At 28.5% G+C, this 57,671-nt stretch carries 47 protein-coding genes and 1 riboswitch (2 of these 48 running past the window's edge); of the genes, 6 read left to right on the forward strand and 41 right to left on the reverse strand.

Annotated features, from left to right (window positions below):
• The 7 genes from ACYUCG_RS04070 to ACYUCG_RS04100 all read right to left on the reverse strand — a co-directional run.
• Positions 1–1,955 carry the 5' portion of an acyl-CoA dehydratase activase-related protein gene (locus ACYUCG_RS04070; protein WP_283681436.1) on the reverse strand. 973 nt of this gene lie to the left of the window's left edge, so the window shows 1,955 of its 2,928 coding nt (coding positions 1–1,955); the start codon lies at positions 1,953–1,955; its stop codon lies beyond the left edge, outside the window.
• A gap of 290 nt (positions 1,956–2,245) precedes the next feature.
• Positions 2,246–4,234: a YgiQ family radical SAM protein gene (locus ACYUCG_RS04075; RefSeq protein ID WP_460268169.1), complete on the reverse strand. Its 1,989-nt coding sequence runs from the start codon at positions 4,232–4,234 to the stop codon at positions 2,246–2,248.
• A 198-nt stretch (positions 4,235–4,432) separates the two neighbouring features.
• Positions 4,433–6,778 (reverse strand): helicase C-terminal domain-containing protein, encoded by a 2,346-nt coding sequence (locus tag ACYUCG_RS04080; protein ID WP_460268170.1) that lies wholly within the window; start codon positions 6,776–6,778, stop codon positions 4,433–4,435.
• Between the two features lie 101 nt (positions 6,779–6,879).
• A complete protein-coding gene (locus tag ACYUCG_RS04085) occupies positions 6,880–8,274 on the reverse strand; it encodes an MATE family efflux transporter (protein WP_057231432.1) in 1,395 nt (464 codons plus the stop codon).
• Positions 8,275–8,287: 13 nt separating this feature from the next.
• On the reverse strand, positions 8,288–9,079 hold the full coding sequence (locus ACYUCG_RS04090) for a rhomboid family intramembrane serine protease (protein ID WP_333961090.1): 792 nt from the start codon (positions 9,077–9,079) through the stop codon (positions 8,288–8,290).
• A gap of 113 nt (positions 9,080–9,192) precedes the next feature.
• Complete coding sequence (locus ACYUCG_RS04095) at positions 9,193–10,299, reverse strand: phosphotransferase enzyme family protein (protein ID WP_139933341.1); 1,107 nt, start codon at positions 10,297–10,299, stop codon at positions 9,193–9,195.
• 1 nt (position 10,300) lies between these two features.
• Positions 10,301–11,212 (reverse strand): nucleotidyltransferase family protein, encoded by a 912-nt coding sequence (locus tag ACYUCG_RS04100; RefSeq protein ID WP_283681442.1) that lies wholly within the window; start codon positions 11,210–11,212, stop codon positions 10,301–10,303.
• A 262-nt stretch (positions 11,213–11,474) separates the two neighbouring features.
• On the opposite strand from ACYUCG_RS04100, the gene ACYUCG_RS04105 reads away from it, so the two are divergent.
• A complete protein-coding gene (locus ACYUCG_RS04105; protein WP_460268171.1) occupies positions 11,475–14,081 on the forward strand; it encodes a calcium-transporting P-type ATPase, PMR1-type in 2,607 nt (868 codons plus the stop codon).
• Positions 14,082–14,126: 45 nt separating this feature from the next.
• Here the strand turns inward: ACYUCG_RS04105 and ACYUCG_RS04110 are convergent, their stop codons facing one another.
• The 4 genes from ACYUCG_RS04110 to ACYUCG_RS04125 form a co-directional block, all read right to left on the reverse strand.
• The gene (locus ACYUCG_RS04110; protein ID WP_240298221.1) at positions 14,127–15,743 is read right to left on the reverse strand and encodes a putative polysaccharide biosynthesis protein; all 1,617 of its coding nucleotides are present in this window, start codon (positions 15,741–15,743) and stop codon (positions 14,127–14,129) included.
• Positions 15,744–15,764: 21 nt separating this feature from the next.
• Positions 15,765–16,739: an RluA family pseudouridine synthase gene (locus tag ACYUCG_RS04115; RefSeq protein ID WP_087327308.1), complete on the reverse strand. Its 975-nt coding sequence runs from the start codon at positions 16,737–16,739 to the stop codon at positions 15,765–15,767.
• Between the two features lie 59 nt (positions 16,740–16,798).
• Complete coding sequence (locus ACYUCG_RS04120) at positions 16,799–17,995, reverse strand: M20 metallopeptidase family protein (RefSeq protein ID WP_460268172.1); 1,197 nt, start codon at positions 17,993–17,995, stop codon at positions 16,799–16,801.
• Between the two features lie 208 nt (positions 17,996–18,203).
• Entirely contained in the window at positions 18,204–20,198 is a 1,995-nt protein-coding gene (locus tag ACYUCG_RS04125) for an ATP-dependent helicase (RefSeq protein WP_139933346.1), read from the reverse strand.
• Between the two features lie 152 nt (positions 20,199–20,350).
• On the opposite strand from ACYUCG_RS04125, the gene ACYUCG_RS04130 reads away from it, so the two are divergent.
• Positions 20,351–21,823 (forward strand): nicotinate phosphoribosyltransferase, encoded by a 1,473-nt coding sequence (locus ACYUCG_RS04130; RefSeq protein ID WP_283704441.1) that lies wholly within the window; start codon positions 20,351–20,353, stop codon positions 21,821–21,823.
• A 61-nt stretch (positions 21,824–21,884) separates the two neighbouring features.
• Here ACYUCG_RS04130 and ACYUCG_RS04135 read toward each other — a convergent pair whose 3' ends face one another.
• Positions 21,885–22,061: a hypothetical protein gene (locus tag ACYUCG_RS04135; protein WP_181159642.1), complete on the reverse strand. Its 177-nt coding sequence runs from the start codon at positions 22,059–22,061 to the stop codon at positions 21,885–21,887.
• 28 nt (positions 22,062–22,089) lie between these two features.
• Positions 22,090–22,425, reverse strand: a complete 336-nt coding sequence (locus ACYUCG_RS04140; RefSeq protein WP_139933348.1) for a hypothetical protein — start codon at positions 22,423–22,425, stop codon at positions 22,090–22,092.
• 580 nt (positions 22,426–23,005) lie between these two features.
• On the opposite strand from ACYUCG_RS04140, the gene perR reads away from it, so the two are divergent.
• The gene (perR, locus tag ACYUCG_RS04145; RefSeq protein ID WP_060796241.1) at positions 23,006–23,425 is read left to right on the forward strand and encodes a transcriptional regulator PerR; all 420 of its coding nucleotides are present in this window, start codon (positions 23,006–23,008) and stop codon (positions 23,423–23,425) included.
• Positions 23,426–23,506: 81 nt separating this feature from the next.
• On the opposite strand, the gene pepV is transcribed toward perR, so the two are convergent.
• The 16 genes from pepV to ACYUCG_RS04225 all read right to left on the reverse strand — a co-directional run bounded on the left by pepV (position 23,507) and on the right by ACYUCG_RS04225 (position 38,159).
• Positions 23,507–24,904 (reverse strand): dipeptidase PepV, encoded by a 1,398-nt coding sequence (pepV, locus tag ACYUCG_RS04150; RefSeq protein WP_460268173.1) that lies wholly within the window; start codon positions 24,902–24,904, stop codon positions 23,507–23,509.
• A 187-nt stretch (positions 24,905–25,091) separates the two neighbouring features.
• Positions 25,092–26,402, reverse strand: a complete 1,311-nt coding sequence (locus ACYUCG_RS04155; RefSeq protein WP_283682054.1) for a uracil-xanthine permease family protein — start codon at positions 26,400–26,402, stop codon at positions 25,092–25,094.
• A 281-nt stretch (positions 26,403–26,683) separates the two neighbouring features.
• Complete coding sequence (locus tag ACYUCG_RS04160) at positions 26,684–27,094, reverse strand: acyl-CoA thioesterase (protein ID WP_460268174.1); 411 nt, start codon at positions 27,092–27,094, stop codon at positions 26,684–26,686.
• Between the two features lie 180 nt (positions 27,095–27,274).
• Positions 27,275–28,030, reverse strand: coding sequence for an ABC transporter ATP-binding protein (locus ACYUCG_RS04165; protein WP_283682056.1), 756 nt, complete (start codon positions 28,028–28,030; stop codon positions 27,275–27,277).
• Positions 28,031–28,035: 5 nt separating this feature from the next.
• A complete protein-coding gene (locus ACYUCG_RS04170) occupies positions 28,036–29,094 on the reverse strand; it encodes a FecCD family ABC transporter permease (RefSeq protein WP_283682057.1) in 1,059 nt (352 codons plus the stop codon).
• Between the two features lie 87 nt (positions 29,095–29,181).
• On the reverse strand, positions 29,182–30,180 hold the full coding sequence (locus tag ACYUCG_RS04175) for an ABC transporter substrate-binding protein (RefSeq protein ID WP_283682058.1): 999 nt from the start codon (positions 30,178–30,180) through the stop codon (positions 29,182–29,184).
• A gap of 12 nt (positions 30,181–30,192) precedes the next feature.
• Complete coding sequence (locus ACYUCG_RS04180) at positions 30,193–30,957, reverse strand: cobalt-precorrin-6A reductase (protein WP_240298230.1); 765 nt, start codon at positions 30,955–30,957, stop codon at positions 30,193–30,195.
• A gap of 18 nt (positions 30,958–30,975) precedes the next feature.
• A complete protein-coding gene (gene cobJ, locus ACYUCG_RS04185) occupies positions 30,976–31,698 on the reverse strand; it encodes a precorrin-3B C(17)-methyltransferase (protein WP_003452107.1) in 723 nt (240 codons plus the stop codon).
• A gap of 154 nt (positions 31,699–31,852) precedes the next feature.
• A complete protein-coding gene (gene cbiG, locus ACYUCG_RS04190; RefSeq protein WP_060796232.1) occupies positions 31,853–32,851 on the reverse strand; it encodes a cobalt-precorrin 5A hydrolase in 999 nt (332 codons plus the stop codon).
• Positions 32,852–32,853: 2 nt separating this feature from the next.
• Entirely contained in the window at positions 32,854–33,609 is a 756-nt protein-coding gene (gene cobM / locus ACYUCG_RS04195; protein WP_240298232.1) for a precorrin-4 C(11)-methyltransferase, read from the reverse strand.
• A gap of 49 nt (positions 33,610–33,658) precedes the next feature.
• On the reverse strand, positions 33,659–34,321 hold the full coding sequence (locus ACYUCG_RS04200) for a cobalt-factor II C(20)-methyltransferase (protein WP_003452129.1): 663 nt from the start codon (positions 34,319–34,321) through the stop codon (positions 33,659–33,661).
• Positions 34,321–34,914, reverse strand: coding sequence for a precorrin-6Y C5,15-methyltransferase (decarboxylating) subunit CbiT (gene cbiT, locus ACYUCG_RS04205; RefSeq protein ID WP_087327380.1), 594 nt, complete (start codon positions 34,912–34,914; stop codon positions 34,321–34,323). The genes ACYUCG_RS04200 and cbiT overlap by 1 nt, the downstream gene beginning before the upstream one ends.
• 19 nt (positions 34,915–34,933) lie before the next feature.
• Positions 34,934–35,545, reverse strand: a complete 612-nt coding sequence (gene cbiE / locus ACYUCG_RS04210) for a precorrin-6y C5,15-methyltransferase (decarboxylating) subunit CbiE (protein ID WP_003467307.1) — start codon at positions 35,543–35,545, stop codon at positions 34,934–34,936.
• A 27-nt stretch (positions 35,546–35,572) separates the two neighbouring features.
• On the reverse strand, positions 35,573–36,670 hold the full coding sequence (cbiD, locus tag ACYUCG_RS04215) for a cobalt-precorrin-5B (C(1))-methyltransferase CbiD (RefSeq protein ID WP_283682060.1): 1,098 nt from the start codon (positions 36,668–36,670) through the stop codon (positions 35,573–35,575).
• Positions 36,671–36,687: 17 nt separating this feature from the next.
• The gene (locus tag ACYUCG_RS04220) at positions 36,688–37,317 is read right to left on the reverse strand and encodes a precorrin-8X methylmutase (RefSeq protein WP_003452122.1); all 630 of its coding nucleotides are present in this window, start codon (positions 37,315–37,317) and stop codon (positions 36,688–36,690) included.
• Positions 37,317–38,159 carry a sirohydrochlorin cobaltochelatase gene (locus ACYUCG_RS04225; RefSeq protein ID WP_060796229.1) on the reverse strand — a complete coding sequence of 281 codons (843 nt, stop codon included), beginning with the start codon at positions 38,157–38,159 and terminating at the stop codon, positions 37,317–37,319. The genes ACYUCG_RS04220 and ACYUCG_RS04225 overlap by 1 nt, the downstream gene beginning before the upstream one ends.
• 122 nt (positions 38,160–38,281) lie before the next feature.
• Positions 38,282–38,459: riboswitch (cobalamin riboswitch) on the reverse strand.
• A 218-nt stretch (positions 38,460–38,677) separates the two neighbouring features.
• Between ACYUCG_RS04225 and ACYUCG_RS04230 the strand changes: the two genes are divergently transcribed.
• The gene (locus tag ACYUCG_RS04230; protein ID WP_283682062.1) at positions 38,678–39,910 is read left to right on the forward strand and encodes a 3D domain-containing protein; all 1,233 of its coding nucleotides are present in this window, start codon (positions 38,678–38,680) and stop codon (positions 39,908–39,910) included.
• A gap of 20 nt (positions 39,911–39,930) precedes the next feature.
• Here ACYUCG_RS04230 and ACYUCG_RS04235 read toward each other — a convergent pair whose 3' ends face one another.
• The 8 genes from ACYUCG_RS04235 to ACYUCG_RS04270 form a co-directional block, all read right to left on the reverse strand.
• Positions 39,931–40,239 (reverse strand): hypothetical protein, encoded by a 309-nt coding sequence (locus ACYUCG_RS04235; protein WP_283682064.1) that lies wholly within the window; start codon positions 40,237–40,239, stop codon positions 39,931–39,933.
• 335 nt (positions 40,240–40,574) lie between these two features.
• Positions 40,575–43,490, reverse strand: a complete 2,916-nt coding sequence (locus ACYUCG_RS04240) for an SH3 domain-containing protein (RefSeq protein WP_460268175.1) — start codon at positions 43,488–43,490, stop codon at positions 40,575–40,577.
• Between the two features lie 382 nt (positions 43,491–43,872).
• Positions 43,873–44,874, reverse strand: a complete 1,002-nt coding sequence (locus ACYUCG_RS04245; protein WP_003452142.1) for a GGGtGRT protein — start codon at positions 44,872–44,874, stop codon at positions 43,873–43,875.
• Between the two features lie 33 nt (positions 44,875–44,907).
• Positions 44,908–45,600 carry an iron-sulfur cluster assembly scaffold protein gene (locus ACYUCG_RS04250; protein ID WP_011592237.1) on the reverse strand — a complete coding sequence of 231 codons (693 nt, stop codon included), beginning with the start codon at positions 45,598–45,600 and terminating at the stop codon, positions 44,908–44,910.
• Positions 45,601–46,115: 515 nt separating this feature from the next.
• A complete protein-coding gene (gene nagJ, locus ACYUCG_RS04255) occupies positions 46,116–49,121 on the reverse strand; it encodes an O-GlcNAc hydrolase NagJ (RefSeq protein WP_460268176.1) in 3,006 nt (1,001 codons plus the stop codon).
• A 159-nt stretch (positions 49,122–49,280) separates the two neighbouring features.
• Positions 49,281–50,138, reverse strand: coding sequence for a hypothetical protein (locus ACYUCG_RS04260; RefSeq protein ID WP_283677659.1), 858 nt, complete (start codon positions 50,136–50,138; stop codon positions 49,281–49,283).
• Positions 50,139–50,369: 231 nt separating this feature from the next.
• Positions 50,370–51,053, reverse strand: coding sequence for a superoxide dismutase (locus ACYUCG_RS04265; protein ID WP_060796164.1), 684 nt, complete (start codon positions 51,051–51,053; stop codon positions 50,370–50,372).
• Positions 51,054–51,115: 62 nt separating this feature from the next.
• Positions 51,116–51,727, reverse strand: a complete 612-nt coding sequence (locus tag ACYUCG_RS04270) for a hypothetical protein (protein WP_139933377.1) — start codon at positions 51,725–51,727, stop codon at positions 51,116–51,118.
• 298 nt (positions 51,728–52,025) lie between these two features.
• Between ACYUCG_RS04270 and ACYUCG_RS04275 the strand changes: the two genes are divergently transcribed.
• Positions 52,026–53,474 (forward strand): MFS transporter, encoded by a 1,449-nt coding sequence (locus ACYUCG_RS04275; protein WP_283677661.1) that lies wholly within the window; start codon positions 52,026–52,028, stop codon positions 53,472–53,474.
• A 45-nt stretch (positions 53,475–53,519) separates the two neighbouring features.
• Here the strand turns inward: ACYUCG_RS04275 and ACYUCG_RS04280 are convergent, their stop codons facing one another.
• The 4 genes from ACYUCG_RS04280 to ACYUCG_RS04295 all read right to left on the reverse strand — a co-directional run bounded on the left by ACYUCG_RS04280 (position 53,520) and on the right by ACYUCG_RS04295 (position 57,268).
• Complete coding sequence (locus ACYUCG_RS04280) at positions 53,520–53,684, reverse strand: hypothetical protein (RefSeq protein ID WP_164818191.1); 165 nt, start codon at positions 53,682–53,684, stop codon at positions 53,520–53,522.
• Between the two features lie 30 nt (positions 53,685–53,714).
• Positions 53,715–55,052 carry a magnesium transporter gene (gene mgtE, locus ACYUCG_RS04285; protein ID WP_139933379.1) on the reverse strand — a complete coding sequence of 446 codons (1,338 nt, stop codon included), beginning with the start codon at positions 55,050–55,052 and terminating at the stop codon, positions 53,715–53,717.
• A gap of 560 nt (positions 55,053–55,612) precedes the next feature.
• Complete coding sequence (locus ACYUCG_RS04290) at positions 55,613–56,386, reverse strand: YdcF family protein (protein WP_283704456.1); 774 nt, start codon at positions 56,384–56,386, stop codon at positions 55,613–55,615.
• 222 nt (positions 56,387–56,608) lie between these two features.
• Entirely contained in the window at positions 56,609–57,268 is a 660-nt protein-coding gene (locus ACYUCG_RS04295; RefSeq protein WP_460268178.1) for an HAD family hydrolase, read from the reverse strand.
• 266 nt (positions 57,269–57,534) lie between these two features.
• Between ACYUCG_RS04295 and ACYUCG_RS04300 the strand changes: the two genes are divergently transcribed.
• A protein-coding gene (locus ACYUCG_RS04300) for a cold-shock protein (RefSeq protein WP_060796588.1) crosses the window boundary here: on the forward strand, positions 57,535–57,671 show its 5' portion. Its footprint extends 73 nt past the window's final position; the window shows 137 of its 210 coding nt (coding positions 1–137); it begins with the start codon at positions 57,535–57,537; the stop codon falls past the right edge of the window.

Below are 57,671 nucleotides of genomic sequence, written 5' to 3' on the forward strand. Positions count from 1 at the left end.
CTTAATTTTTTATATTTATATTGATACATATTAGGAATACTTTCAGATTTTTTATTACCAGTTGGTTTTTCACATCTATTTCCTGAAATATATCTTTCTCCATCATTAAAGATGTTTATTGTTAAATTACATCTATTAGTACACAATCCACATTTAGCTATTTTTGATTTATGTGTAAAATTCTCTAAATCATCTTTAGAAATTATTTTACTTTCCTTTAGATTTCTTCTTTTTGCATAAAGAGCACATCCATAAGCTCCCATAAGCCCTGATATACTAGGTCTTATAACATTCATGCCAAGCTCTTTTTCAAAAGCTCTAAGGATAGCATCATTATACATGGTTCCTCCTTGAACGATTATATTTTTTCCTAATTCATCAAGGCTTTTTGCTCTTATTACTTTATAAAGAGCATTTTTAACAACACTTACTGAAAGTCCAGCTGAAAGATCTTTTACTGTAGCCCCTTCTTTTTGAGCTTGTTTTACTGATGAGTTCATAAAAACTGTACATCTTGATCCTAAATCTGCACCATGCTTAGCAAATAAACCAAGCTTTGAAAAAGTTTCTACATCATATCCCATTTGATTAGCAAAACTTTCTATAAATGATCCACATCCAGATGAACATGCCTCATTTAGCATTATATTAGCTACAATTCCATCCTTTATTTTAAAACATTTGATATCTTGTCCACCTATATCTAAAATAAAATCTACCTTAGGATTAAAATGACTTGCCGCAATATAGTGTGCTACAGTTTCTACTATTCCAAAATCAATTGAAAAGGCTTTTTTTATTAGGTCTTCTCCATAACCAGTAACTGCACTACCCATTATCTTAATTTTTTCTCCACATATATTATAAATATGCTTTAATTCTTTTTTTACAACTTCAATAGGATTTCCTTTGTTAGATCCATAATATTCATATAAAATATTATCCTCTTTATCTATTAAAACAACCTTTGTTGTAGTACTTCCAGCATCGATTCCTATGTATGCATCTCCAGTATAATTATTTATATCACTAACTTTAACCTTAGCTTTTTGGTGTCTTTCCTTAAACTCATTATATTCTTCTTCAGAATTAAATAATGGATCTATTATATTCATAGTTGATATTTCATTATGATTTTCTTTTATTATATTTAATAATTCCTCATATTCATATTTTTTATTATCTTCTTTAGAATATATAGCACTTCCAATAGCCACAAAAACCTGTGCATTTTCAGGAGAAACAACATCATTATCCATTAATCTTAATGTTTTTATGAATCTCTCTCTTAATCCCTTACAAAAATATAAAGGTCCTCCTAAAAACATTATTTTTCCTTCAATACTTCTTCCCTGTGCTAGTCCACCTATTGTTTGATTTACAACAGATTGGAATACACTAGCTGAAATATCCTCTTTTCTTGCTCCTTGATTTAATAGGGGTTGTATATCAGTTTTAGCAAAAACCCCACATCTTGAAGCAATCTCATATATATTCTCATGTTTAAGACTTAAGTTGTCCATTTCATCTACAGTAAGCCCCATAAGGTGAGCCATTTGATCTATGAAAGCTCCTGTTCCTCCTGCACAACTTGAGTTCATTCTCTCCTCAAAACCACCAGTTAAAAAAATTATCTTGGCATCTTCTCCTCCAAGCTCTATTGCCACATCCACATCATCATAATATCTTTTTATAGCTAAAGTTGTAGCAAATACTTCTTGAACAAAAGGTAAATTATACTCTTTTGAAATTCCATAACCAGCAGATCCAGTTATAGCTATCTTAAATTTTTTATTCTCAATTATCCCCCTTATATTTTCTAGTTCTTCGATTAGCTTTTCTCTTACCTTAGAGTAATGTCTTTCATAATTTGAATAAACTATCTTGTCCTCTTCATTTAAGACTATACACTTTAAGGTTGTAGACCCTGCATCAATACCTATTTTGTAATACAAAGTTAATGTCACCTCTTTATTAATATTGATATATTTCTATTAATTATCATGCAAAAATATGAATAAATTTTGAAGAAATAATTCATTTTTCGTTAACTCTTTATTAACTATATCATAATTATTTAATTATATCATCTAATTAAAAGTTTTAATAACAAGCAAAATTTAAATTTACTTTTAAAAATTACTCCATATTCTCATTAAAATAAAGATTACTTATTAACTGTAAATATATGCATAAAAAGTGGTTATTAAGCAAAAAACTCAATAACCACCTTTCTTATATTTAATTATCTTCTTTTCTTTCCTTTTGACCCTCTTTGGCTCTTTTGATCAAATCCTCTTGATTTGTTTCCTCTTTGTTTTTTACTATGAGAACTTCTTTTCTTATCTTCTGACTCTCTTCTTCCATTATTCTCATTTCTACTCTTTCTTCCACCACTTTTGTGATTACTATGATTATTTCCTTTTCCCCAGCTCTTTTTATCTCTAATTAAGCATTTTGGACCATTACCAATTAAATCTTCCCTTCCTGCTTTAACTAAAGCATCATAAACTATGTTATAATTCTTTGGATTTTTAAATTGTAATAAAGCTCTTTGCATTGCTTTTTCTTCTTTACTTCTAGGAATATATACTTCTTCCATTGTTAAAGGATCTAATCCAGTATAGAACATTGTAGTTGATAATGTTCCTGGTGTTGGATAGAAATCTTGTACTTGCTCTGGTTGGTAATTTATATCTCTTAAATATTCAGCAAGCATAATTGCATCTTCTAACTTGCATCCTGGATGACTTGACATTAAATAAGGAATGATAAATTGTTTCTTTCCTAATCTTTCTGTAATTCTAAAGAATTTTCTTCTAAACTCATCATAAGTTTTTCCTGCTGGTTTACCCATGTATTTTAAAACATTTGGAGATACATGCTCTGGTGCAACTTTTAATTGACCACTTACATGATGCTCAACTAACTCCTTAAAGAAAGTATCATCTTTATCTGCCATTATATAATCATATCTTAATCCTGAACGTATAAATACCTTTTTAATTCCTGGTAATTTTCTTACTCTTCTTAATAAATGAAGGTATTCTCTATGATCTACCTCCATGTTCTTACATATACCTGGTGACATACATCTTTTATGTTTACAAGCTCCTAAAGTTAGTTGCTTCTTACATGCTGGCTTTCTAAAGTTAGCTGTAGGTCCCCCTATGTCGTGTATGTATCCTTTAAAATCATCATATTTAGTTATTTCTTCAGCTTCTTCTACTATAGAATCTTCACTTCTACTAGTTACAATTCTTCCTTGATGGAAGGTTATTGCACAGAATGAACAGTTTCCTGAGCATCCCCTTGAACTTACTAAACTAAACTTAACCTCTTCAATAGCAGCTATACCACCATCCTTCTCATAAATAGGATGGTAAGTCTTTTGATATGGAAGAGCATACACTCTGTCTAATTCTTCCCTTGAAAGAGGCATTTCTGGTTTATTTATAACAACATATTTTCCATTATGTTCTTGAACTAAAGTTTTTCCCCTTACAGGATCTTGCTCATCATATTGAATTTTAAAACATTCTGCATAAGTTCTCTTATCACTTGAAACTTCTTTAAATGATGGTAAAACTATATGCTCTTCATAAATTTCATCTAAACTATCAGCTATGTAACATGTTCCTGGTATATGTCTTATGTACTTTCCATCAAATCCTTGATTTAAGAAATCAGCCACTTCAACAATTTGCTTTTCACTCATTCCATATACTAAAAGGTCCGCTCCACTATCAACTAAGATTGATTTTCTCACCTTGTTTTCCCAGTAATCGTAATGAGCAAATCTTCTTAAACTAGCTTCAATTCCCCCAATTACTATGTTAACATCCTTATAAGCTTCTCTTATTTTATTACAATAAACTATTGTAGCTCTATCAGGTCTCTTACCCATTTCCCCTTTAGGAGTATATAGATCTTTTTTTCTTAACTTTTTGCTTACTGTATAGTGATTAACCATAGGATCCATGTTACCACCATTAACTAAGAATCCTAATCTTGGTCTACCTAATTTTTTAAAATCATCAATACTCTTCCAATCTGGTTGAGCTATTATTCCAACTTTATATCCAGCATTCTCTAAAACCCTAGATATAATTGCTGTACCAAAACTGTGATGGTCTATGTATGCATCTGCTGTAACTAGTACAAAGTCACATTGTTCCCATCCTCTTTCTATCATATCATCTTTGCAAATTGGCAAAAACTTATTTTCACTCATTTCTTCACCTACTTGTCTCTTCTTAAGCTTATTTAAAACTCCTCTAAATAAATCTTCATATGATTATAACATTAAAAAGAGTCTGTATCAAAATAATTTTTAGTAAACCTTATAAATAGTGTAAATAAAATTTCTAGAGAAATATATTGTTTTCTTAATATATATATAAGGTTTATTCTTATATTTTTTGCAGCCTCTTTAAACTTCCTTCCAAAAATTTTCGCAAGTATTTTTAATTCCTTCTTCACTTTCTACTAAAATATTTAAAAACCATTCTCTTGGAAGTAGATTCTTATATTTATTTGTAAAGTATCTATCATCTAATAAAAGTACTATCCCCTTATCTTTTTCTGTTCTGATACATCTTCCCGCTGCTTGAAGCACCTTGATTATTCCAGGATAAACATAGGCGTAGTCAAAACCATTTTTCCCTATAGAGTTATAATATTCTTTTATACTTTCTCTCTCTAAGCAGATTTTAGGCATACCAACTCCAATAATTATAACTCCAATAAGTTTATCTAAGGTTAAATCTATTCCCTCTGAAAAATGCCCACCTAAAACAGCTAAGCCAAGATGCGTTTTTTCTCCTCCTTCTTTAAATAAAGATAAAAACTCTTCTTTTTCCTCTTCCTTCATATGATCCCCTTGAGCTACTAAACTAAAATCAACTTCTCTTTTTTTAATTTCCTCATGAACCATCCACATATATTCATAAGAAGGGAAAAATACAAGATAGTTACCTCTCTTGCTTTTAACACATTCTATTATGTAATTAACTATTTTAGGAAGAGTTCTCTTTCTATTAGAATAGGTTGTTGATACATCCTTTCCAACTATAGTAAGTTTATTTTTATAATCAAAGGGAGAAGTTAAATTAACAGAATAATCCTCTTCCTGGGCTCCATAAAGTTCTTTAAAATATTCCATAGGAAGAAGAGTAGCTGAAAATATTATAACTGATTTAAACCTATTCATTATACTTTTAAGTATCCTAGATGGATCTAAACAGTTAATTAATAATTCCAAGTTATTTCCATCTGATTTATACAAAGTAGTAAAATCTTCTCCATAATACCCACATATATTTAAGAATTCATAAACATTAAAATATAACTCTAAAAGATTTGAATTCTCTTCACTAGATTTACTCTCATAAATATCTACCTTTTCTAAAAAGCCTCTTAAAATTCCATATAAATCACTTGGTTCTTCCTTTTCCACAAGACTTTTCGTCTCTAAATTTTCTAAAACCTTTCTTTTTTCTATTAAATATTTATTAGCTTTATCTAAAGAGTTATATATTCCCTTATCCTTACTTTTAAATTCTCTTTTTAGTTTTAAAAAATCATCTTTAAATATTTTGGAAGAATACATACTTCTTCCCCTATCTAAAAGATTATGAGCTTCATCTATTAAAATTGTATAATCCTTGGCTTTTCCTTCTAATATTCCCTTTAAAGAAGCCTGAGGATCAAATATGTAATTATAATCACATATTACTACATCACAAAAATTACTTAGCTCAAGAGAAAATTCAAAGGGACAAATATTATATTCCTCAGATAATTTGTTTATATATTCTAAATCATATTCTTCCTTATGCCTTAGTGCTTCCTTTAAAGCAATATTAACCCTATCAAAGTATCCATTAGCATAAGGGCAATATTCTGGAATACACTTTTTTTCTTCCATCTTGCAACATTTTTCCTTTGCAGTTATATTAACACTTCTTAGATTTAATCCTTTTTCTCTCATAATACGCAAAGTATTATTTGCAATTTCTCTTGTGGTAGTTTTAGCCGTTATATAAAAAATTTTTTGAGTTTCCTTAGCGCCTAAAGCTTTTACTGCAGGAAATAATGTAGACATTGTTTTCCCTATGCCAGTAGGTGCTTCTGCAAAACATTTTTTCCCATCTGTAATAGCCTTATAAACTCTAATAGCTAGTTCTCTCTGCCCCTTCCTATAAGACGTAAAAGGGAAATTAAAACTTTCTATAGAATCATTTCTAAAGTCTATCCATTTCTTCTCTAAAAGTATCCACTCTTTATATTTTTCTATTAAATCATAGAAAAACTCTCTAAGTTCATCAAAACTATATTCTTTCCTTAAAAACTTTGTTCCAAAATCTTCAACATTGTAATAAGTTAACTGGACTATTATTGAGTCTAAATTTTTCTCTTTACTGTATATATAAGCATATACTTTAGCCTGAGCCCAATGTAATTCATTAAAATCATAATCTATATCCATTACGTTTTTTGTAGTAGTTTTTATTTCATCAATAATTGTTTTTTCATTTTCCTCTAATATTCCATCTGCTCTACCTTCTACCCTTAAAGTAAAATCTTCAAAGTCAATATCCTCTTTTAAGGTAACTTCAGCCCTATCCTTTTCAGAATAATAACTCTGTATCTTCTTGTGCCCCTTTATTCCCTCTAAGGCTCTTACAGATGCTTTTATACGACTATCTATACTTCCTCTTCTTAAAACAAATTCAACTAAGTTTCTTATAGAAATCTTTATTAATTCATTTTTCACTTAAATCACCCATTTTCACTGTTTCTATATAAACTCTATCACATAATTAATAAAAATAAAAAGCCTAGAAAGATTAAATTTCTCTAGACTTTTTGTTTTTATTAAGAATTTACTTTTATCTCTTCTTCTAAACCTTGTGATAAATGTTTTTTATAAAATACAATAAAGCATGTTACTGTTGATAGGGCTGCTATTATATCTGCAAAAGGTTCTGCCATAAGAACCCCCATAAGCTTATTTTCAAAAACTATTGGAAGTATATATATAAATGGTATTAAAAGCACAATCTTTCTAAGTAAAGCTAAAATTAATGATATCTTTGCTTGTCCTAAAGCTAAGAAAGTTTGTTGACAAGCAACTTGTGCACCAAAAAGTAAAATACCTGCAAAGTATATTCTAATACTCCATGAAGTTATCTCCATTAATTGAGGATTATTACTATTAAAAATCTTTACAAACAACTCTGGTAACATCATTAATGCACCCCACATAATTGTGGTAAATATCATTGATGATATTAAAAGTAATTTAAAGGCTTTTTTTACTCTATGTGATTGATTAGCTCCATAGTTATAACTTATTATAGGTTGTGCCCCTTGAGAAAGTCCCATTAATGGAAGTAATATTATTTGCATTACACTACTCATAATAGTCATTGCTCCCACAGCTAAATCCCCACCATATTTTAACAAATTATTATTCATACTTATTATTACTAAACTTTCAGTAGCTTGCATTATAAATGGAGATACCCCTAAAGCCATTATTGAAAATAATATTTTTAATTTTGGCATTAAAAATTTTTTTCTTATTCTAAGAATACTTTGTTTTCCAAATAAAAAGTATAATACCCATATGGCAGATGCGCATTGACCAATTATGGTTGCTAAAGCGGCTCCCTTAACTCCCATATTAAATCCAAAAATTAAAATTGGATCTAATACAATATTTATTACAGCTCCTACCATAACTGTTATCATTCCAACCTTAGCAAATCCTTGCGTATTTATAAATGGATTCATTCCTAAAGCAATTTGAACAAATATAGTACCTATTAAATAAATTCCTAAATAATCTAAAGCATATCCTATAGTTGCATCACTGGCCCCAAAGGCCCATAAAATTGGCTCCTTAAATATAAAGAAAAATACTGTTAAAATTAAAGCTAATCCTATAAGTGCAGAAAAGCTATTTGTCATTATTTCTTCAGCATCCTCTTTTTTCTTTTCTCCCATTTTAATTGCCGCTAAAGGAGCTCCTCCCATCCCAACCAAGGCACTAAAGGCAGAAACTATCATTATAATAGGAAATGCTACCCCCACTCCAGCCATAGCCATATCACCTGATTGTAATCTTCCTATAAACATTCTATCAACTATATTGTATAAGACATTGACAAGTTGAGCTATTATAGCTGGCATAGCTAGTTTAAAAAGGAGCTTTCCAATACTATCCCTTCCTAAATCTGTTGTTTTTTTGCTCATACTATTCACCATTCTTTCCCTAATTTTATTTATGCTCATGATTTTTTATATGATTCATACAATAACATTTATTACCACTGCATTTCGAACAATATCTAAATTCCATATTAGGATCATCTAAGTCTGTAATTCCACAAACTGCACATCTATGTCTATAATCACTTTTTTTAACTTTATTTTCAAAGCTCTTCTTTCTATAGTAATTTTTAGATGTTGAAACTGTTCCTTTTAATATATCTTTTCCAAAGAAAATTAAATAATTTATCACTGGTGCTAGTACTAATAATTTTCCTCCAATAGAATTTACAGTGATTAAATTCCAAATTATTAATCCCCAGTTTAACATAGCTAAATATTTAACCTTAACAGGAATTATAAATAAAAATAATAATTCAAAATCAGGGGCTATCTTTGCAAAAGCTAAAAATAATGATAAATTTATATATGCTGCAGTTGCTGGTGTATCTGTTAAAAATGAAATTATTATAGTACTTAAAACTCCTATAAGATAATATATATTAAATTTAAACCCTCCAAGTTCTCTTTCTAAACTAATTCCAGCAATATAATAAAAGTATAAAGCAAAAACTATAAATAAAGGACTTGTCATTGGTGGAATAAATATAAATGTTAATAACCTCCAAATTTCTCCCTTTAATACTAACTCAGGTACTAAGACTAAATTCAATATAGATCCTTTTCCAATTGATGTATACATCATAATATAAATAATTGCGTTAAAGGATATTATATATGTAATTAAATTTCTTATATAAAATTCCCCAAATTTTCTTTCTAACTTATTCCAAATATTCATTTTCAAAACCTCCTTTCTTAATTATAAATAGATGGATATTTAATCCATCTATTTACTATATTATTTATTATATTTTAAAGAATGATAAATTTATTTTTATAACGATAGGTGTTCTAAATATAAGAATATACTATCTTCTTCATATTGTCCATTTCTCTTTCCATATCAGAAACAAGTTTGAATTGATTTCTAGCTCTATCTAAATTGTGATTTTCCCTGTGTATTTTGAAGTAAACATCTCCATTTAAATAATCCATAAGAAATCTCATTCCACATTCAAAGGTCATAAGTTTAGCTGCAAAAGGTAAATATTCAATTTCCTCTTTTGTAAATGCATCCCCTGCTGACTCTAAAAATCCTTTTGCAAAATGTTCATAAAGATTTAGGTCAAAGTTTACCTTAGATAAATCCACTTCATCTTCTAAGGCTGTTGTAGCTCCTGAGCGAATAGAATCTCCAAAATCATATAGTGATAGTCCTGGCATAACAGTATCTAAATCAATAACTGCAATCCCTTCTCCTGTTTTATCATCTATCATTATATTATTAAACTTTGTATCATTATGAGTAACTCTTAAAGGTAGTCTATTTTCTTTTATCATATTTACTAGAACTTTTGTGTCTTCAGCACGTTTAATTACAAAATCTATTTCTTCTTTTATACATTCTGCTCTTCCTTTTCTATCTTCCCTTACTGCTTCCATAAATGCCTCAAATCTCTTTTCTGTATTATGAAAATCAGGGATTGTATCATAAAGCATATCAACATTAAAATCTGATAACTGCTTTTGAAATTTTCCTAAAGCTTTACCAGCTGTATATAAATGCTCAGGCTTTTCAACTATTTGATATGTGCTAGCACCATATATGAAATTAAAAATTCTCCAATAATTTCCCTCTTTGCATTTATAGAAACTTTTACCTTCTTTTGTCTTCACTATATTTAAAGTTTCCCTTAAAGGATCGCCATTTTCTTCTATAATTTTATTTTTTATATGTGAAGTAACATTTTCAATATTCTCCATTAGTTGCTCTGGATTTTTGAATATATCAGAATTTACTCTTTGAAGAACGTATTTTATTTCTTCTCCATTTTTCCCCTCACATTTTATTATAAATGTATCATTTATATGGCCACAAACATGGCTATCTGATGTTTTTAACTCTCCCTCTAAATTAAACTTTTCTGCTATACTTTCAAAATCATAAGTCTTGTTCATTTTATTTAAACTCCTCCCATAAATTAAATGGATAAATATCTCCTGATAATTTTTTTAAAGAATTACTTACTTTTTCTTTATCCTCTTTATAAGTAACTCCATACCATTGTTCATTTGTTTTTAAAACCTTAACATTAACCTTATCTTCTTTTATAAGCTCATCTATTGCTTTAGGAAGATAAAACTCTCCTTTACATTGATCTATACTTTTATCTTTTAAAAAAGCAAAAAATTTATCTTCTAATTCTGTAAATATGCTAGGTTTCAATCCCCAAATATTCATAGAAACTAAGGTGTTTTTAGGAATATTATGATACTCTCCATCTTCTTCATAGCATATACTATTTTCTTTTTTCATAATTTTTGTTTTTTCTTTAATAGAAATTAATTCACCCTTAGAATTTAAATCGCATATTCCTCTAGATACACTTCCAAAGTCAGTTAATGTTTTACTTACGCTAAAACCAACCATAAAGTATTCAGAATCACACGTACTTTTTTTAATTTCTTCACAAAGTATTCTATATGTTTCTCTTCCATAAAAATCATCAGAATTTATAACTATGAAAGGTTCTTCTATAAAACCTTTGCAACATAAAATTGCATGTCCAGTTCCCCAAGGTTTAACTCTTTTAAATCTCCCTTTAAATTCTTTATCTAAATTATCAACTTCTTGAAAAACATATTCAGTATCTATTATGTTTTCTATTTTAAAACCTATAGTTTCTCTAAACTTCTGAAAAATATCTTTTTTTATTATAAATACAACCTTTGTGACACCAGCTTTAATAGCATCATAAATGGAATATTCTATTATGGTCTCACCATTTGGCCCTATTTTATCAATTTGCTTTAACCCTCCATATCTACTTCCCATTCCTGCTGCCATTATTACTAAAGTAATCTTGTCCACTTTCATCCCCTCACTTTTTAATACTTTTGTCCCCTTAAACCATAAGTAAATTTTATAAGTTATTTAACATAGTTAAATTTATTTTACTAAATTTTCTGTTATTTTTCTCTTAAGTTTATAAAAAATTAAAATATTGTTAAATATTATACAATCCCATCTTAATAAGCATATTATTTTATATAAAATAAAAAAATCTATTTATTTTAGTATTTTTTTTATAAAAATCTATAAGCTAATATAATAGGAAAGGATGTGATTATTTTTGTGGTACAAAAAATCAAAAAATGAAATATTAAAGGATTTAGATGTAGATGAAAAGAATGGTCTTTCCTCTACTGAGGCATTAAGAAGACTTGAAAAGTATGGTAAGAATAAACTTGAAACTAAAAAGAAGAAAACCCTATTTAAACAGTTCTTATCTCAGCTTAAAGATGTAATGATTTATATACTAATCATAGCTGCAATAATCTCTGCATTTTTAGGAGAAATAAGTGATGCTTTAATAATACTCTTAGTAATAATAATAAATGCAGTTATAGGAGTTGTTCAAGAATCTAAAGCAGAAAAAGCCTTAGATGCTTTAAAGGAACTTTCCACTCCTAAAGCTCTTGTTAAAAGGGATGGTTCTTTAAAGGAAATTCTTTCAGAAGATATTGTACCAGGGGATATTGTAATAATAGATGCTGGTAGATATATTCCTGGAGATTTAAGATTAATTGATACAGCTAACTTAAAAATAGAGGAATCTGCTTTTACAGGTGAATCTGTTCCTTCTGAAAAAGATGCTTCTTTTTTACCAGATAAAGAAATTCCAATTGGAGACCAAAATAATATGGCCTTTATGTCTACTCTAGCTACATATGGCCGTGGAGTTGGAGTGGTTGTTGACACTGGAATGAATACTGAAATTGGTAAAATAGCTAAAATGATAGAACAGGAAGAAAATGATGAGACTCCATTGCAAAAAAAATTAAGCGAACTTGGAAAAATTCTAGGATTTTTAGCTGTTGGTATATGTATTCTAATTTTTATTATTTCATTTTTCCAAGGAAGAGATTTACTTGAAATGTTCTTAACTTCTATTTCTTTAGCTGTTGCTGCTATTCCAGAGGGATTACCTGCCATAGTTGCTATAGTATTAGCACTAGGAGTTCAAAGAATGGTAAAAAAGAATGCAATAATAAGAAAGCTTCCTGCTGTAGAAACTCTTGGTTCTGTAAGTATAATATGTTCTGATAAAACAGGTACATTAACTCAAAATAAAATGACTGTAACTACTGTTTACACAAATGATTTTTATATAAAAGAGAGTGAATTTAATTTAAATGATAATGAATCTAAACTTTTAGTAGATTGTATGGTTCTTTGTAATGATGCCACATACTCAGAAAAAAGCCAAACTGGCGATCCTACTGAAATAGCACTTTTAGAATCTCCTTTTAAGCTTAATATACTAAAAGAAAAACTTGAAAAAGAATTTAAAAGAATAGATGAAATTCCTTTTGATTCTGATAGAAAGTTAATGACTACAGTAAACTTAGTAGATGACAAAAAAGCTCGTGTATTTACCAAGGGTGCCTTAGATTCTATACTTTCAATTTGTAATAAAATATCCATCAATGGAAAGTTATTAGACTTCACCAAGGAATATAAAGCTAAAGTTTTAGAAAACTCTAATATAATGTCAGACAAAGCTTTAAGAGTTCTTGCCTTTGCATATAAAGATATATCAAAGGAAAATATAGTTTTAGATTCTTTAGAAAAAGATTTAGTTTTCATTGGCATGGTTGGAATGATTGATCCACCTAGACTAGAAGTTAAAGATTCTATTAAACTATGTAAAAGTGCTGGAATAACTCCAGTTATGATAACTGGAGACCATAAAAATACAGCTTTTGCTATTGCAAATGAACTAGGAATAGCAAAAGATATTTCTCAAGCTATTACTGGTCATGAAATAGATAAATTTAAAGAAGAAGAATTCAATGAAAAAATTATAAATTACAGAGTTTTTGCAAGAGTGTCTCCTGAACACAAGGTAAAAATAGTTAAAGCCTTTAAATCTCATGGAAATATAGTTTCTATGACTGGAGATGGAGTTAATGATGCACCTTCATTAAAGGCAGCTGATATAGGTGTAGCTATGGGTATAACAGGTACAGATGTATCTAAAGGTGCCTCAGATATGATTCTTACTGATGATAATTTTTCAACAATAGTTTCTGCTGTAGAAGAAGGAAGAAAAATCTATCTAAATATAAAAAAATCTATAGTATTTTTATTATCCTGTAATTTAGGGGAAATACTAACACTATTTACAGCTATACTACTCAATTGGAATTCTCCCCTTCAACCAATACACATTCTTTGGGTTAATTTAATTACAGATAGTTTTCCGGCCCTATCTCTAGGAGTTGATAAAACAAAGGAAGATGTCATGAATAATCCTCCTAGAAATCCTAAGGAAAGTATATTTGTTAAATCTGATAAAGTTCAACTTATAATAAATGGAGTTTTAATAGGAGGAATAACCCTATTTGCATTTAAATTAGGTGAAAGACTTTATCCTGATTCCTTAATTCATGCTCAAACAATGGCCTTTGTTGTACTAAGTGTATCTCAATTATTTTTATCACTATCTCTAAGAAGTAATACTAAATCAGCATTCTCCTTAGGACTGTTTTCTAATAAATACTTAGTATATTCAATTTTACTTGGAATATTCCTTCAAGTAATAATAATTTCAATAAGCTTTATTGCTAATATATTTAAAGTTACTCCTTTGCTTTTATATGATTGGATTGTGGTTATACTTGTATCTTTAATACCATTTGCAATAAATGAAATTTTAAAATTATTTAGAAAGTAAAAATAAAAAAAGTAAGGTATCTATCTTCAGATACCTTACTTTTTATTATTTTATATTTTTTCTTAAAAACTTTGGCATAATTCTTAAAAGTTTAGGTGAAATTTCTTCTATATCTGCCTTTTTAATTCCGCCTAAAATTATAATTGCATGAAGATACATAAATGCACCTATAGCTATAATTACTAGTAATATAGCTATGCCTAATATTAAACTTAACTTATTAAAATCTATAAATAAAGATATTACATATTTGCTAAGCATTATTCCTATACCCATGTATATTGATGCTAATAAAGGTTTTAATGCATATTTTAACATTGATATTTTCATCTTTAATGTTTTTCTCATTCTAAAATGATTAAGTACTAAAGAAATCACAAAAGCTACCATTCCAGAAATTACAGCTCCATAAATATTTATATCTGGATTTGCAACTAAAGTCATATTTAATGTAAACTTCACTATAATACTAAGAGCTAAAGTAAATAATACATAATAAAATTGACTTACACTCTGAAGTATTACATTTTGCATAAGTACTATTGCCGTTAATGGTATCATAGCTGCACCTATAACCATCATCATATATCCATTTGAATCTGCAAAAATATATCTATATATATTTTCACTTAATAAAGCTAATCCAAAGGCTGATGGTATTGATAAAAGATATGTAACTCTCATAGAGAAATTAATCTTATTTTTTATCTCTTTTTTATCCTTTAAAGCATATGCTCTTGATATTGCAGGTAATGCCATATATCCTAAAGAAGTTATAAATACCATTGGAACATTTATTAAAATCTTATATCTTGTTGAAAAATATCCATAAAGTGCATTAGCATCACTTTGTGAAAAGTTAGCTGCATCAACAAGTCTATTACTTACTGTTAACATATCTATTATATTTCCTAAGTTTTGAAGACCAGTACTAAGAGTTATTGGCAATCCATATTTAAATAAGGTTCTTGCTATTTTTTTACCTGTAATTCTTCTAACTCCAGGCTCTTGTTTTCTCTTAGCTTCCTTTTCAACTCCATATATATTATATATGTATATTAAATATAATACTGCCATTAATGCCCCAGCAGAAGATCCTATAGTTCCTCCTGCAACCCCTAAAGATACACTTTTCTTTATAAGGAAATATGCACATAATAAACTTAAAAATACATTAACAACCTGTTCAATAACAGTCGCTATAGCTATTGGTGTAGCTTGAGATCTCCCTTGGAAATATCCTTTATAAGTAACCAACACAGTTGTTATCATAATTGTTGGAGCTAAAAAGATTATTGGATAAACCATTTGTGGCGTCTGACTCATACTCGCTATAAAATTAGCACTTAACATTAAAACTATAGTAAATATTGTACCAACTACAAGTAAAAATGCTCTTGAAATCTTAAATGCTCTTAAGGCATCTTTATAATTTCCAACTGCATCTAACTCTGAAACATATTTTGATATGGCTGTTTGTAAACCTACATTTGTTAAAGCATATACAAAAACAAATATGTCATAGGTTTTGCCATATATACCCATACCAACACTTCCTACAATTCTAGTAAGAAAAGGTACATAAATTAAAGATAATAATTTAGCAACTATGCTTGCAATGGAAAGTATTGCAAAGCCTTTAGTTATAGACTGCTCTTTCATAAAAATCTCCTATCTTAAAAACTAAATCCTAAATTTAAATACATCCTTCTTTATCTTTTTAAACATTGGAGGTAATCCCTGAGCTATAGTTTTATTTTTTAAGTAATCAAACTTTTCAGGAACCTCTTTAAATGTAACCTTATAAGCATAAAGGAATTGGTATGTTAATCCAAACTTATTTTCAAAGAAGGAATTCATTTTATTATCACCATATTTAAAGTCTCCAACAATAGGATTTCCTAAATGAGCTAAATGAGCTCTTAACTGATGACTTCTTCCAGTTATAAGTTCTATTTCTAATAATGAAAAGGCACCATTGGTTTGTAGAACCTTAACATCCATTTTTATTTTCTTTGTATCTGGTCTTTCAGTATCATAAACTGTTGACTTATTTGCCTCATCATCTTTTGATATATATGCTTCATATTTCCCTGGCTGTATTTTTCCCTTTACTAAAGCACAGTAATACTTCTTAACTTTTCTTTCTCTTATCATCTCGTTAAGTAATTTTAATCCTTCAAAATTCTTACCGAAAAATACTATTCCTGAAGTATTTCTATCTAATCTGTTACAAGATGCAGGAGTAAAAGTTAATTCATTTTCTGGAACATAATCTCCTTTTCTGAATAAGTATGATAATACATAATCAGTTAAGGTTGGAGCTCCATTCTTTTTATCTGAATGAACTAATACTCCTGGCCATTTCTCAACTAAAAGCATATTTTCATCTTCATATACCACTTGAAGTGATCCTGAATCAACCATTTGGAAATTAGGCTTTTTCTTCTCCTTAGTTACTACACTTTGAAGATATCTTATCTCTATAACATCTCCTTCTAAAAGAGAATACTTTTCTTTTTGCTTCTTTCCATTTACTCTTATATCACCCTTTCTTAGGGCTTTAAATATTGCACTTAGAGGTACATCCTTTAAATATTTTCTTAAGAACTTATCTAATCTCTGTCCCGCTTCATTTGTACCTATCTCTATTTTCAAATTGCTTCACTCCTAATTTAAATCATTTTATAATTACTATTCTATAGATTAATATTAATTTACTCCCTTGTCAAATAATTTAATGCAGCTTCACATTGAATTGAAACTCCAATTGGTAATAAATTCTCGTCTATATCAAATCTGCTATTATGAGCTGAATAAATAATATTTCTTTCTTCATTTCTAGCTCCTAAGAAATAAAATGCTGAATCTCTTTCTAGGGCAAAATATGCAAAGCTTTCAACTCCAAGCTTTGGTGCTTCTTGCTCCTTAACATTTTCAGAACCAATAATTTCTTTTGCAGCTTCAGTTACTAAATCTACAACCTCATTATTATTATAAAGACATGGATAGCTTTCTTCTATATCTATTTCACATTCACCTCTCATAGCAGTACAAATAGATGTAGCTATTTCTCTTAGTCTTTCCTTAGCATAATCTCTATCTTCTAAAGTCATTGTTCTTATAACACCTTTTAATACCACCTCATCTGGTATGATATTTTGAGCAGTTCCTCCATTTATACTTCCTACTGTAACAACTGCTGGATTTACAGGTTTTATTTCTCTACTTACTATTGTTTGTAATCCTAAAACAACTTGAGAAGCCATAACTATAGGGTCTACGGCCATGTGAGGATAAGCTCCATGTCCTCCTCTTCCTTTTATTTTTATTGTAAAAGGATTAGAAGCTGCATTAACTACTCCTTTTTTTATCATTATTTGTCCAGCATCTAAAGTTTCTTCAACATGAAGGCCTATTATTTTTTCTACTCTAGGATTTTCTAAAACCCCTTCTTCTATCATTATAGGAGCTCCGCCTGTTGTCTCCTCTGCTGGTTCAAATAATAACTTAACAGTACCACTAAACTTATCTCTATGTCTACTTAATAATTTAGCTGCACCTAATAATATTGTTGTATGGGCATCATGTCCACAAGCATGCATTCTTCCTTTAATTTTTGATGAATATGAACAAGTTTTTTTATCATCCATAGGAAGACCATCAATATCAGCTCTTAAAGCTATACATCTATCTTTTTTAGATTCATCCTTTAGTGTTCCCTTTATTATGCCACATACTCCTGTTTTAGCAGTTTCTATATATTTAATACCTTCATTAGTTAAAAATTCCTTTATTTTTCCTGAAGTTCTCCACTCTTCAAAACCTAATTCAGGATTTTCATGAAAATCTCTTCTTAAAGCTACAAGTAAGTCTTTTAATTCTTGAGCTTCATCCATTAAATTTATATTCATTTTTAACACCTACTTTTTATTTATAAATAATATATATTATATATCTTATTTATTTTATATATTTTTGATTATATATTACTATGTTTTTTTCTTCAATTATATTTTATACTCATTTACGAGTATATTATTTAAGTGTATTATATCAAAAATTATAGTAACAAAGAAAATTTTTCTTTAAACACCCTAATTCCCTTTGCTACTCCTATAATTAAACCTCACAAATTATCTTTTCTATTAAATTATTTTCAATCAAAGTTCTTAAAGAAAATTTTTTATTTTCTCCTTGAATAAATTTAATTGAAACAGTATCCTTCTCTATTTTAAAAATTTCTCCTATGCCAAAATAATTATGTCTTATGACATCTCCTTCTTTTAATCCATAATCATTTATATTGCATTGGCTATCTAAATTTGTATTATTTAAAAATATAGATGGATCCTTAAATTTACCTCTTACACTCTTAGGTGCATAGAGATATAAATTATTTATAGCTCTAGTTATACCTACATAAAAAAGTCTTCTCTCCTCCTCTAAATTTTCCATACTATTTTTATGAGGTATTGTTTCATCAACTATATTGACAATGTGTACATCTTTAAATTGCATTCCCTTTACCCCATGCATTGTACTTAATATAACTGAATCTATATTTCCTCCAGAATTTATATTTTCTAAATTTTCTTCAACACTTTCTATGTGAGAAAGGAAAGTGATTATAGATTTAAATTCCATAGCTGAACTTTTAAATTCTTCTACAATATCTAATAAATCCTCTTGATTTTGCTTAAACTTAGAGGAATACTCTCGTATATACTGACTATACTCTAAATCACTCAATATAAAATCAATAGCACTATTTAAAGAAAGTTTATTTAAATAAGCTATGTCACTTTTTAGCTCCTCAAATTTCCTCATTTGAAATGGATGTACACCTTCCCCATTCATTAGTATATCAAAAACATTTTCTCTCTTTTTAGAATTCATTACTCCATAAATGGCGCTTTTTGAAACATATCTAAAGGGTTTGTTTATTATTTTATTAAAATCTTCTTTATTAAATGGATCTATTGATAGTCTTAAATACGCAATTAAATCTCTACATATAAAATGATTAAAGAAATTATACTCTTTATCTAAAAGCTTAAATGGAATCTTTTTTCTAATAAAAGCATCAATAAAACTTCTACTCTCCATATTTGTTCTATATAAAATAGCAGTATCCGAATATTTATTTCCTAACCTTTTGCTTTCTTCTATTTTTAAAGCAATTATATTTGCTTCCTCAGACTCGTTAAAGGGCTTTTTAAGCTCTATATTCCCTTGATTTTCATTAAAAGCTATTATTTCTTTTTGGTATCTCTCTTTATTATGCTTTATAACATCCTTAGATACCTCCACAATATTTTTTAAGCTTCTATAATTATATTTTAAATAAACCTTCTCGCTACCTTCAAAATTCTCCTCAAAGTTTATCATACATTTAGGAGTTGCTCCTCTAAAGGAATATATACTTTGATCCTCATCTCCAACACAAAAAACTTCATTATTTATAAGTCTTAAAAACTCTAATTGTACTTCGTCACAATCTTGAAACTCGTCAACTAATATATATTTTATTAAATTTCTATAATATCCTAATATATGAGGATTTTCTTTTAAAAGAGTTACTGCTTTTATTTGTAAATCATCAAAATCTAAAAGTCCTCTCTCATTTTTAAAAGTTTCATATGCTTCATAACATTTATTAAAAACATCCTCAGTCATTGATATTTCTAAATCCTTAGAAGAAACTTTCTTTCTAGATATATTATTTAATACCTCTTTTATTTTTTCATCACTTACCTCTTCTATATAAGAAGATAATACTTTCCTTATAATGTTATAGGAATCCTTAGACTCTATAAGTCTTATTTCCTCTTTATTTCTAAGTAATATTTTATAAAAAAGCCCATGAAAGGTTCCAAAGAATGGAATAACTCCTTCCTTATGCATTTCTTTAAATCTACTTTTCATATTTTCGGCTGCAGCCTTAGTAAAAGTTATTACTACAACATGTATCCCTTTAACCTTTTTTTCTTCTAAAAGATATTTAATTCTATTTAATATTACTGTTGTCTTTCCAGCTCCTGGTGGAGCTATAACAAGAACACTTTTACTCCTTGCTCTTACAGCTTCATTTTGATATTTATCTAAATTAGACATTATAATTCTCCTAATGTTTAATAAAATTTATTTTAATTATTGACTAAAATTACGCTAGTAAACCATAATATTTAGTAACATATATATTGTAATAATTCTAACTACTGGTTACAATAGTTATTGATAACTTATGAAAAGGAGATAATTTTTATATGGATTATAAGTTTGATGTAAAAAACCCTAGAAATCTTACAATGCTAGTTGATTTCTATGAACTTACTATGGCAAATGGATATTTTAAAAATGGCATAGAAAATAAAATTGCCTATTTTGATATGTATTTTAGAAGGGTACCTGATGGCGGTGGCTATTGTATAATGGCTGGTGTTGAGCAATTAATTGAATACCTATCAAATCTAAACTTTTCAGAAGATGATATAGCCTATTTAAGATCAAAGGAATTATTTTGTGATGAATTCTTAGAATTTTTAATAAATTTTAAATTTACTTGTGATGTTTGGGCAATTCCAGAGGGTAATCCTGTTTTCCCAAATGAACCTTTAGTTATTGTTAAAGGTCCTGTAATACAAGCACAATTTGTAGAAACTATGATACTTCTTACTATAAATCACCAAACTCTTATAGCTACTAAAGCTAATAGAATATGTAGAGCAGCTAAGGATAAGACTGTAATGGAATTCGGTTCTAGAAGAGCTCAAGGATATGATGGAGCAATTTATGGAGCAAGAGCTGCTGCTATAGGTGGTTGTGATTCTACAGCATGTACAATAGCTGATCAAATGTTTGATATACCTGCTATAGGAACTATGGCTCATAGTTGGATTCAGCTTTTCGGAGACGAATATGAAGCATTTAAAGCTTGGGCAGTAGCATATCCTGATAACTGTACATTATTAATAGATACCTATAACGTTTTAAAATCTGGTGTTCCTAACGCTATTAAAGTATTTGATGAGGTTTTAAAACCTTTAGGAAAAAGACCAAAAGGCATAAGAATAGATAGTGGTGATATAACTTATCTATCTAAAAAATGTAGACAGATGTTAGATGAAGCTGGATATCCAGATTGTAAAATAATAGTCTCAAATTCTCTAGATGAATATATAATAAGAGATGTATTAAGCCAAGGGGCTTCAATAGATGCCTTTGGAGTTGGAGAAAGACTTATAACAGCTAGATCAGAACCTGTTTTTGGTGGAGTTTATAAATTAGTTGCAGTAGAAGATGAAGAAGGTAATATAATTCCTAGAATAAAAATAAGTGAAAATGAAGAAAAAATAACAAACCCTGGATTTAAAAGAATAATAAGAATATTTGATAATAATACTCATACAGCCTTAGCTGATTTAATTCTTTTAAATGATGAACAAATAGATACTAATAAACCATTAGAAATTTTTGATCCTATTCATGTATGGAAAAGAAAAACCTTAACTAATTATTACGTTAAAGATTTACTAGTGAAAATATTTGAAAATGGAAAAGTATGTTATAAAAATCCAACAGTAATGGAAATTAGAGATTATGCTCAAAAAGAGTGTGAAAAACTTTGGCCTGAAATTTTAAGATTTGAAAATCCTCATACTTATTATGTAGATTTATCAAATGGTTTATGGAATTTAAAGCATAATTTACTTCATAGATATTCTAGCATATATAAATAGAACTTATATTTATTTTTCAAACAAAAATAAGAGACGCTTCCTTGTTGTGAAGCGTCTCTTATTAATTTACTTGACTTAAAATTAGATTTGATTTTTCATAATCTTCCTCAAGTAAAAAACTTTTGTCTAAATATAATGAAAATACACACTCTTCTCCTGTGACTTTCTCATTCATTGGACATTCCTTATAACACTTAAATTTCTCCCTCTCATTTGACCAAAATGGACAATATGCCATATTATACTCTCAATCCCCTCTTAATTAATTATAATATAGTCTTTAATCCTGAATTCTTTATAACTGTAATGTTTGTAAGCTCATTTTGGAAAGCTTTAAGTAAAGCCTTTTCTAAAACTTTTTCATGATCAAAATTAGCAACATCTTTACATACAGCAAAAACTTTGTTAGTCTCTCCCATAACATTTTTATAAGTTAATGTAACATTTGGTTTTTCATATAATACATCAACAATTTTTATCCCCCATGATAAACAAGCAAAATCTCCATCTTTTTTTAAGAAGCTTAAATCTTTTAATTTTTTAGTTTCTTGATTAGGATCTGTAACAATAATTAATTCATCTCCAACTTTATACTTTGACATAATTAACCTCCTAAGTAATTTATTTATATAGTAAAGTTTACCACTCCTTTAACTTTAAGTAAAGTATTACAAGCTTCTATTCTTTTTAAAATTATTTACATATATTACTTTTATTGTTTATTATATATTGATTTTATTGGTAAAAATTTTATATTAATAATTTTTTTCTTGAATTTCTAAAAAATTTTTTAAAAAATCTAATATTTTTATAACATATTAATATTAATTTTAATTTCTTTACTTGCAATTCTCTTTTTATACAAGTAAAATAGTTAATAGCGTTTAAAAATATTTAAATTTAATTTAATTTTTATATTATAAAAAAAAGAACAGTAAAAACTGTTCTTAAAGGAAAATGAAATGAACATGGAAAAACTTTGTTAATTAATTAACAACCTTTAAATAAATTTTATCATAAAAAGGCTATTTTTACAAGTTTTTTTTATTAATTTTTCTTAAATAATATTTATTTAAAATTAAGATTATTTAATGTTAAATAGTATTAAAGGATAATCTTTGACATATAATAATAATTATTATATAATATACTTAATTCTTATATATGATAGGGATGGTGGAAATGGACAATATAACTACTATTTTTAAAGAAAAAAAATTAAAACTAACTCCTCAAAGGATTGCTGTTTATAAATACTTAAAGGGTACGAAAGAACATCCGTCTGCTGAGACTATTTACAAGGCTTTACAGGAAGATTACCCTACAATGTCATTAGCTACAGTTTATAAAGCGTTAAAAACTCTTGTAGAAGTGGAATTAATACAAGAAATTAATGTTGGTGAAGGAAACTTTAGATATGATGGTAACTCAAATGATCACTGTCATGTTCAATGTTTAGCTTGTGGTAGAGTTGATGATCTTGAAAATTTAGATTATACTCATCTAAATGAAGAAGCCCAAAAACATTCAAGCTATAGAATACTTTCAAACAAAATGTATTTCTATGGAATATGTGAAGAATGTCAAAATAAACACGAATAAAAAAGAGTGGTAAATTACCACTCTTTTTTATATTTAAATATTAATTTTTATCAAGTCTATATTTTAACTAAATAAAATTATTTATTTAGCTAATTCATATAAAGCTTTTGCATATATTTTGCTTATTAAAATTAAGTCATCTATTTTAATGTATTCATTTGGTTTATGAATAACATCTGGTTCTCCTGGGAATATTGGTCCAAATGCTACTATATTAGGCATTTCCTTAGCATATGTACCTCCTCCAATAGACATTAGTTCTCCTTCTTTTCCTGTTTCCTCTTTATATACATTCTTTAAAGTCTTTATTAAAGGATGATCTGGAGAGAAATATAATGGTTTTTGGTGTTCAAAGTTTTCTATTTCTATTCCAGTACCTTTTATTCTTTCATTGAAAGGAGTCATCATATCATCTAAAGTCTTAGTTACAGGATATCTTAAGTTTAAAGTAAGTCTTCCAACTTCATCATTTAAATCAATTACTCCAACATTAAAACTTAATTTTCCTGATGCTTCATCTTGTAATAAGATTCCGAATTTTTCTCCATAGACATCTTCACCTATGTTATCATTTAGGAATTTAACGAAAGCTTTTATATCTTCTTGTGCTAAATTTAATTCTGCTAAAATTTTAATAGTTTGCATTATAGCATTTATACCCTTTTCTGGAGTACTACCATGAGCTGAAACACCAAATACTTTTAAATCTATTTCATCATTTTTATGTGATACTTCAAATTTTATATTATTTTCTTTAGCAAATTTTGATATTTCTTCACAAACCTTATTTACTTCTTTAACTTTTAATTTTGTTTCACAAAGACTAGCAACTACATTTGATGCTATTCCACCCTTTATACTCTCAACTAATACATCTCCATCAGTTGTTTTTTCTCCAAAAGTTTTAACAATGTCAAAAATAGTGATACCCTTTTCTCCATTTATTATAGGGAACTCTGCATCTGGAGTAAATCCTGCTACTGGAGCTTTTTCATGTTCTAAATAATATTCTATATCCTTGCTTCCAGTTTCTTCATTAGTACCAAATATTATTCTTATTTTCTTTGATATTGGTAATCCTAATTCTTTTATAGCTTTTAATCCATATAATGATGCCATTATTGGACCTTTGTCATCAGTTGTACCTCTTCCATATATTTTTCCATCATGTATTTCTGCACCATATGCTGGGTAAATCCAATCATCACCTTCTGGAACAACATCTAAGTGTCCTAAAGCTGCTACATACTCTTCTCCATCACCATATTCAGCATATCCTACATGTCCATCTAAATTAACTACTTTAAACCCTAATTTTTTTGAAATTTCTAAGGCACATTCTAAAGATTTAGAAACTCCTTCACCAAAAGGCATACCCTCTTTTGGTTCATCCTCAACACTTTTGATCTTAATAATATTTTGTACTGATTCAATTAAATCATCTTTCATTTCATCAATTTTGCTACTTATTAAATTCATTTTTGACACTTCCTCTCATCAACTTTAAGTTAACAAAATATTAATATATATTATTAATATTTTACCACATTTCAACAAAATTTTCTAATCTATTTCATTTAAATGATGAATTAAGAAGTGAATATATAACTTTAAATACTTAATACTAAAAATAGCAAGCCATTTATGTATGACTTGCTATTTTTCTTTAAGCAATTACTTCTTTTCTGCTTTTTGATGATTCAAATTTAGTGATTATTAAGTTTAAAATAACACCAACCAAAGCTGCTAAACTTAAACCTGATATACTTACAGCTTCACTTATTTTAATCCCTATAGGTTCTGATAAGAATAATCCTGATAACCCTACAAAGATTATTGATGCCATTAATATTAGGTTAGTTTTATTTAACTTAACCCCTTCATTTTTTATAGTTTTAACTCCCACTAAAGCAATCATAGAGAATAGCATTAAGCTTATTCCTCCCATTACTGATTGTGGAATTGTTCTTATAATCGCTCCAAACTTAGCTATAAAGCTTAGTATTATGGCAAAAACAGCTGTTAATCTTAAAATTGATGGATTATAATTTTTAGTTATAGCTAAAACTCCTGTATTTTCACCGTAAGTAGTATTAGCTGGTCCCCCTAATAAAGATGCAACTAAAGTTGCTAATCCATCTCCTAATACGGTTCTATTTAGTCCTGGATCTTCTATAAAGTTTTTACCTACAACTTGTCCATTAGTAGTTATATCTCCTATATGCTCCATTGATACCGCTAAAATAACTGGTAAAGTTATCATTATTGCTCCAAAATCAAATTTTGGCAATGTAAAGTTTGGTACTGCAACCATAGTACTTTGTTGAATTAAGCTTGTATCAACTTGTCCTAAAATTAAACTTAAAGTATACCCCACAGCCACTGCTGTTATTATTGCTAACTGTGAAAAAAATCCCTTTCCAAACTTACTTATTATTAATGCTAATCCTAATGTGGTACAAGCTATTAAAACTGAATTCATAGCTCCTGTCTCTCCAACTATTAAAGATTTTACTCCAGCCATTTCTAAGGCATTAGGTATAAGATTTAATCCTATAACCATTATCATTGGTCCTACTACTCTTGCAGGTAAAAATCTTTTTATTTTATCTACACCTATTTTCTTTATTCCAAAAGAAATTAATACATAAGCTAATCCTGCAAAGAATATACCTCCTTGAGCATATCTTAAATCTCCATATTTAGCTGCAATTACTTGTATTACAGGTATAAATGCAAAGGATGATCCTAAAAATACTGGAACTTTTCCTTTAGTACATAAGTGAAATATTAAAGTACCTATCCCTGCTGTGAATAAAGCTACTGATGGATCTAATCCTGTTACTAGTGGTACTAGTATTGTAGCTCCAAACATCGCAACTAGATGTTGTAATCCTAAAATTCCATTTTTAAAGTAAGAGAAAATTCCTAATGTCTTAATACTTCCTTGTTCTTTGCTTATTACTTGTTGTGCCATAATTTAAGCCTCCTTATTTTTTCTTAAGGAGAAAGCTCTGCTTCTCCTTTTTTCAGCCTCACAGGACTGATTTAAAAAGGTAAAAATAAAACTTCTTACCAGAGATTACAGGCAAGAAGTTAATTCTTTAAACTAAATAAGATTTTTATTTATAATCTAATAATTAATTCTTGAAGCCTCTCTGGACTATCTTTAAAGAATAGTTTTATTTTATTAGATTATATTTAAATTAATATTATTTTTCAATATATAATTTAGTTTTTTACATTTTATTAATATAATTAATACTTAGTTAATTTGCTCCAAATTTCAGGATGAACTTTTTTAATGTTTATAATTTTAAAAGTTTTACTATCTACAAAAGTTTGTAAAGTTTTTCCTGTAGCTACAAGTTTATTATCATTTTCTCTTTTTACTGTGTATTTTAATGAAACCTTAATGGGTGTTATTTCATCATACTCAGTTTCTATTATTAAGTTATCTCCATATCTTGCTGCATCTATATATTTACATTGAGTCTCTACTAAAGGCATCATAATTCCTTGATCTTCTATTTCCTTATATGTAATTCCAAATTGTTCTATAAAATCTTCTCTTGCAACTTCAAAATATATATAATAATTGGCATGATGCACAACCTGCATTGCATCTGTTTCAGCATATCTTACTTTAATTTTGCTTATACTTTTCATATAAAATACTCCTTATAAAAAACTTATTTCCATATTGTAATTTTATATTATTTTATTTTGATTTTCAAACCTTTTATAAATATTTATATCTAACTTAAAATCAACACTAACTTTAAATAATTCCATGTTTATATAATAAAAACTCTGCCTTAAGTTATAATCTTAAAACAGAGTCATTATCTAAAATAAAAAGTTTATTGTTATATGTCCTTTTGAATTTTTTCCTATTTCACATTCAACACCAAAAACATCTTTTATATTTTTAGGAGTTAAAACTTCTTTTGTTTCTCCTCCATAAACTACTTTTCCTTTATCAATCATATATACTTTATTACAATAAGCTGAAACTAAATTCATATCATGAAGTGCAGCTAATACCGTTATATTTAACTCTTTAACTATATTCATTATTTCTATTTGATACTTAATATCTAAATGATTTGTAGGTTCATCTAATAAAAGAATTTCTGTTTTTTGTGCTAAGGCTCTTGCTAATAATACCCTTTGTTTTTCTCCTCCTGAAAGATTCAGAAAATCTCTATCCTTATATTCAAGCATATTAACCTTTTCTAAAGCTTCTCTTACTATGTCATAATCTTCTTTATTGTCTAATTGAAAAGTCCTTTTATATGGATTTCTTCCCATAAGAACAATATCTTTAACCTTAAAACTAAAATTATATTGATTAAATTGGCTTACTACTGCTAATTCTCTTGCCATTGACTTTATACTAATGCTATCTATTTCTTTACCATTTATGTATATTGCACCACATTTTTTATCAATTAACTTATATATAGTTTTTAATATGGTTGATTTCCCACTTCCATTTGGCCCTATAAGCCCAACAAAATCACCCTTATTAACATTAAATGAAACTCCCTTTATAATTTCACTTTTATTTATAGAAACTTCTAGATTTTCTAATCTTATCATAATCCTTACTCCTTTTCTCCAGTTCCTTTTACCATAAGCCATAATAAGAAAGGGGCTCCTATTACAGAAGTAATTATTCCTATGGGAAGTTCCATATTAGCAATAGCACATCTAGCAATTACATCTGCCCATATAAGAAATATAGCTCCAACTAAAGCACTAAAAGGTAGTAAAGTTTTATGATCTGTTCCAAATATAAGTCTTACAATGTGTGGAATCATAATTCCAACAAAGCCTATAGTTCCACATACTGATACAATAACTCCAGTTATTAAAGAGGAAAGTATCATATATATTTTTCTATGCTTTTCAATATTTAACCCTAAAGTAATAGATGTTTCATCTCCTAATACCATTAAGTTTAAATTTCTATATTGAGTAAAGAAGTATATTAGTGGTATAACTGATATTACTATTGGAAGAACTATATTACTCCATTCCGCTCCAGCCAAACTTCCCATCATCCAAAAGTTAACTGTTCTTATGCCTTCGTTATCCTTTGATAAAAATATTATTAAGCTTGTAAGTGATGAACATATAGAACTTATAACCATACCAGCTAATATCATCTTAAAAGGAGTTATACGACCACCTATTTTCGCTAAAAAATAAACAAATACAGATGCCATTAAAGCTCCTAAAAATGCTCCTAATGGTGCTCCAAAGCTTGATAATACTCCTGAAAATCCTATTAGTATTGAAAATGTAGCACCTAAAGATGCTCCAGATGACAATCCTAGTATGTAAGGATCCCCTAAAGGGTTTTGTATAGTAGCTTGCATAATTACACCAACCATAGCTAAGGCCATACCTGCAAAAGCTCCTAAAAGCACTCTAGGCATTCTCACTCCCCATATTATATCAAATAAAGTACTATTTAATATTTCATCTAAATTTCCAATCTTAATTCCAAAAACCTTATATAAAAACACTCTATAAACATCATAAGGTGGAATATCAACAGCACCAAAAGATATTCCTAATATTATGGATGATATAAAAAGTAAAATTAATAAAACTGCAATGAAAACTTTTTTGTCTTTTCTCCAACTTAATTTAAACAATCTTACCTATCTCTCCCTAAAATATATTATTAAACTCTAAGAAACTATTTTTAAGCTTAGTTCCTTAGAGTTCCTATTTTACTTAATTTATTTTAATAAGTCTGGGTATAATCCCCTTGCTATTCTTTCTATTCCCTCTACAGTTCTTGCACCACCTGCATATGTTTCTGAAAGAGGAGTATATATTATTTTATTTTCTTTTATTGCAGTTACATTTTTTAAAGCTGGATTTTCTAATAATGCTTTTTCTTCTTTGTTATCTTTATTTTGATTTAAGTAATGTATAAGAACTATAGCATCTGGATTCATTTCTATTATATTCTCAACTCCAACACTACCTGATTCCTTTGCCACATTAGTACCACCAGCTTTTGAAACCATATCTGAAACTAAGGTTTTAGGTCCATAAACTCTATATTTATTTTCTCCCTCACCTTCTATTACTAAGACTTTCATAGGTTCTTTAACTGATTTTATCTTTTCAGAAATATTATTTATTCTTTCTTTCATATCATCAACATATTTAGTTGATTTTTCTTCTATATTAAATATTTTACCTATATCATTTATATCATAATAAACATCATCTAAAGTCTGCTCTTTTGAAATACCAGAGTTTCTTTGAATAAAAGTTTTAACCCCTTTTTCATTCCATGATTCTACAGAACCTAGATTTTTATCTGAAAATACACTTTTCCATCCCATTATTAAATCTGGATTTAAAGCTAAAACAGCTTCCTTGCTTGGATATGTTTCTGATAACACATTTATATTTTTATACTTATCTTCTAATCTTGGAAGTATAGGACTATCCATAAATGATGTTCCAACTAAGGAATCCTGTAGATCTAAATCAAGCATTATTTCTGTAGTAGTTTGATTTGTACTAATAACCCTCTTAGGTTTACTTTCAAAAGTTTCCTGAAATTCCTTTCCACTTTGATCATATGTACTTATTGTTATTGGGTAACCTTCCTCAGTATTTTTTGAGGCTGTATTTCCTTTTGAATTTCCAGTACATCCTGCTAAAGCTAAGGAAAATACTAACCCTATAGTAGCTAAACTTAAAATTCTTTTTCTTCTCATTTTATCCCCCTGTTATTTCAAAATATTTTTAATGTATTCTACTGTTTCATCTATATCAGAAAAACATCTACCATAATCCACCTTAGGCTTTTCAACTATTATTAATTTAATATTTGAATCTAATGCAGCCTTTGCTTTTTCTAAAGCTCCACCTCTTTCACCACTATCCTTAGTTAGAAGAGCCTTTGCCTTGTATTCATCTATAAAGGCCTTATTAAGTTCATATCCAATAGGACCCTTTATAGCAATTATATCTTCTATCTTAACTCCTAAATCTATAAGATCATTCATAACCTTTTTTGAAGGTAATACTCTATGAATAACTCTATTTTCAAGAGAAGATTCTAATATCTGCTTTACTCCATTACTTCCTGTAGTATTCAAAATAGGTCCATGAATAATAGAGTCTAATTCTTTAAGTTTCTCTAATCCACTTATTCTAATAATATTAGGATGATTTAACTCTTTTAATACACCATTTCTTTCATATCTTATGTATTCTATGTTTAAGTCCTTACATACTTTTATTGTGTTTTCACTAACATTCTTTGCATAAGGATGAGAAGCATCAACTATTCCTTTTAAATTAAATTCTTTAGCAAAATTTAAAAGTCCTTCTTCATCTAAAGGCTTTGTATTCATAAATGCAACTGGAAATTCTTTTAAAAGTTCTCCACCATATTCTGTAGCTGTAGATATAACTATTTTTTCTTCAAACCCCTTAAGCTTTTGTAAAAACTCTCTTCCTTCTGAAGTTCCTAATATAAGTGCAATCACATTCTCACCCCATTAGTTTTATTTTTTTATTTTATATCCTCTTGGAGTTACAAAATATCCATCTTTAATATAACTTTTTGAGTTTCCTATGATTACTATTGAGAACATATCAACTACTTCATCATTAAAGTCTTTTAAAGTAAATATTTCTTTACTTTCTCCTTCTCTTAAGGCATTTCTAACAACTGCTATAGGAGTTTCCTCTCCTCTAAATTCCTTAATTATATCAACACACTCTCTTAAATAGTGTGGTCTTCCCTTACTCTTTGGATTGTAAAGAGAAATTACGAAATCTCCCTCTGCTGCTAAACGAACTCTTTTCTTTATATCTTCATAAGGAGTCATTAAATCACTTAAACTTATGTTACAGTTATCATGCATTAAAGGAGCACCTAAAACTGATCCTGCTGCACTAGATGCTGTAATACCAGGTATTATTTCAACATTTTCATCTTTTCTCATCTCTAAGATAAGTCCAGCCATACCATAAATTCCTGAATCTCCAGTACTTATTAAAGCAACTTTTTTATCCTTACTAAGTTCTAAGGCCTCTCTACATCTTTCTTCTTCTCCACGCATACCAGTTTTGAAGATTTCCTTATCTTTTATTAAGTCTTTAACCATTTCTATATATTTAGTGTAACCAACTATTATATCAGATTCTTCAATAGCTTTAACTGCTCTTAAAGTCATTTCATCTAGTCCACCTGGTCCAATTCCAATTACATATAATTTTCCCATTATTATTCCTCCTTATTATGTAGCTTAAGTTGTAAAGTATTATGGTTATAAGCTTATTAAAGCTTTTACTTTTCTACTATACTTTTAAAGAATTTCTAAGGCATTTATCTTAATAGAGTTTTTTCTACCTTTATAAAGCTTACTTCCCTTTACTTTACCTTTTAAGCTCTCCAATAGTTAACGTCATTCCATTTTTCTTTAGTTTATTTACTATAATATTTCCATTCATTAAAAGAACTGCTGGCTCTGATACAGCTCTTACTCCAACAGATTTTTCTACAAAATCACTGCCTTCAAATTCATCTTGAACACTCTTAATCTCATCCTTAGAAAATGTTTCAAAAGGACAATTTAAATATTCACTTAAATCTAAAATAGCCTTTTCCTCTTTTTTTAAATCTATTGATCCTATTTTTAAGACAGCTCTCTTATCAATATTTAAATCCTTAAGTGAAGATTTCACAAAATCTATTAACTCTTGTGAAGACACTCCTTTTCTGCAACCTACTCCAAGTAATATATTTTTTCTTATTAATCTTAAAACTCCCTTAAGATTTTCCTCTTCACTTTTTTCCTTATTAGTTATCCAAAGAGTATTGTCTTTTAATAAATATGTACTTTCATAACCTAAAGGCAATTTAATTAAATTATTATCATCTAAAAAATAAACTTTTTTATTGTTTACTAACCTTGAAGCTATCTCTTTAGCCTTTTTTAAATCTTCTATAATAAGATTATTACTTTTAGCAACCATGTCTGGTGCAACTTTATTTTGATTATCTGTGGCAGTTGTTATAACTGGGGTATTATTTAAAACTTTACTTACTTCTAAAGTTAATTCATTGGCTCCACCAATGTGTCCTCCTGCTAAACTTATAGTAAACTTATTGTTTACATCAACCACAACAATCCCTGGATCCTTATCTTTTTTTACTATAAAAGGAGTTATAGCCCTAACTGCAATTCCTGTTGAACTTATAAAAATAATATTCTTACAAGTTTCAAACATTTCCTGTGTGGCTCCTTTTAAAGAAAAATCTTCACATTTACTTTTATAAATTCCTTTGAAACTAATATTATTTTCTTCAAAAAAATCCTTAAGCTTATCCCCTATAAAGTCTCCCTTTTCAGTAACACTTATTATTCCAATCATATTTATTCAATTCCTTTTCTGAACATATGAGTAAAATGCTTATCATAAAGAAGACTCTTCTCATAATTACAGTCAATGAAATCTCCAACTAATATTTGAGCACATTTATTTATACCAGCTTCCTTAACCTTTTCTGATATATTTTCTAATGTTCCTATCATTATTTCTTGATCATCCCATGTTGCTCTAGAAATTACAGCTATAGGAACATCTTCTCTTCCATATCCTCTTTTTAATTTTTCAACTACCTTATCAATCATTGATATAGAAAGGAATAATGCCATAGAAGCTCCTATTGAAGCTAACTTTTCTAAATCCTCTGTCTCTGGTACTGGTGTTCTTCCTTCAACTCTAGTTAATATAACAGTTTGAGTTACTGATGGAAGAGTAAACTCTTTCTTTATAGCTGAAGCTGCTGCTGTAAATGAACTTACTCCAGGTACAACCTCATATTGTATATTGAACTTGTCTAGTTCATCCATTTGTTCCTTAATAGCTCCATATATTGATGGATCTCCAGTGTGAAGTCTTACTATTACTTTATCTTCACCATCATTTTCTTTTATAACTTCAACTACCTCTTCTAAAGTCATTGAAGCTGAGTTATATATTTTAACTCCCTCTTTACAAACATCTAGATGTTCTTTGCTTACTAAAGATCCTGCATATATTACAACATCCGCTTTTTCTAATAAATTTCTTCCTCTAACAGTTATTAAATCAACAGCTCCTGGACCTGCACCTATAAAATATAACATTTTATCCTTTGCCTCCTAATAAAATACGATTTTTATTTATAATTTTTATCTATTTACTTGCTAGTATTAAAGACATGTAATCTCTATGATTTAAGATTTCTTCTCTAGTTCTTAGAACTTTTTCCCCTTCTCTACCTGCTCTACTAACTAGCACATAGTCAAATCCTTTTTCTTCTAAGACATCTAAAACTTCTTCTTCTTTTTTATAAACTTTCATTATTACAACGAACTTTTCATCTTTTATGTCATGTACTCTACCTGCTGGAAGAACAAGTAATGGTTCATTACCTACAACTAATGTTCTATCAACTATGCTAGCTGCAGCACAGAAAGATGTTATTCCTGGAATAGTTTTTACATGGAAACCATGATCTTCTACATAATTTAATAAATGTATGTAAGTACTATAAACATAAGGATCTCCTATAGTTAAGAAACTTACATTTTTTCCTTCTTTAAGTTTTTCTAAAATAAAGTCATAAGCCTCTTTAACTTTTAATTCTCTGTTTTTCTTTCCCATTGGAAAATGTTTAACAGCTATTTCTGTTCCTTCTTTTATATACTCCTGAGCTGCTATTAATGCTATGCTCTCTCCGCCTTCTTCTGCACTTGGTGCTACTATAACATCACTATTTTCAATAGCCTTTACTGCCTTTATTGTTAATAGTTCACTATCTCCTGGTCCTACACCTATTCCATATAATATTGCCATTAATTTTCCTCCTTAAATGCCTTAACAATAAAAATTGGATTATTGCTAATCATCATGTATGTATTTTCTCTATTTTTACTTATGTTAACTAAAGAAATTTCTGTTTTATATTCTAATTTCTTTAAAAATTCTATTGCATTATATGCATTGTTTAAAGTTATAAAGTTTAATACTAAAACTCCATGCTCTTTTAAGATTTCATCTGATATATTTATAATTTTTTCAAGGCCTCCACCAGAGCCTCCTATAAATATAGAATCAAATTTTGAGATTTTTTCTTTTTTAATCTCATTTGAAAGTGATTCCATATGTTCTATAGCATCACCCTCTAATAAGGTAACATTATTACAATTAAACTTTTTTAAGTTCTCCTTAGTTACCCTTATGGCTTCTTCATCTCTTTCTATAGAAAATACAGATCCCTCTTCTATAAATTTAGAAGCTTGAATAGTAATACTACCAGTTCCACTTCCTATATCTAAAAAATTAGAATCTTTATCTAAATCTAATTTACTAATAGTAAGGATTCTAATATCCTCTTTTGTCATAGGACATTTTCCTCTTATAAACTCTGAATCTTTTATAAACTTCATATATCCTCCAAAGGAAAATTTATCTTTCAATTATTATTACAGATAAATCTCCATAATCCTTTTCGCAAATTTCTCTTGGGTTTCCAATTGTTATATTTTCATCTTCATAAGAAAGATTTTCTCCAACATATATAGTACATTCTATAGAATTTTCTATTAACCTTTTACTTAGCTCAGAAGGAGTATTTTTTTTATCTGTTAACCAAATAGAAAGTTTGTTTTCCTTCACAACTTCTATAAAATTCTCTTCTCTTCCATGCATACTTCCAACAAAAGCATCATTCCAAGTTTTATTAACTCTGCATGTTAAATATTGAAAAGAACTTATTCCAGGAACAATAGAAACTTCTCCCTCATAATTCTTACATATATAATTTGTAATTCCATAAAAGGTTGGATCTCCTGAGGCAACTATTGAAATCCTCTTTTCCTTATTTTCATTTAGAAATTCTATTATTTCTTTTAAACCTTTTACTCTCTTAAATCTTTCATCATTTATACTATTTAAAAACTTTAAGCTAGAAATTGCTCTTTCAAAACCAACTATATAATCACTTTTTTCTAGTTCCTTGATAACTTTAGGAATTATATAGTCTTCATGGCCTGGTCCTAATCCTAATATTTTAACCAAAAGCCTTCATTCCTTTCTAATTTAAGTTTAATCAAACAAGTTTGAATTTTTAGATTCATATAGTAACTTCATTTCCTTTGATCCATAGTACATAAGAATATTAAAGCTTGCTTCACCATAAGCATATATATCTAATCTCTTTAATACCTTTTCTCCAATTCTTTCATATAACATAGGAAAATCATCTCCAAGAAGTCTTACAGCACCTTCACTTGTTTTTTGATCTAAAACTTTTTGTACTAGTTCTAAATCATATCCCATTAAGGTAAGCTCTAGAGCTATAACTTCTAATCTAACATCTGAAACTCTACTATGTGTATTGAAACATCCAAAGGCAATCTTGCTTAACTTTCCTATATGACCTACTATTGTTAAATCCTTTATTCCTTGAGCTAAGGCACACTCTATAGAAAAACCTACATAATTAGATATAACAACTATATTATCCTTTTTGTATCCTCTTTCTCTTAAGAATCTTTCTCCCATATTTCCAAATACAAATACAAGGTCTTTATTGTTTACAGATTTTTGTCTTATTTCAATTCTAATAGATTCCTTTAAGGCCTCTTCTGACATTGGATAAACTATTCCCGTAGTACCAAGTATTGATATTCCATCAACTATACCTAATCTAGGGTTAAATGTTTTCTTAGCAATCTCTCTTCCTCTTGGAACAAAAATTGTTATTCTAACTCCCTTATCCTTAGGAAGTACACTTAAGACTTCTTTTTTTATCATTTCTCTAGGTACTGGATTTATGGCAGGTTGTCCTTTTTCTACAAAAAGACCCTCTTTAGTTACTACTCCAACGCCTTCTCCTCCACATAGTTCAAAGCCTTCTTCAATTTCTTCTGCCTTTGCAAATATTTCAAGACCTGAGGTAGCATCTATGTCATCTCCACCATCTTTTACTATGGAGCAAGAAATTGAATCTTTATTAGCCTGTATATCTTGTATTTCTAAATTAAGTTTTATATTTTTAGGAGTATCTATTTCTATAACACTTATGTCTTTTTTATTAAAAAGCATATAAGTGGCGGCTTTAGCAGCAGCTGCTGCACAAGACCCTGTAGTGTATCCACATCTAAGTTTCTTTCCACCACTTTCTATATACATATCAAACATTTAGATTACCTTCTTTATTACATATCTCTTTTATAATTCATATAAAGTAATGCATTTATTATAGCTGCTGCTACTGTACTTCCACCTTTTCTTCCCTTAACTCTTATATAAGGAATTCCAAGTTCATCTAAATCTTCTTTGCTCTCACTAGCCCCTACAAAACCAACTGGAACTGCTACTATAAGCTTTGGATTAGCTTTTCCTTCCTTAATAAGTTCTCTAAGTTTAAATAAGGCAGTTGGAGCATTTCCGAAAACAAATATATCTACATTTTCCTTTGCTGCAAGTTCAACTCCTGCCATTGATCTAGTTATTTCTTTTTCTTTAGCTAATTTAAATACCTCTTCTAATCCAACATAGCATTCAACTGATGCATTTAATTCTTTTAATGCTCTTTTGTTCATTCCTGATAAAGCCATTGTTGTATCAGTATATATTTTAGCTCCATTCTTTAGAGCAGAAACTCCTGCCTCTATAGCACCTTCACTTATTTCTATTAAATCTTGATATTCAAAATCCGCAGTAGTATGTATAACTCTTTTTACTATTTGTAATTCCTCTTCTGAAAAATTATGTTCATGCATTTCAGAACCTATAATTTCAAAACTTCTTTTTTCAATTCCCATAGGGCTTTTCATGTAATCCATTATTTCATTTCCCTTCTATGTTTCTTCTTTTTAGTTTCTCCAAGTCCTTTATATGTACCATTAATAACATCATTAATTCTATCTATGTATAAATTCCCAAACTCTTCGTATTCCCCTAATCCTTTTAAGACAACATTAGCCTTTATTCCTTCACTTTCAAATCTGCTCTTCCATGAATCTTCTTCACCTGAAGCCATATCATTTTTAGCATGATCTCCAGCTACAACCATTAAAGGAATTATTGTTATTTCTTTTATATCTTTCTTCTTAGCTTTCTTTAATACATTTGAGAAATTAGGATATCCCTCTACAGTTCCTACAAAAACATCTTCATAGTCCTTATCTATTAAAACAGATTGTAAACATCCATAAACAGCATTGGATGGATGAGCACTACCATGTCCAACAAATACACATGGAGAATTCTTTTCTATTAAATCTTTCATTGTATCTACGAAATATGAATAATCATCTGGACCTGATTCAAAACCTTCATAATGGAATATTGGTCTTCCTATCTCTATCCTTTTAAAACATGATTCATATTCCTTTACCATATGCTTTATATAATCAAACTCTTCTCCTGGAATAATATGAAGTGGTTGAACAATAACTTCCTCATATCCTTCCTCGGCTAAACTCTTTAAAGCATCTTCTGGAAATAATACTTCCATGTTATGTTTTTCTTTAAGTTTTTTTACTATCATATGTGATGTAAAACTTCTAAAAATATCATATTCTTTGAAACTTTCTTGTATTGAATCTTCTATTTTTTTTATAGAATTATTTAACGCATCTAAATGACTTGTTCCAAAACTTACTACTAATATAGCTTTTTTCATATTTCACCTCTAAAATTTTAAAATAAAAAGCATCTGTGCTACAAAGAACAGATGCTTACAAATCAAAGTAATTATTCCTCAAAATTATGAACAAATAAGTACTAATCTCTTCCCTCCGAAGCTTAGTTTACGATTCTTAGGCAGGTATCCTGACTTAAGGCTTATCCTCATTTCTCCCTTCCCAATTTATATAATCAGTGGTTAATAGAAACTTGTATCCTATCACAGTAGCGGGGGCTGTAGTGGACTTTAACCACTTTCCCTTTTAATTAAAATCAAACCTAAAAATATAAAATATTATTTTTTTTAATTATAATATATAATCTTAATTATTTCAATATAGGGTAAATTTCTTATTTTCTATATTTGTAGTATAATTAAGTTGTTAATTTTTTCTTACCATATTTTAAATGTTTAAAGGTTAAATTTGTGTTACATTTGACTTTTATGTTATAATTCAGTAATATATGATGAAATGCTCTTAAGTTGTGGACAGTTTAACTAAAGGAGTGTAGTTTATGCAAAAAAGAATTTTATCAGCGTTAATTGCTATGGCAATTAGTATTTCAGCTACTCATGTAGTTTTTGCTGATACAGTAAATGATAAGAAATCTACTATACAGGAGAACAAAGTAAAATATTCACAATTAGATAATGAAGTTATTTCACTTAACTCTCAAGTGTCAAAACTTAATAATGAAATCGAAGAATTAAATGCTAAGTTAGCAGATAATAAAGCTAAAATGAAAGATACAGAAGAAAGTTTAAAAGAAACAGAAAGTAAAGTAAGTACTTTAAAAACTGAAATAGATGAAAAACAATCTGTTTTAGGTAAAAGAATGCGTGCCATGTATAAAAGCAAGGATTCTATGAATCCAATAGTTTTTTTACTTAAATCTGAAGACTTATCAGATTTAATAACAAGATTAGACGCTTTAGCAAGAGTTGCAGCTTTAGATAAAAATCTTATAAAAAGTTTAGATGAGCAAAAAGATTCTCTTAATAGTGATATTAAAAAATTAGAGAGAGATCAAGCTGAACTTAAAGAATTGAAAGCTTCAACCGAGGAATCTCTTAAAACTTTAGATAGCAAAAAACTTGAGGAACAAAAGAAAATTGATGAATTAAACAGACAAAAAGAGGCTGTTTTAGAGGTAATTAAAGAAAATGAAATGTCTTTAATATCTCATTCAGTTTCAGTTATAAATTCATCTTCATCAATTAATGAACTTGAAAGTGCAGTTAGCACATTGAATCAATTAATACCACAACTTAATATTGATTCAGTTAGAGATGCAGCTAATAATTCTGTACAAGCTGCTAAAAATAAAATTGAATCATTAAAAGCTGAAGAAGCTAAGAAAGCAGAAGAAGCTGCTAAAAATAATGCTGCTAACTCTTCAAATAATACTAGCAGTAATAATAGTTCTAGCCAACCTAGTAGCGATGGCAAATATAAGAAAACACTTTCTATGGAAGCCACTGCATATAGCGGAGGAACATTAACAGCTATGGGCCTTAAACCTGTAAGAGACCCCGGTGGAATAAGTACAATAGCAGTTGACCCTAGTGTAATTCCATTAGGATCAAAAGTGTACATCCCTGGTTATGGTTATGCTATAGCATCAGATACAGGTGGAGTTATAAAAGGAAATATTATTGATCTTTACATGAACTCTCATGATGAATGTATATCTTGGGGAAGACGTCAAGTTACATTGCACATAGTTGCTTATCCTGGTGAATGGTAAAAAAGATAAGACTTTTCGTCTTATCTTTTTCTTATTTTACTTCCAAAATTATTAAATACTTTTAAAAAAAGAAAAATAACTAAAAATGCTATTATTGCAGTAATAACTACAAATAAAAAGTTTAATAGATCTTTAAAACTTAAACCTACTCCATCTAAGAAATTTCTAACCTTAATACTAACTTTAAAAAATCCCCATAAAATTAAACTTCCAATAATACCTACTGAAGCAGCTGTTAACCCAATCTTTGACTTTTTAAATATACATACTAATCCTATAAAAGCAAAAGTTATTATTATAAAAATAAATTTCCAATCCAAAACCTCCAAATTTTGTACTCCTAAACATACTTTCCTTATTATTTTACTTAATAAAAGTTTTAATTATTCATTTACTTATTTAAGATTATAAAGTTATTAATAAATTAATTAAATGTTGAAATTTATTAATAACTTTATAATAATATTCTTGATATGATTAGCTTCTTATTATTTATAAATATACTATCTAAATTTCAAATAAACCTTTATGATAATTAATATCATAAAGGTTTGTATCAAAGTATTATAATAAAACTTACAGAAAATATGAAGGAAATGTCTAAGTAAGATTTAGACTCTTATTTTTAAGCATTCCTTAATTAAAACATAAATCTATCTACTTATTATCCCTCAAATACAGGTACATCAAATGTAAAGTTATTTTCTAAATATAAATCTTGATAACTATTCATAATATCAGCAATACTTGATGCATACCATGGAGTTGTAGCATATTGATGCCATATATTTGATACATTCGGATTATATCTCATCTTATAAAGAGTATTTTGATTATATCTTGAACTATGAACATAATTTAATGAAACAAATTCTGCAGCACCTTTTATAGCATTTTCAATACTTGTCCATCCTCTATTGTAAGCATATGTTGTTCCTAATATTAAAGCTCTATTAGGGAAAACTGATGAATTATCCTTGGCACCTATTCCAAATAAATTATATACTGTTACTGGCTTAGATAGTGGAATCATATGATATCCTACTAATTGACCATTACCATTATATATAGGTCTACTTTCATCTGCAATTTCAGTAATTGTTACACCCTTTGCAAGTTTACTTGTTCCATTACCTGTTTCGTGTAAACATTGAGCAACTAAGTATAGAGGATCTATATTAAAGGCTCTAGCAGCATTTACAAAAGCTTGTCCTTGACCTGTTAAAACCCCTTTATTATTTAATCTACTACTTAATCCACTTACATTTACTGATCTAAATTTATCTACTCTTAAGAATTGTAGCTTATTAGTAGCCTTAGCCGGATTTATATATTTCTCAAATTCTGAATATGAATAATTTGAAGGATTGTTTCTTTGTTGTAATTTTATATATTCGTTAAGTGATACTCCATAATTTGTTTTTGAAGCATTTCCTATATCTAATCCTGGATTAACAGTTGAGTTACCATCAAAAATATTTATATAATTTTTAGATGCATAAGCTTCTTGTCCTTTATAATTTATTTTATAGAAGCCATTTTCTTCTCCTAGTATTTCAACACTTTCTCCACTATTTAATATTCCAACAATTTGAGATGAAGTATTAGCTTCTTTTCTTACATTTAATCCTTTAGATGCAGTTACAACACCAGTTTTCTTACTATTTTCAGGGGTACTTGGTTTCTCTGGTTCTGTTACTACCTCGTCTTTAATATCCTTAATATATTCCTTAGCCACATATCCATGGGAGCCCTTGTATTCTATTTTATAAAATGCTCCTTCTTCTCCTACTATTGTTACCTTTGAATTTCCACTTAAGCTTCCTATGACTTTACTACTTGTACTTGCTCCTTCTCTTACATTTAAAGAGCTACTTACATTTACTATTCCTGTCTTTTTAGTACTTTCAGGAGTACTTGGTTTTTCTGGAGTCTGTGTACCTTGGTTACTATTATTACTTTCTGTAACATCTTTAATGTATTCCTTAGCTACATATCCATGGGAGCCTTTATACTCTATTTTATAAAATGCTCCTTCTTCTCCTACTATTGTTACCTTTGAGTTTCCACTTAAGCTTCCTATGACTTTACTACTTGTACTTGCTCTTTCTCTTACATTTAAAGAGCTACTTACATTTACTATTCCTGTCTTTTTAGTAGTTTCAGGATTACTTGGCTTTTCTGGTGTCTGAGTGCCTTGGTTACTATTATTACTTTCTGTAACATCTTTAACATATTCCTTAGCYACATATCCATGGGAGCCTTTATACTCTATTTTATAGAATGCTCCTTCTTCTCCTACTATTGTTACCTTTGAGTTTCCACTTAAGCTTCCTATGACTTTACTGCTTGTACTTGCTCTTTCTCTTACATTTAGAGAACTGCTTACATTTACTATTCCTGTCTTTTTAGTAGTTTCAGGAGTACTTGGTTTTTCTGGAGTCTGTGTACCTTGGTTACTATTATTACTTTCTGTAACATCTTTAACATATTCCTTAGCTACATATCCATGGGAGCCTTTGTATTCTATTTTATAAAATGCTCCTTCTTCTCCTACTATTGTTACCTTTGTGTTCCCACTTAAGCTTCCTATGACTTTACTGCTTGTACTTGCTCCTTCTCTTACATTTAGAGAACTACTTACATTTACTATTCCTGTCTTGTTAATAGATCTAACAGCCAATACCACTGGTTCTGCTTTAGGAGTAACGTTAACTTCTTTTTTAGATTTAGCACTGTTATTCTTTTTAACATCTTCCTGATTTACTTTAGAAGTTTCTTTTTTAACCTCTTGGTCTTTCTTATTTGTTTCATCCTTTGATATATATTTAGCATAAACATATCCATAAGAATTATTAAACTCTATTTTATAGAATCCATTACTTTCATTTATTATATTAACTTTTTCTCCACCTTTTAAGCTACCAATAATTCTACTATTGTTAGTAGCAGCTTGTCTAACATTTAAAGCTGTATTTATATTAACCTTACCTGTTCCTTCAACTGGTTCTTTTTTTACTTCTTTCTTAATTTCATTATTTTTATATGAAATTAAATTCACATATTTACTAGATACATATGCTCTTCTACCATTAAAATCAATTTTATACCAACCATCAATTGATTTATCTAAAACGCTTACCTTATCATTCTTATGTAAAGTTCCAATTACTTGACCATTTTCATTTGGACTAGTTCTCACATTTAATTGATTAGCAGAAATTAAACCAACGTTATCTTGATTCAAATTATCTCCTAGTACTCTTATGTCCTTAGCTTGTACATATCCTGTAAAATCTTTATAACCAACCTTATACCAATTATCTGATACCTTATCTATTATATTAACTCTGACACCACTAGGTATTGAAGTTATTATTTCATGAGAAGAATCTGCCCCTTTTCTTAATCCTAGGTCTTCTAATGAAATAATTTCTCCAAATGAATTTCCTTTAGATTCATTGATATTTTTAAGTTCATTTACTGGTTTTGCATGTACCTTAGTACTTGATGTACAAGCTATTGCTCCAGCTCCAATTACAGCACCTACTATAAGGCAACTTAATCTATTTCTATTCATGTTACCCTCCTTTTACAAATAATTAATATTTTATATTAATTTATAAAAGATCCATTATAAACCAATATAAATTCCAACGAAAATAATGAATTTTTTATAATTATTGCTTATTACTCATAATCTTTCCAATAATATTATACTTCCTAAATCAAGATTAGCCAACAATTATAAAACAAATCTTTTTAAAATTCCACCATTTTTGTTTACTAAATTGTAATTTTTCTATTCTTTTGTAGATTTCATTATACTAAAACATTTTCAATAAAAGTTATATTTATAATAAAAAAATACACGTTATGCAAATTTAAAATTTACATAACGTGTACTCATTTATTAAAACTTTATAATAGATTTAAATCTTCGCTAAGCGTTGATATATCTATTATTTGTTCATTCCTTCTTCTACAGCAACAGCAACTGCAACAGTAGCTCCTACCATTGGGTTGTTACCCATACCGATAAGACCCATCATTTCAACGTGAGCTGGAACTGATGATGATCCTGCGAATTGTGCATCTGAGTGCATTCTTCCCATAGTATCAGTCATACCGTATGAAGCTGGACCAGCAGCCATGTTATCTGGGTGAAGAGTTCTTCCTGTACCACCACCTGATGCTACTGAGAAGTATTTCTTACCTTGCTCAACACATTCTTTTTTGTATGTTCCAGCAACTGGGTGTTGGAATCTTGTTGGGTTAGTTGAGTTACCAGTGATTGATACGTCAACTCCCTCATGATGCATTATAGCAACACCTTCTCTAACGTCGTCTGAACCGTAGCATTTAACTTTAGCTCTTGGACCGTTTGAGTATGGAGTTTCTTTAACGATGTTTAATTTACCAGTTACATAGTCAAATTTAGTTTCAACATATGTAAATCCGTTGATTCTTGAAATTATGAATGCAGCATCTTTTCCAAGACCGTTTAATATAACTCTTAAAGGCTCTTTTCTAACTTTGTTAGCTTTTTCAGCTATTTTGATAGCCCCTTCAGCAGCAGCGAATGATTCGTGTCCTGCTAAGAATGCGAAACATTTAGTTTCATCTCTTAAAAGCATAGCTCCTAAGTTTCCGTGTCCTAATCCAACTTTTCTGTCATCAGCAACAGATCCTGGAATACAGAAAGCTTGTAATCCTTCTCCGATAGCTTCAGCAGCATCAGCAGCAGTTTTACATCCTTTCTTGATTGCTATAGCAGCACCTAAAGTATAAGCCCATCCAGCATTTTCGAATGCTATTGGTTGAGTTTCTTTAACGATTGTATAAGGATCGATTCCTAAATTTTCGCAAACTACTTTAGCATCTTCTATTGTTTCCATTCCGTACTTTTCTAATACAGGTTGTATTTGGTTAATTCTTCTTTCATAACTTTCAAATAATGCCATTTTATTATCCTCCTTCAATAATGAATATATAGATTATTCGTGTCTTGGATCTATAGTTCTAACAGCTTCGTCAAATCTTCCGTATTGACCAGTAGCTTTTTCCATTGCTTCGTTAGCATTCATTCCTTTAGCTACCATTTCCATCATTCTACCTAAGTGAACGAATCTGTATCCTATGATTTGATCATCTGCATCTAAAGCTACTTTTGTTACATATCCTTCAGCCATTTCAAGGTATCTTGGTCCTTTAGCTAAAGTTCCGTACATAGTACCTACTTGTGATCTTAATCCTTTTCCTAAGTCCTCAAGACCTGCTCCTATTGGTAGTCCACCTTCTGAGAAAGCAGTTTGGCTTCTACCATAAACTATTTGAAGGAATAATTCTCTCATTGCAGTATTTATAGCATCACAAACTAAGTCTGTGTTTAAAGCCTCTAATATAGTTTTTCCTGGTAATATTTCTGAAGCCATAGCAGCTGAGTGAGTCATACCTGAACATCCTATAGTTTCTATTAAAGCTTCTTCTATGATACCATCTTTAACGTTTAAAGTTAATTTACATGCTCCTTGTTGTGGTGCACACCAGCCAACTCCATGAGTTAAACCTGAAACATCTTTTATTTCTCTTGATTGAACCCATCTACCTTCTACAGGGATTGGTGCTGGACCGTGGTTTGGACCTTTAGCAATTACACACATTTCTTGAACTTCGCTTGAATACATCATATTCATTTCTCCTCCCTAAAAAATAACTTATAGTAAAAAAATTACTATATCTATTCCTCTTAACAACTTGGGACTTTTTTCGTCCCTATGGGATATTAAATTACCCTCACGTCTATTTTAACAAAACAATGGCGATGTAACAATATATTTCTAAAAATTTTTCTAAAAAAACTCAATATTTTTTTATTTTATTACAACATTTGAGAATAATTCTCATATTTTTTCCCAAATTATTCAAAACAAATTATATTTTTACCTATTAATCCTTTTCAATAAATATTTTAAAATCTAATAATTTACAAATTCATAAAATGTGCTTTATATCACATTTTACTAATTTAAAATTTATCTCTTTGTAAAAAATATTTCTTTCTGCAAAAAACATCTCACTAAATATATTTTCTTCAATTTTTTATACTATTTTTATTTAATAAAATAAATCTCATCTTATATTCTATGTAATTTAATAAGGTGCATCTCAAAATGAGGTGCACCTTATATTATAATTTGTATTACTATCTTGCAGTTCTTAAAGTTAAGCTTTCTTTACTTGAAACTTCCCCATTTGAATATTTAGCTGCAATCTTAAAGTTATAAATTGTGTGTCTATTTAACTTTTTAAATGTATAAGAAGTTTCATCCTTTCCTATTTCAGCTACCTTCTTACCATCCTTATAAAGAATATATCCTTCTAAGCCTTCTGTTGTTTCTGGTTCTGTCCAAGTTACAGTTACATCCCTCTTATTTATTTCTGATGATTTAAAATCTCTTACTGGATTTACAACAATTTCAGGACTAGTTCCTTCTATTATATTAACTGTTTTTTCAGTTCCTGTAATCTCATGGACTACTCCTTCTCCATCTCCAACTGCTGAATTGGTTACGCTTAAATTACTTCCTTCTGTTTTAGCTTCTGCTCTTAAAACAACTTTTGCTAAAACTTCTTTAGCTGGCAATGGTTCTCCAGTTAAAGAACTTACAAGCACTCTAACCTTTCCATCTTCTATTTTCTTAGCATTTACAAACACTCCATCATCAGAAATTGTTTCTACATATTCAAAGGCATTTTCATCATAATTTAGTGTAAAATCATAAGCAAAAGCTTCTGCATTTACTAATTCGTCTATACCCACTCCAACTTCTAAGTTTTCTCCAACTTGAACTTCCTCTAAAGCTTCAAGAGATACACTTCCTGTTACCTCAGCATTTTCTTTTAACTTTTCATGAACATTAACCTCTGCAGCAGTAGCAAATTTTCCTCTACCATTTGCTTGATCTGAAACACTATCTGTAACATCTAATCTTACATATTTAGCATCAACACTATCAAATTCTATAAATTTAATAGCTGCATTATCTTCTAAAGTTCCAGTTTTAACTTCTGTAAAGTTTTCTCCATCTAAACTAACAGATACTTTATACCCTGTTATTCTTCCATTTTTACTATCTTGTCTTGGAGCATATTTAACTTTATTTATTTCATATACATTATCTAATTCTAAAGTTAAATAATGAGGACCTCCATGAGCAGGTGCTGACCATTTACTATGCCAGAAAGTGTTCATATCACCATCTGAAGCAAAGGAAGCTGGTGCATTTTCCCCTGAAGTCTCTTCAGATGAAGCTGTTATCTTTACTGTTCTTGGATTTATTAATGTTAAATCAAAACTTAAAGCTTCTTGTATAAATGATTGAGCAACCTTTTCAGATATAACTGCAAAGCTACTTAAGGCTGTATTTAATTTATTTTGTGCAATTTCTTTAGCACTTTCATAAGCCTCTGTATCTTCATTTAATTGAGCTACAATCATATCTAATGAAGCTTTATCCCCTTGAGCTAAAGTAATAAGTTCATCAAGTTGTCTTGAGCATTCTTCTAAAGCAACTTCAGGTAAATTTGCCTTTAGATTATTACAAGCTTCTTCCATTCTTGCAAACTCTCCATATAACTCTTCTATAAGAGCACTTGCATCTTCTTTAGAAGATAACTTATTCCACAACTCATCCATTTTTGCTCTAAGCTCTGGAGCATCTTCTCTTCCTGATTTAGCCCAAGTTTTATTGTCCATTCTTGTTGAATGGTTTGCAAACACCTTCATATCTTCTGCTAAATCACCATAAAGCATATCAATTGCTCTATTCCAAGCCTTATCATAATCATAGTTATCCATATTCCAGCTATAGTCCGCAGCTGTGTGTATTGATATCTTTGAAAGCTCAGCATGTTCCATAGGGTTTACAGTAAAGAAATCTACATATTGATTTAATCCTTTATCTAATCCATGCATTGGTCCTAAGGCAAGTTTACCTTTAAAATAATCTGTTACTGGATAATTCCACCATACTGCCATATTTCTATTGTATATTCCACTTATAAGTTGTGCATCACTTAAAGGAATTTCATTTGTAACAACTCCAGGACCAGTCCACATAACTTCTATACTAGGATCAACAGTTTCTGCAAAAATTCTAGTATAGGCTCTAGGTTGTCCATTACTTACCATAGCTCCAGTATCATATTCTGTTGGAACTGTTATTAATGGTTTTACATCTCCCTTAGCCTTTACAAACTCTTCGTTAAATCTATTTAAAACTTGAGCATGTTTAGCTGCACTCTTATCTTGAATATCATCCCAATATATTGCAAAACTTCTTACACCCATGTTATATAAAGATTCTGCCTTTGTTATTAAATGCTTAAAATCTTCTTCCCCTGCTTCTCCATCAAATCTTATATCTATTCCTGGAGAAATACCGAAAACAAAATCAACCTTATTTTCAGCAGAAGCATCTATAAGTTCTTGCATTCTTTGCATTTCACTTTTTGGATATGGATCTCTCCATTTTTCTCTGTGATATGGATCATCTTTAGGAGCATAAATATATGTGTTTAATTTATTTTCACCATAAAATTTAATTTGATCTAGTCTATCTTGATGTGTCCAAGGAGTTCCATAAAAACCTTCTACAATACCTCTAGCGCTAACTGTTGGATAATCAGTTATATTTACTTCTGGTATATTAGATTCCTTAACTAATTGTTTAAATGTTTGAACTCCATAGAAAGTTCCATCTCCATCTTTACCTTCAATAGCTATTTTCCCATCATTTGAAACTAAAGCATACCCCTCTTCCTTTAAATTTTCTGCTGTAGTTCCATTTAAAGCTTGATCTAACTCAGGAATATTGTCATCAACCTCACCTATTATAAGGGTAGTTGAATTTGGATCATTTTCACTATTTATTTCTATGTTGTTTGCAGTTAAGAATTCCCTTAAAGCATTTACTGCATTCTCATCTGCTTCTTCTTCACCAACTAAATTTATAGAAGAAGTTATCTTAAATCCATCTCCTACAACCTCTAAATTTTCTGGTGTTGGATTTAAATTTGGAACTAAAATCTGGTTTTCCTCCCCAGTTTTAGGACCTACAGCTCTTACAGTAGTAGTTATTAAGCCGTTTGCAATAAACATACAAGCAAAAGCTGAAGTTAATAATCTTTTAAGCATTTTTCTTTTCATAGTCCCCTCCTACTTCAAAATATTCACATTTTAATTATAATACTATTTACAAGTTATGTAAATATTTTAAAAAATTGTAAGTATATTCACTTCTATCCATTCCATTATATTGATATTCTTAAACTCAATATTTTTTTGCTTGAAAATTCACAATTTCAATTAATTTTTATCTCCTGAAATTACAATTCTTGACCAAGGTAGTTCAGTTATTCCACTAAAAACTCCTTCTTCTGAATTACTTAATTGCTCTCTATATGTCCATGCTCCATTCCAAAGACCTACTTCTTTAATTCCTTTATTTAAAGTTGTTTGATAATATACTTGTTTTTCATAATCAAGTACGTTATTTTCTAAAGATGCAATTAATCCTCCATTATCTAAAAATGCAATAGTCTGATTGACTGGATTTTTATCTACTTTTTTTTCTCTTAAATCATAGAAGTAATCATCAGAATTTAATATTCCACGAACACTTTCTGTAGTAATATCTGAATTTTCTTTTTCATTTATGCTTACAAGATTATGATTTGGAATTTGTATTTTTACAACTTTAAATTCTCCATTTTCATTTATTTCCTCAAACTGAATTTTTACACTATTTTCAATTATTTTAAAAGTTATGGTCATATCTATATTTATACCTTCAAAATTTAACCTATATAAATAATATTCCCCTTCAAAATCATCAGAAATTTTTTCCGAAGTTACTTTAGGTTTAAATATATTGCCGTTTATTAAGAAATCATCTCTTGATTTACTTGCTCCCTTAATAAATTTATCTCCTATTTTATATTGAACTATATTAGGAAAATTTCTATCAACAGCTATTTCTAACTCATCACTTTTTAAAATTTCAGTATTTACTATTTCTCTTAATTCTCCATTAGCTTCTGAAATTATCTCATAATTTACAATATCTTTAGCATTAACCTCTAACTCATTTGTAAGTTGCCCAGTTACATCTATGATTTCTTCCTCAATAGAATTCTCTTTCTTCATAGACTTATAATGTGTCATAATTCTCCCCCTATTTCTAATAATTAAGCTCTTTTTATTAAAAACCTAATATATTTTTTCCATAAGTATAATTTTAAATTTACCCTTCACATAATATGTATACTACACTATTTTTACAAATATTACCATTTAATATTTAAAAAAGAGGTGTACCAAAACAATTTTTTAATAAAACTTATTTTAATACACGCTCTTTCTATGATTTACTATATATTTTATAATATTTTTCTATTATCTATTGTTATAATATTCTTCACACTTTTTCCAGTTTATAATATCAAAGAAATAATCTATATATTCTGGACGTCTATTTTGATATTTTAAATAATAAGCATGTTCCCAAACATCCATTGTTAATATAGGAATTAATCCTAAAGAAATAGGAGATGATTGATCCTTAGTTGACATAATTTCTAAATTTCCATCTTTATCACTAACTAACCATGCCCAACCAGAACCAAAAGTAGAGATTCCACATTGTTTAAATTTCTCTTTGAATTCTTCAAAAGAACCAAAATCTCTATCTATAGCATCTGCTATTTCAGCAACTGGTCTATTACAGCCTTTTCCTAAAATACTCCAGTAGAATTCATGATTGTAAACTCCACCACCTTGATTTACTAAGTCAGCCATAATATCCTCTGGCATATCATCTAAATTGCTTAAAATATCATATAGGCTTTTTCCATAAAGTTCAGGATGTTTTTCTAAAGCTTTGTTTAATTTATCTACATAAGCTTGTTGGTGTTTATCATGGTGAATTTTCACTGTTTCTTGATCTATTGATGGCTCTAAAGCATCATAAGGATAATCTAAAGGTTTTAATTTAAAACCTTCCCCCTTAGTTGAAGATGAACCTGTATAAGCTGGATACATTAATGGACTTTTTTTGTGTTTTAAAAAATTATTTTTCATTTTTTTACCTCCTCATATTTGAAATAATTTATTATTATTCTTCCCAATACCTATTTTTATATTTATTTTTTTAATTTAATACTTTGTAAAATCAAAGTTTTAAATATATAATAGCTAATAAAAAATATACCTAAAACAATTGTTAAAGTAATAATTAAATTTAATCCATCTTTACTTTGAATTATGTATAAACTATTTATTGTTCCATTAATAATATTACTATTCATTATAAATAAAGTTATCACGATATTTATCCACTTTATATCTTCAAAATCTAATTTTTCTAACAAAAGTGCATAAACAATATTAACAATTGCTATTATACTTATTGTTGTTATTAATGTGCTCTTTAAGACCCCTTCTTTAAATTGAAAAATTTCATCTTTAGTAAATATCCAAAATATTTCATTGATTATAAATCCTATAATTAAACTATCAACTAAATAAAATATATTCTTTATATACTTTTTATATATTAAATTTTTGCTTTTAAAGAAATTTTCTAAATTCTCTTTGTAATCTAACATGATCATACAAAAAGATAATATACCAACTATATATTTAAAGAAACTCCATTTTAATATGCTAGACATGAATAGAGAAAGAACCACTGAAAGAATCAATAGCTTATGTTCTATAAAATGTTTCTTAAAAGAAAAAAATACTTTAAGCATATTTAGCTCCTCCTATTCTGTAACTTATTTCCTTTACATCCATTCTAACACTTTTATCTAAATAATAATATATAATATTTCCCTCTTCCAAATTAAAACAATATTTTTAGGTAAGCTTAATTTAATTAAAGTCAACTTTTAATAAAGAAAGTAATTATTAGAAATTTAATATTTTTCAATTTATGAGAAACGTTTACACAAAGAAAATGAAAGATTTTTCAATTTTGACAATAAAATTTTGTCGTTTTATAATTGTATAGTCAATACTTAACAGAAATTTAATAAAGGAGATGATTAGGTGAATAATGCTAATGAAAACTCTAACATTACAAGTGATTTAGTATATAAAAACAGATGGTTTATATTAGCAGTATTAGTAATGCAACCATTCATGGCATGTTTAGATAGTAGCATAGTTAATGTAGCTCTTCCAATTCTTCAAAGAGAACTAGGGGCAACTATGGCTGGAACTGAATGGATTGTAAGTTCATATTTAATAATAATTTCTGCATCTATTTTAATCTTTGGTAGATTAGGAGATATGCATTCAAAAAGTTCAGTATTTATAAAAGGAATTTTAGTATTTGTTCTTGGATCTTTACTTTGTGGAATATCTCCATCACTTCCTATTTTAGTGTTATCTAGGGTTGTGCAAGCTGTTGGTGCTGCTATGTTAATGGCAACTAACCAAGGTATTATAACAGACGTTTTCCCTCCTAAGGAAAGAGGAAAAGCTCTAGGTATATCTGGTTCCTTTGTTGCCTTAGGTTCTATATTAGGACCTGCATTAGGTGGCTTCATAGTTACATACTTTACTTGGCACTATATTTTCTTAATAAATGTACCTATAGGTATAATATGCTACATATTCGCTAAAAAATATCTACCAATAAGAATTCCTAAGGAATCTGAGTCAATGGATAAACCTGGAGCAGTAATGTTTTTTATTGCTACAATTCTTATATTTACATCAATATTAATTAGCCAACATTTAGGCTTTACTAGCATATATGTAATCCTAGGATTAATAATTGGACTTATTATTCTTGCTTTCTTCTTAACCTTTGAAAACAAGACAAAAAATCCTATGCTTCATTTAAGTTTATTTAAAAAGCCAATATTCTCTGTAAGTTTAATATGTGCATTTATTTCCTTTGCTGCAATAAATACAATTAATGTTATTCAACCATTTTACTTAAATGATATTTTAGGATATAGTCCTGGAAAAATTTCAGTTATAATGACAGCTTATCCAATTGTATTATTTGTTGTTGCGCCTCTTAGTGGAACATTATCAGATAAAATAGGAAGTAAAATACTTACTTTAATAGGATTATTCTTAACAGGAGTTTCAATGATTCTATTATCATCATTAAATGGTAATTCAAGTGAAACAGCAATATTCCTTATGTTATCTTTATTAGGTTTTTCAAACGGATTATTCCAATCTCCAAATACAAACCTTATAATGTCCTCTGTTCCTAAGGATAAACTTGGAATAGCAGGAGGTACTAATGCCCTAATAAGAAATTTAGGTCTTGCCTTTGGAGTATCAGCTTCAACCTCTATTTTATATGCAAAAATGAGTAATTTAGCTGGTTTTAGAGTTTTAGGATCAATTCCTGGAAAACCTGATATATTTATTTCTGGAATGAGATTTGTCTATATTCTTGTTGCTATTTTATGTTTTGTTGGATTTATAATTTCTATAATTGAATATATTCAATCTAAAAAAATAAAAAAATAACTAAAAAACTCTCAATTAAGACGTAAATCTTAATTGAGAGTTTTTTTAGTTATTACTTTCTTGTATACTCATTATTCCTTGAGGATTATTTCCAACTTCTAATCTTGCTAAATTGTCAGGATTGCTAAAATAAATATTGCCTCCTACAAATACTAAAAGTGCTAAAATTATCACTAATAAAATGTTTTTACTTCTAAAACTCTTCTTCATTAATTCCACCCTCTTAATAAAAATAATAATCTAAGTTAAATATGGTAAGAATAAAGTTCCTAAACCTAAGAAGAAGAAAAATCCACATACATCAGTTACTGTTGTAACAAAAACAGCAGAAGCTAAAGCTGGGTCTACTTTTAATTTTTTTAAAACAACTGGTACTAAATATCCTGCAAAAGTAGCAGCAGTCATATTTAATATCATAGCTAATCCTATTACTATTCCAATTGCAGGTTTTCCTGACCAGAAAACAGCAACTATTGCAGTTACTAATCCAGTGGCAGCTCCTGTTAAAATACCAACTCCAATTTCCTTAAAGAAAATTCTCTTTGCATTTTTAAAAGTTAATTCTCCTAATGCTATACCTCTTACTATAATTGTTAAGGTTTGAGTTCCTCCATTTCCACCCATACCTGCAACAATAGGCATAAATGTAGCTAAAATTACAACCTTACTAATAGTTCCTTCAAAAAGTCCAACAGTAGCAGAAGCTAAGAAAGCAGTTATTAGGTTAACAAATAACCATGGCAATCTACTTTTTACAGATTCTTTTACAGTACTATCAACTTTTTCTTCTCCATCTACACCACCTAGACGATGTATATCCTCAGTTGTTTCTTCTTTTATAATTTCAATAACATCATCAATTGTTATTATACCTAAAAGCATATCTTTATAATCAACAACTGGTATTGTTAAAAGTCCATATTTATCAAATATATTTGCAACCTCTTCTTGGTCCATATCAAAAGGAACACTTATGACGTTTTTATTCACAATCTCTGAAATTTTTTCGTCAAACTTACTTATTACAAGTTCTCTTAAAGAAACTACCCCTTGTAATATTCCTAAGTCATCAACCACATATATGTAATAAGCTGATTCAGCCTTTGGAGCTTCTAGTTGAAGATACTCCAAGGTTTCTTTTACACTCATAGTATCCTTTATAGAAATAAACTCTGTGGCCATAACACCACCAGCTGTATCTGGTGCATATGTTAATAATTTTCTTAAATCCTTGGCATCTTGAACTGGCATACTTGAAAGTAATTTACTAGTTTCTTCACGATCTAGATTTGCCATCAAGTCTGTAAGTTCATCTGAAGCTATTAAATTTAAAACTTTCTTCTTCTTTTCTTCAGGTAAACTTTTTAATATATTTACCTTATCATCATCCTTCGCAAAATCTATAATATCTGCAATCATATTTTCTGGAAGTTTCTTTATAAGCTTAATATTTTCCTCATTCTCTTCTAATAAATCAACTATATCAGCTGGATGTATATCATCTAGAGAATCAAATTTGTTAGTTGGATATTTAGCTAAAATATCCTTTAACTTTTCTTTTGTTATTCTTTTATTCATATCATTTCCTCTTTTCCTTAAATAAGAGGAATGATAACTACCTATATTGTAATTTGCTCATTAAAGGTATATAAATGTACCATTCCTCTTATTTTTAATTTTAATCTTAAGTTCCTACTAGGGGGAACGCTTTCCATTCATACCACCTCCAAAGTGCAATAAAAATCTCAAAATATTATTTCTATATATTATATTAAGTATTTTTAAACAATTTGTAAATAAAAATTTTCATAGTTTTTTTATATTTTGTAATATTCCATAAAAATAGTTCATAAATATATAATAATAAAAATTATAATTTAGTAATTTTTAACCTCACTTTTTCTTATTTTACACAAGCATGTAGTACCTTCTATGAATATTCTTAAACTATATAACCTGTAATTTGTTTCTTTGTGTTGTGATTCTCCTTTTACATTTTATTCATATAACTACATGCAAATAAAAAAGCAGATTAGTTTTTTCTAATCTGCTTTTCATTTTAATCCTATATTCTAAATTTTAATCCTAACTCATGCCTAATTTAAATTAAGCAATTAAAGTTTAAATATTTATGAAAATTAAATGCTCTTATCAATGAGGTATGATTTACCAAAGGCAAAAAATTCTCTTGCATACATAGAGGGTACTAAATACCACTGAGTTTTACTTGTATATAAATCAACATTATCATATCCATTTCTTTTGGCTAAAAGATTACTTCTCATAGCATGAAAATCTGTGGTAATAACTAAAATATCTAAGTCTTTTATAGGCTTTCCACTTAAGTTTTCTATGATTTTCTTAGAATAATTTAGATTTTCATATGTACTAGTTGCTTTATTTTCAAGTACAATTTTATCCTTTGGCACCCCATTTTCCACTAGATATTTTGTCATTGCTTCAGCCTCAGTTATACTTTCCCCAGGACCTTGTCCACCTGATACTATAATCTCTCCATTGTATCCAGTTTTCTCTAAATATTCTACGGTCTTATCTAATCTGTCTTTTAATGTGGCAGTTAAATTTTCTCCTCTTATTCCAGCCCCTAAAACAACTATATAATCACAAGGCTTTAAGGATTTTTTAGGATAGAAAATTATTGCTCCCTCCACTATTATAAATATACTTATGCATATAAGGGCTAAAATCTTCATAGGCTTGTACACCTTTTTAAACCACTGTAATTTTAAAAGTTTATTTATTAAAAGAGTGTATAATATAATACCTATGCCTAATATTAAGTAAAAAAAACTAAAAGTTGTCTTTCCAGTTAAAGCATTAACTAAGATGTAATATGCTATGAATATTATTCCTATAAAAATCGAAATAAACTTAATAACTAAACTCTTCAAATTGATCTCCTTTCTCCAGTTCTTAATATAAAAATTTTATCAAAACTTTCCAATAAACTATATACAATAATATTACAAAAGCATATATTAAAAATTAATAATAAAACTTACAAACAGTATGAAGAAAAAATCTAATAATTCTTCCAATATGTCTGTAAGTCTTATTAAAAGTGGTTTTTATACATGCTCTCTTAATATATTAATTATTTTAATAATAATTAATTATAAAAGCTCATTAAAATCCTTAATTATTCTCTTTACGCCCTTTATTTCCTTGAAGGATTCTTTTTTTCCTAATCTATCAATAACAATTATTTCTTTTACTCCAGCATTACTTGCAGACTTTATCCCTGAAATAGCATCTTCAAAAACTATACACTCCTTAATATCCACCTCCAAAAGTTTTGCTGCCTTTAAATAAATATCTGGGTCTGGTTTACTCTTTGTATTTCCATCATCAAAGGCTATTTTATCAATTTCAAACCATTTTCTTAAATTAAAACTTTCAACAAAGAAATCAACATTTTCTTTTATAGAAGCCGTTGCTATTGTAAATGGAATTTCTTTTTCTTTTAAATAGTCAAAAAACTTCTCTGCTCCTGGTACTAATTTAAAGGTATCCTTGTCCTCCTTGCATAAATTCCTATAAAGTCTTTCCTTTTCTTTAGAAAGTTCATCTATTCTACTTTCTTCACAATCTTCTCCAATAATATACTCTAAAATAAGTTTGTTTGTTCTTCCATGTACCTTGGTTTTAAATTCCTCTTCATTAAGTTCTCTACCTCTTATCTCTTTTGAAAATTCTCTCCAAGCAATATCATGCTTTTCTGAATCCCAGAAAAGAGTTCCATTAAAATCAAAAATAACCCCTTTACAATCCATAACTCCTCCTAAAATACCATTTTTTATCATTATAACATCTGGTAATAGCCTTAATAAACTTTTTCTAAAAAATCACTTTTGTACTTAAAGTTATAAACCTGAAAGTTTTAAATTATACTTCTACTTAAATTTAAACTAAATTTCAATAAATATTCCAAAAAATTCATTTAAGATTCTCTTAAAATTATAAAAGAAATATGTTTAAATTTACTATTATATGAAATACTATTAGTGTTTAAACTTTTTTTATTTAAGGAGATGTATTTATGAGTAGTAGAACTGGAATAGTAAAATGGTTTAATCAAGAGAAAGGATATGGCTTTATTTCTTGTGATGAAGGTGATGATGTATTTGTACATATATCACAAGTGAAGGAAAAAGGACCTGAAAAAGATTTACATGA

The organism is Clostridium sp. CTA-17 (assembly GCF_054767895.1).

Coding starts and splice junctions, on each gene's coding strand:
- ACYUCG_RS04075 (WP_460268169.1), bottom strand. CDS start 4,234: ATGAGTGAAAATAAGTTTTTGCCAATTTGCAAAGATGATATGATAGAA.
- ACYUCG_RS04085 (WP_057231432.1), bottom strand. CDS start 8,274: ATGGTGAATAGTATGAGCAAAAAAACAACAGATTTAGGAAGGGATAGT.
- ACYUCG_RS04090 (WP_333961090.1), bottom strand. CDS start 9,079: ATGAATATTTGGAATAAGTTAGAAAGAAAATTTGGGGAATTTTATATA.
- ACYUCG_RS04095 (WP_139933341.1), bottom strand. CDS start 10,299: ATGAACAAGACTTATGATTTTGAAAGTATAGCAGAAAAGTTTAATTTA.
- ACYUCG_RS04110 (WP_240298221.1), bottom strand. CDS start 15,743: ATGAAAGAGCAGTCTATAACTAAAGGCTTTGCAATACTTTCCATTGCA.
- ACYUCG_RS04120 (WP_460268172.1), bottom strand. CDS start 17,995: ATGAATATAAATTTAATGGATGAAGCTCAAGAATTAAAAGACTTACTT.
- ACYUCG_RS04125 (WP_139933346.1), bottom strand. CDS start 20,198: ATGTCTAATTTAGATAAATATCAAAATGAAGCTGTAAGAGCAAGGAGT.
- ACYUCG_RS04130 (WP_283704441.1), top strand. CDS start 20,351: ATGGATTATAAGTTTGATGTAAAAAACCCTAGAAATCTTACAATGCTA.
- ACYUCG_RS04135 (WP_181159642.1), bottom strand. CDS start 22,061: ATGGCATATTGTCCATTTTGGTCAAATGAGAGGGAGAAATTTAAGTGT.
- ACYUCG_RS04140 (WP_139933348.1), bottom strand. CDS start 22,425: ATGTCAAAGTATAAAGTTGGAGATGAATTAATTATTGTTACAGATCCT.
- perR (WP_060796241.1), top strand. CDS start 23,006: ATGGACAATATAACTACTATTTTTAAAGAAAAAAAATTAAAACTAACT.
- pepV (WP_460268173.1), bottom strand. CDS start 24,904: ATGAATTTAATAAGTAGCAAAATTGATGAAATGAAAGATGATTTAATT.
- ACYUCG_RS04155 (WP_283682054.1), bottom strand. CDS start 26,402: ATGGCACAACAAGTAATAAGCAAAGAACAAGGAAGTATTAAGACATTA.
- ACYUCG_RS04160 (WP_460268174.1), bottom strand. CDS start 27,094: ATGAAAAGTATAAGCAAAATTAAAGTAAGATATGCTGAAACAGATGCA.
- ACYUCG_RS04165 (WP_283682056.1), bottom strand. CDS start 28,030: ATGATAAGATTAGAAAATCTAGAAGTTTCTATAAATAAAAGTGAAATT.
- ACYUCG_RS04175 (WP_283682058.1), bottom strand. CDS start 30,180: ATGAGAAGAAAAAGAATTTTAAGTTTAGCTACTATAGGGTTAGTATTT.
- cobJ (WP_003452107.1), bottom strand. CDS start 31,698: ATGGGAAAATTATATGTAATTGGAATTGGACCAGGTGGACTAGATGAA.
- cbiG (WP_060796232.1), bottom strand. CDS start 32,851: ATGATTGGAATAATAAGTGTTACTGAAAAGGGAGACTTTATAGGGGAT.
- cobM (WP_240298232.1), bottom strand. CDS start 33,609: ATGTTATATTTTATAGGTGCAGGTCCAGGAGCTGTTGATTTAATAACT.
- ACYUCG_RS04200 (WP_003452129.1), bottom strand. CDS start 34,321: ATGGCAATATTATATGGAATAGGTGTAGGACCAGGAGATAGTGAACTA.
- cbiT (WP_087327380.1), bottom strand. CDS start 34,914: ATGAAGTTTATAAAAGATTCAGAGTTTATAAGAGGAAAATGTCCTATG.
- cbiD (WP_283682060.1), bottom strand. CDS start 36,670: ATGTTTGATATGTATATAGAAAGTGGTGGAAAGAAACTTAGATGTGGA.
- ACYUCG_RS04220 (WP_003452122.1), bottom strand. CDS start 37,317: ATGGATTACATGAAAAGCCCTATGGGAATTGAAAAAAGAAGTTTTGAA.
- ACYUCG_RS04225 (WP_060796229.1), bottom strand. CDS start 38,159: ATGAAAAAAGCTATATTAGTAGTAAGTTTTGGAACAAGTCATTTAGAT.
- ACYUCG_RS04230 (WP_283682062.1), top strand. CDS start 38,678: ATGCAAAAAAGAATTTTATCAGCGTTAATTGCTATGGCAATTAGTATT.
- ACYUCG_RS04245 (WP_003452142.1), bottom strand. CDS start 44,874: ATGGCATTATTTGAAAGTTATGAAAGAAGAATTAACCAAATACAACCT.
- ACYUCG_RS04250 (WP_011592237.1), bottom strand. CDS start 45,600: ATGATGTATTCAAGCGAAGTTCAAGAAATGTGTGTAATTGCTAAAGGT.
- nagJ (WP_460268176.1), bottom strand. CDS start 49,121: ATGAAAAGAAAAATGCTTAAAAGATTATTAACTTCAGCTTTTGCTTGT.
- ACYUCG_RS04260 (WP_283677659.1), bottom strand. CDS start 50,138: ATGACACATTATAAGTCTATGAAGAAAGAGAATTCTATTGAGGAAGAA.
- ACYUCG_RS04265 (WP_060796164.1), bottom strand. CDS start 51,053: ATGAAAAATAATTTTTTAAAACACAAAAAAAGTCCATTAATGTATCCA.
- ACYUCG_RS04270 (WP_139933377.1), bottom strand. CDS start 51,727: ATGCTTAAAGTATTTTTTTCTTTTAAGAAACATTTTATAGAACATAAG.
- ACYUCG_RS04280 (WP_164818191.1), bottom strand. CDS start 53,684: ATGAAGAAGAGTTTTAGAAGTAAAAACATTTTATTAGTGATAATTTTA.
- mgtE (WP_139933379.1), bottom strand. CDS start 55,052: ATGAATAAAAGAATAACAAAAGAAAAGTTAAAGGATATTTTAGCTAAA.
- ACYUCG_RS04295 (WP_460268178.1), bottom strand. CDS start 57,268: ATGGATTGTAAAGGGGTTATTTTTGATTTTAATGGAACTCTTTTCTGG.